Source organism: Kurthia populi (genome assembly GCF_042686175.1).
GTDB lineage: Bacteria > Bacillota > Bacilli > Bacillales_A > Planococcaceae > Kurthia > Kurthia populi.
This window is the reverse complement of record NZ_JBHUOR010000132.1, coordinates 1-50,290: the sequence shown is the minus strand read 5'-3', so window position 1 is coordinate 50,290 and position 50,290 is coordinate 1. Positions and strand designations below refer to the sequence as shown.

51 protein-coding genes are annotated in these 50,290 nt (G+C 37.2%); 28 read left to right on the top strand and 23 right to left on the bottom strand.

Translation table 11 applies throughout. The features are described from left to right. On the bottom strand, positions 1–165 hold a 165-nt coding region (locus tag ACFSY7_RS16205), incomplete at its 3' end, for a helix-turn-helix domain-containing protein (protein WP_380148698.1). A gap of 996 nt (positions 166–1,161) precedes the next feature. Next, positions 1,162–1,884, bottom strand: a complete 723-nt coding sequence (locus ACFSY7_RS16200) for a DUF5776 domain-containing protein (RefSeq protein WP_380148697.1) — start codon at positions 1,882–1,884, stop codon at positions 1,162–1,164. Positions 1,885–1,992: 108 nt separating this feature from the next. On the opposite strand from ACFSY7_RS16200, the gene ACFSY7_RS16195 reads away from it, so the two are divergent. Continuing rightward, positions 1,993–3,240 carry a hypothetical protein gene (locus tag ACFSY7_RS16195; protein ID WP_380148696.1) on the top strand — a complete coding sequence of 416 codons (1,248 nt, stop codon included), beginning with the start codon at positions 1,993–1,995 and terminating at the stop codon, positions 3,238–3,240. 21 nt (positions 3,241–3,261) lie between these two features. Here the strand turns inward: ACFSY7_RS16195 and ACFSY7_RS16190 are convergent, their stop codons facing one another. Then, positions 3,262–3,666 (bottom strand): Ohr family peroxiredoxin, encoded by a 405-nt coding sequence (locus ACFSY7_RS16190; protein WP_126989727.1) that lies wholly within the window; start codon positions 3,664–3,666, stop codon positions 3,262–3,264. 108 nt (positions 3,667–3,774) lie between these two features. Between ACFSY7_RS16190 and ACFSY7_RS16185 the strand changes: the two genes are divergently transcribed. Further along, complete coding sequence (locus tag ACFSY7_RS16185; protein ID WP_126989726.1) at positions 3,775–4,197, top strand: MarR family winged helix-turn-helix transcriptional regulator; 423 nt, start codon at positions 3,775–3,777, stop codon at positions 4,195–4,197. A gap of 120 nt (positions 4,198–4,317) precedes the next feature. Further along, positions 4,318–4,875, top strand: a complete 558-nt coding sequence (locus ACFSY7_RS16180) for a GNAT family N-acetyltransferase (RefSeq protein WP_380148695.1) — start codon at positions 4,318–4,320, stop codon at positions 4,873–4,875. Positions 4,876–5,215: 340 nt separating this feature from the next. On the opposite strand, the gene ACFSY7_RS16175 is transcribed toward ACFSY7_RS16180, so the two are convergent. Continuing rightward, on the bottom strand, positions 5,216–5,659 hold the full coding sequence (locus ACFSY7_RS16175; protein WP_380148694.1) for a GNAT family N-acetyltransferase: 444 nt from the start codon (positions 5,657–5,659) through the stop codon (positions 5,216–5,218). Between the two features lie 190 nt (positions 5,660–5,849). After that, positions 5,850–6,131 carry a DUF4362 domain-containing protein gene (locus ACFSY7_RS16170; RefSeq protein ID WP_380148693.1) on the bottom strand — a complete coding sequence of 94 codons (282 nt, stop codon included), beginning with the start codon at positions 6,129–6,131 and terminating at the stop codon, positions 5,850–5,852. Positions 6,132–6,947: 816 nt separating this feature from the next. Between ACFSY7_RS16170 and ACFSY7_RS16165 the strand changes: the two genes are divergently transcribed. Next, complete coding sequence (locus ACFSY7_RS16165) at positions 6,948–7,370, top strand: hypothetical protein (protein ID WP_126989723.1); 423 nt, start codon at positions 6,948–6,950, stop codon at positions 7,368–7,370. A gap of 115 nt (positions 7,371–7,485) precedes the next feature. On the opposite strand, the gene ACFSY7_RS16160 is transcribed toward ACFSY7_RS16165, so the two are convergent. Both ACFSY7_RS16160 and gabT read right to left on the bottom strand, forming a co-directional pair. Continuing rightward, entirely contained in the window at positions 7,486–8,871 is a 1,386-nt protein-coding gene (locus ACFSY7_RS16160) for an NAD-dependent succinate-semialdehyde dehydrogenase (RefSeq protein WP_380148692.1), read from the bottom strand. A 3-nt stretch (positions 8,872–8,874) separates the two neighbouring features. After that, complete coding sequence (gene gabT, locus ACFSY7_RS16155; protein WP_126989721.1) at positions 8,875–10,176, bottom strand: 4-aminobutyrate--2-oxoglutarate transaminase; 1,302 nt, start codon at positions 10,174–10,176, stop codon at positions 8,875–8,877. A 99-nt stretch (positions 10,177–10,275) separates the two neighbouring features. Here gabT and gabR point away from each other — a divergent pair, with 99 nt between their 5' ends. The 4 genes from gabR to ACFSY7_RS16135 all read left to right on the top strand — a co-directional run bounded on the left by gabR (position 10,276) and on the right by ACFSY7_RS16135 (position 13,860). Continuing rightward, positions 10,276–11,688 (top strand): MocR-like transcriptional regulator GabR, encoded by a 1,413-nt coding sequence (gabR, locus tag ACFSY7_RS16150; protein ID WP_380148691.1) that lies wholly within the window; start codon positions 10,276–10,278, stop codon positions 11,686–11,688. Between the two features lie 147 nt (positions 11,689–11,835). Beyond that, the gene (locus tag ACFSY7_RS16145) at positions 11,836–12,765 is read left to right on the top strand and encodes a M23 family metallopeptidase (RefSeq protein ID WP_126989719.1); all 930 of its coding nucleotides are present in this window, start codon (positions 11,836–11,838) and stop codon (positions 12,763–12,765) included. Positions 12,766–12,802: 37 nt separating this feature from the next. Continuing rightward, the gene (locus tag ACFSY7_RS16140; RefSeq protein WP_380148689.1) at positions 12,803–13,219 is read left to right on the top strand and encodes a hypothetical protein; all 417 of its coding nucleotides are present in this window, start codon (positions 12,803–12,805) and stop codon (positions 13,217–13,219) included. Positions 13,220–13,332: 113 nt separating this feature from the next. Next, positions 13,333–13,860: a transposase gene (locus ACFSY7_RS16135; RefSeq protein WP_380148687.1), complete on the top strand. Its 528-nt coding sequence runs from the start codon at positions 13,333–13,335 to the stop codon at positions 13,858–13,860. 159 nt (positions 13,861–14,019) lie between these two features. Here ACFSY7_RS16135 and ACFSY7_RS16130 read toward each other — a convergent pair whose 3' ends face one another. After that, positions 14,020–14,787 (bottom strand): sporulation protein, encoded by a 768-nt coding sequence (locus tag ACFSY7_RS16130; RefSeq protein ID WP_380148686.1) that lies wholly within the window; start codon positions 14,785–14,787, stop codon positions 14,020–14,022. Positions 14,788–14,885: 98 nt separating this feature from the next. Between ACFSY7_RS16130 and ACFSY7_RS16125 the strand changes: the two genes are divergently transcribed. Then, on the top strand, positions 14,886–15,356 hold the full coding sequence (locus ACFSY7_RS16125) for a GNAT family N-acetyltransferase (protein WP_380148684.1): 471 nt from the start codon (positions 14,886–14,888) through the stop codon (positions 15,354–15,356). Between the two features lie 101 nt (positions 15,357–15,457). Further along, positions 15,458–16,270: a hypothetical protein gene (locus ACFSY7_RS16120; protein WP_380148682.1), complete on the top strand. Its 813-nt coding sequence runs from the start codon at positions 15,458–15,460 to the stop codon at positions 16,268–16,270. 37 nt (positions 16,271–16,307) lie between these two features. On the opposite strand, the gene rbsK is transcribed toward ACFSY7_RS16120, so the two are convergent. Continuing rightward, entirely contained in the window at positions 16,308–17,210 is a 903-nt protein-coding gene (gene rbsK, locus ACFSY7_RS16115; RefSeq protein WP_380148680.1) for a ribokinase, read from the bottom strand. Positions 17,211–17,784: 574 nt separating this feature from the next. Here rbsK and ACFSY7_RS16110 point away from each other — a divergent pair. Together ACFSY7_RS16110 and ACFSY7_RS16105 are read left to right on the top strand one after the other, a co-directional pair. Beyond that, positions 17,785–18,171, top strand: coding sequence for a DUF485 domain-containing protein (locus ACFSY7_RS16110; RefSeq protein ID WP_126989712.1), 387 nt, complete (start codon positions 17,785–17,787; stop codon positions 18,169–18,171). Beyond that, entirely contained in the window at positions 18,168–19,715 is a 1,548-nt protein-coding gene (locus ACFSY7_RS16105) for a solute symporter family protein (protein ID WP_380148678.1), read from the top strand. Before ACFSY7_RS16110 ends, ACFSY7_RS16105 begins: the two co-directional genes overlap by 4 nt. 46 nt (positions 19,716–19,761) lie before the next feature. Here the strand turns inward: ACFSY7_RS16105 and ACFSY7_RS16100 are convergent, their stop codons facing one another. The 5 genes from ACFSY7_RS16100 to ACFSY7_RS16080 all read right to left on the bottom strand — a co-directional run bounded on the left by ACFSY7_RS16100 (position 19,762) and on the right by ACFSY7_RS16080 (position 22,882). Beyond that, positions 19,762–21,177, bottom strand: a complete 1,416-nt coding sequence (locus ACFSY7_RS16100) for a phospholipase D-like domain-containing protein (protein ID WP_380148676.1) — start codon at positions 21,175–21,177, stop codon at positions 19,762–19,764. Positions 21,178–21,414: 237 nt separating this feature from the next. After that, positions 21,415–21,957, bottom strand: coding sequence for a DUF1697 domain-containing protein (locus ACFSY7_RS16095; RefSeq protein WP_380148674.1), 543 nt, complete (start codon positions 21,955–21,957; stop codon positions 21,415–21,417). Between the two features lie 51 nt (positions 21,958–22,008). Next, a complete protein-coding gene (locus tag ACFSY7_RS16090) occupies positions 22,009–22,290 on the bottom strand; it encodes a GNAT family N-acetyltransferase (protein WP_139993195.1) in 282 nt (93 codons plus the stop codon). Then, on the bottom strand, positions 22,291–22,533 hold the full coding sequence (locus tag ACFSY7_RS16085; protein ID WP_126989707.1) for a (4Fe-4S)-binding protein: 243 nt from the start codon (positions 22,531–22,533) through the stop codon (positions 22,291–22,293). It lies immediately after the preceding gene. A gap of 76 nt (positions 22,534–22,609) precedes the next feature. Then, positions 22,610–22,882, bottom strand: coding sequence for a GNAT family N-acetyltransferase (locus tag ACFSY7_RS16080; RefSeq protein WP_139993191.1), 273 nt, complete (start codon positions 22,880–22,882; stop codon positions 22,610–22,612). 432 nt (positions 22,883–23,314) lie between these two features. Between ACFSY7_RS16080 and ACFSY7_RS16075 the strand changes: the two genes are divergently transcribed. From ACFSY7_RS16075 to ACFSY7_RS16055, 5 genes are all read left to right on the top strand, one after another. Then, on the top strand, positions 23,315–24,238 hold the full coding sequence (locus tag ACFSY7_RS16075; RefSeq protein WP_380148671.1) for a DUF4097 family beta strand repeat-containing protein: 924 nt from the start codon (positions 23,315–23,317) through the stop codon (positions 24,236–24,238). Between the two features lie 95 nt (positions 24,239–24,333). Next, positions 24,334–25,194 (top strand): hypothetical protein, encoded by an 861-nt coding sequence (locus ACFSY7_RS16070; protein WP_380148669.1) that lies wholly within the window; start codon positions 24,334–24,336, stop codon positions 25,192–25,194. Positions 25,195–25,446: 252 nt separating this feature from the next. After that, positions 25,447–26,325 (top strand): hypothetical protein, encoded by an 879-nt coding sequence (locus ACFSY7_RS16065; protein WP_126989704.1) that lies wholly within the window; start codon positions 25,447–25,449, stop codon positions 26,323–26,325. A gap of 119 nt (positions 26,326–26,444) precedes the next feature. Then, positions 26,445–27,305, top strand: a complete 861-nt coding sequence (locus ACFSY7_RS16060; protein WP_380148666.1) for a hypothetical protein — start codon at positions 26,445–26,447, stop codon at positions 27,303–27,305. Then, a complete protein-coding gene (locus ACFSY7_RS16055; protein WP_380148664.1) occupies positions 27,302–27,730 on the top strand; it encodes a GNAT family N-acetyltransferase in 429 nt (142 codons plus the stop codon). The genes ACFSY7_RS16060 and ACFSY7_RS16055 overlap by 4 nt, the downstream gene beginning before the upstream one ends. 76 nt (positions 27,731–27,806) lie before the next feature. Here the strand turns inward: ACFSY7_RS16055 and ACFSY7_RS16050 are convergent, their stop codons facing one another. Beyond that, entirely contained in the window at positions 27,807–28,946 is a 1,140-nt protein-coding gene (locus tag ACFSY7_RS16050) for a hypothetical protein (RefSeq protein WP_380148662.1), read from the bottom strand. 305 nt (positions 28,947–29,251) lie between these two features. Here ACFSY7_RS16050 and ACFSY7_RS16045 point away from each other — a divergent pair, with 305 nt between their 5' ends. From ACFSY7_RS16045 to ACFSY7_RS16030, 4 genes are all read left to right on the top strand, one after another. After that, positions 29,252–29,656 (top strand): hypothetical protein, encoded by a 405-nt coding sequence (locus ACFSY7_RS16045; protein ID WP_126989700.1) that lies wholly within the window; start codon positions 29,252–29,254, stop codon positions 29,654–29,656. Between the two features lie 69 nt (positions 29,657–29,725). After that, entirely contained in the window at positions 29,726–30,220 is a 495-nt protein-coding gene (locus tag ACFSY7_RS16040) for an NUDIX hydrolase (protein ID WP_380148660.1), read from the top strand. Then, positions 30,210–30,959, top strand: a complete 750-nt coding sequence (locus tag ACFSY7_RS16035) for a GNAT family N-acetyltransferase (RefSeq protein WP_380148658.1) — start codon at positions 30,210–30,212, stop codon at positions 30,957–30,959. The genes ACFSY7_RS16040 and ACFSY7_RS16035 overlap by 11 nt, the downstream gene beginning before the upstream one ends. A gap of 88 nt (positions 30,960–31,047) precedes the next feature. Beyond that, entirely contained in the window at positions 31,048–31,836 is a 789-nt protein-coding gene (locus ACFSY7_RS16030) for a hypothetical protein (protein WP_126989697.1), read from the top strand. A gap of 139 nt (positions 31,837–31,975) precedes the next feature. Here ACFSY7_RS16030 and ACFSY7_RS16025 read toward each other — a convergent pair whose 3' ends face one another. The 4 genes from ACFSY7_RS16025 to ACFSY7_RS16010 all read right to left on the bottom strand — a co-directional run bounded on the left by ACFSY7_RS16025 (position 31,976) and on the right by ACFSY7_RS16010 (position 36,128). Then, complete coding sequence (locus tag ACFSY7_RS16025) at positions 31,976–32,524, bottom strand: GNAT family N-acetyltransferase (protein ID WP_126989696.1); 549 nt, start codon at positions 32,522–32,524, stop codon at positions 31,976–31,978. Positions 32,525–32,691: 167 nt separating this feature from the next. Continuing rightward, positions 32,692–33,219, bottom strand: coding sequence for a hypothetical protein (locus tag ACFSY7_RS16020; protein WP_126989695.1), 528 nt, complete (start codon positions 33,217–33,219; stop codon positions 32,692–32,694). 12 nt (positions 33,220–33,231) lie between these two features. After that, complete coding sequence (locus ACFSY7_RS16015) at positions 33,232–34,422, bottom strand: ParA family protein (protein WP_380148654.1); 1,191 nt, start codon at positions 34,420–34,422, stop codon at positions 33,232–33,234. A 197-nt stretch (positions 34,423–34,619) separates the two neighbouring features. Further along, complete coding sequence (locus ACFSY7_RS16010) at positions 34,620–36,128, bottom strand: primase C-terminal domain-containing protein (protein WP_380148652.1); 1,509 nt, start codon at positions 36,126–36,128, stop codon at positions 34,620–34,622. Positions 36,129–36,835: 707 nt separating this feature from the next. Between ACFSY7_RS16010 and ACFSY7_RS16005 the strand changes: the two genes are divergently transcribed. Together ACFSY7_RS16005 and ACFSY7_RS16000 are read left to right on the top strand one after the other, a co-directional pair. Then, complete coding sequence (locus tag ACFSY7_RS16005) at positions 36,836–38,689, top strand: XRE family transcriptional regulator (protein ID WP_380148650.1); 1,854 nt, start codon at positions 36,836–36,838, stop codon at positions 38,687–38,689. A gap of 183 nt (positions 38,690–38,872) precedes the next feature. Then, a complete protein-coding gene (locus ACFSY7_RS16000) occupies positions 38,873–39,448 on the top strand; it encodes a hypothetical protein (RefSeq protein ID WP_380148648.1) in 576 nt (191 codons plus the stop codon). Between the two features lie 108 nt (positions 39,449–39,556). Here ACFSY7_RS16000 and ACFSY7_RS15995 read toward each other — a convergent pair whose 3' ends face one another. Genes ACFSY7_RS15995 through ACFSY7_RS15980 form a run of 4 tightly spaced genes read right to left on the bottom strand, consistent with a single transcriptional unit; the run spans position 39,557 to position 42,827 of the window. Continuing rightward, positions 39,557–40,483, bottom strand: coding sequence for an ABC transporter permease (locus ACFSY7_RS15995; protein WP_380148646.1), 927 nt, complete (start codon positions 40,481–40,483; stop codon positions 39,557–39,559). Beyond that, complete coding sequence (locus ACFSY7_RS15990; RefSeq protein WP_126989690.1) at positions 40,461–41,372, bottom strand: ABC transporter ATP-binding protein; 912 nt, start codon at positions 41,370–41,372, stop codon at positions 40,461–40,463. The genes ACFSY7_RS15995 and ACFSY7_RS15990 overlap by 23 nt, the downstream gene beginning before the upstream one ends. Further along, complete coding sequence (locus ACFSY7_RS15985; RefSeq protein WP_380148643.1) at positions 41,373–42,071, bottom strand: ABC transporter ATP-binding protein; 699 nt, start codon at positions 42,069–42,071, stop codon at positions 41,373–41,375. 51 nt (positions 42,072–42,122) lie between these two features. After that, complete coding sequence (locus ACFSY7_RS15980; RefSeq protein ID WP_380148641.1) at positions 42,123–42,827, bottom strand: hypothetical protein; 705 nt, start codon at positions 42,825–42,827, stop codon at positions 42,123–42,125. Positions 42,828–43,210: 383 nt separating this feature from the next. On the opposite strand from ACFSY7_RS15980, the gene ACFSY7_RS15975 reads away from it, so the two are divergent. The 5 genes from ACFSY7_RS15975 to ACFSY7_RS15955 all read left to right on the top strand — a co-directional run bounded on the left by ACFSY7_RS15975 (position 43,211) and on the right by ACFSY7_RS15955 (position 50,259). Then, complete coding sequence (locus tag ACFSY7_RS15975; RefSeq protein WP_139993162.1) at positions 43,211–43,873, top strand: acetate uptake transporter; 663 nt, start codon at positions 43,211–43,213, stop codon at positions 43,871–43,873. A 387-nt stretch (positions 43,874–44,260) separates the two neighbouring features. Further along, positions 44,261–44,887 carry a stage II sporulation protein M gene (locus tag ACFSY7_RS15970; RefSeq protein ID WP_380148638.1) on the top strand — a complete coding sequence of 209 codons (627 nt, stop codon included), beginning with the start codon at positions 44,261–44,263 and terminating at the stop codon, positions 44,885–44,887. A gap of 98 nt (positions 44,888–44,985) precedes the next feature. Next, a complete protein-coding gene (locus tag ACFSY7_RS15965) occupies positions 44,986–45,903 on the top strand; it encodes an ABC transporter ATP-binding protein (RefSeq protein ID WP_126989685.1) in 918 nt (305 codons plus the stop codon). Beyond that, positions 45,878–47,107 carry an ABC transporter permease gene (locus ACFSY7_RS15960; RefSeq protein ID WP_380148636.1) on the top strand — a complete coding sequence of 410 codons (1,230 nt, stop codon included), beginning with the start codon at positions 45,878–45,880 and terminating at the stop codon, positions 47,105–47,107. The genes ACFSY7_RS15965 and ACFSY7_RS15960 overlap by 26 nt, the downstream gene beginning before the upstream one ends. A 1,547-nt stretch (positions 47,108–48,654) precedes the next feature. Beyond that, complete coding sequence (locus ACFSY7_RS15955) at positions 48,655–50,259, top strand: CRISPR-associated endonuclease Cas3'' (RefSeq protein WP_380148634.1); 1,605 nt, start codon at positions 48,655–48,657, stop codon at positions 50,257–50,259. The last annotated feature ends 31 nt before the right edge of the window (positions 50,260–50,290 follow it).

Here is a 50,290-nt window from a genome sequence, read left to right as displayed (position 1 = left end):
GGACATAATGGAACGATTCAACCCTTTTCCTTCTTCTTTATAAGAAGTATTCCACAACTCAAGAAAATGGTTGTAAACAAAACGACAATGCCCATGGGTTTGATGGATGAACGCTTGTTGGTCTTTATTTGGGTAGATACGGAATTTATACGCTTTATATGACATGACAGACACCTCCTTTTTTCGAATAGTATAATAGGAACAGATGTTCTTTTCAACAAATTAGTACTGGCAGCATAATTGGGTTCGCATTCATCCCCTCCCTACTCACTACGTTCCTTGAGGGAGGGGGATTCTGCGAAGAAATGATAAAAAAGCCATCTATAAAATGGCTAACATTTTTAGCTTTTTAATTAACTGTATACTAAATTATATAGGAGTGATGTTCGATGAACATCAGATGATGACAGACTTTACGATTCTCAAAGCAGCTAGTTGATTACATTTGACTGAAAGTCTAAACAAAAGGATAACACGGAGAAGCCAGCACTATTCATCACCTTCGACCTTTCACTTTATGAATGAGTCCCTATGGGAGCATCGCTAGCCTCTGCCTTATGAACAGACCGAACGAAGGAATGTACGCGCAATTAGACGCTTAGAGATATGGGAGAGTTCGTCGTCATAAGCTACGCAGAGATCCAAAAGTGTATCATATAAAAATAGTCTCTTCTTTAGCTTAGCGTCTCGATGAATTAACATAAATATCAATTAATACAAAATTAAGTTATTTATGCGTGTCAAAAAGATATTTTTTAGCACTCAAAAATGGCGTGAGCCATTGATATATCAACATTTATAGAGGGAGGAATAAAATGCTAATAAACATTATAGGAATCAGCTCAATTTTAATTTTATTAGTTATGATCATCTTAAATATGTCTCTAAGCAAGATTATCACTGTATTATTTGTTAGTTCTATATTTTTATTTATAGTACGATTATTTATAGAAGGTAGTAAATTATCAAGTGCTTTTACAGAATCTTTTGGGATTTTAAGCATTGTAGGATTTATTTGTGTAGTTATTCATTTTTTTAAAAAAACTTCAACTAATTAATAATATGTATAAAAGACCCCATTATCATGTAGAAGATAATGGGGTCTTTAGCTGATTAGAAATTAATCATCTAAATCATATTCATATATAGGGTTCAAAAGCATTAGATCAAATACAATAAAGTTGTATGACCATCAGATTCATCTATTACTTCTATTCCATCTTCAGGGTTGAATTTTTTCCCTTTGTTTTGTTGAATAATATCAAGATATTTTTCAACAAAATTAGGTGATGCTGTAATATAAAAACCGCTTTTTAATAGATACATATCGCCGACTTTTTTAACAACAGTGAAAATTTCACCTTTATTTACTTGTCCATCTGGATTCGTCCAACGTGCTGTATCATAATAATTTAAGTCGTCCACAAGTACTTTGATTGTGCCGATAGATGTGTGATAGCCTTTTACATTTTTCTTGTTTGCAGTGATGTAGCCTTTAGCTGTTTTCAAGCGTGGCGTTTTTCCATCGTACTCGATACAAGTAATCGTAAGTCGCGTACCTTCTGGATAACGTTTAATCGTTTTCTTCAATGTAACATCTTCATACAAACCGATTTCTCGCAGTGTGACGACGCGATCTGGTGTATACGTATAAAATTTATCGCTCGTGGTATCACCTTTTAATTTACGTGCTACTTCATTTTTAAAACGTGTCCAATCACTTGGACGTGCAATGAATGGTGCCGGACAATTCTTGGCTGTTACATCGTAGTGACGATATAAATCATGTTGATTCAAACCATATTTTTTACACAATTCTACGACTACATCGACTGTACGATTAAATGTCGCTGTTGCGATAGAACCATCTTTTTCTAGACACATCTCAACGCCTATGGCTGTCCAAGCATCTCATCACCTCCTTGCATTCTTTACCCTATTTTTACCATAAAAATGTTATGTTGTAAGTAGATACCATTAAGGAGGGGTTCTATGTATTACGCTTATGCGTTTATGAATGTCATTGTATATATTATTTACGCTGTTTTTCTTATCATTGGTGCACATATGACACAGCCACTATTTGGACTGCTACCACTGCTCGTCTTTTACACAGCGAAATATACGGGCGGCTTCTTTTGGTATAGCTTTTCAAAAATGCAAACAGCTCATTTATTTAAGTGGCTCATTGCCTGTGCGGTAGTCGGTTGCATACTGGGCGTTGTTTCACTAAAATATCCAGCCCTTCTTAACATCTCGGCCATTTTACTAGGACTATGTTGTAGCGTATTATTACCTACATACACGACCGTTTTGAAAACTCAAAAAGGTTCAAAAAAATCACAGATGCTCTGGTCAGCACTGCTTGCATGCTGCTGGTTACTCATCTTAGTGCCCGTCATTACATCTAAACAGTTTTCCTTTGTCTTTTTGTGGATTGGTCTCGCATTCTTTTTCCTACTGTTTCTACCCGTTAAAAATGTGCCAAAGATCATTACACCGACTCGTCCAGAACAGCGCTACACTGGGCTTATTGCCTTTATCGTCTTGAGTGCAATGCTATTCATCGTCAAATTTGTCCGAACCGTTGAATGGCAAACTTACTTTTCAAGCATCGTTTTAGTCATACTCTTTTTAGTGACCTGTGCGATTATGTGGTACTCATGGCATCATGTACGCGCTTTTTCTACAACACTGCATCTATATAGCTATGCAGATGGCTTACTCGTTGCCTTTTTCTTTATGGTCACTGTATTTGAACACTGGCTGACGGCAGCATCCACCCTTCATGTCGTGTACATACCTTATATTATCGGTGTGCTCTTGTCCTTCATTTTGCCGTTCAAGTTCTCTCGCAACACCTTACTACTCATCGTTTTACTATGTAGTTGGGGATTAGTGTATGAACCATTAATCACCGTCGTAGCAATTGGTATCGGTTACAGCCATACAAAATTTGCGGCGGATTTAAATGGGGATTATTACAAAGCAGCTATTCCGGCATTAAAGGAGAATGCGTTATTAGTTAAAAATCGTTTTTATCGTCTTGGCGGTATTTCGATACAGGTCCTCATTGTGGCATGCATCGTCAGCCTGTCATGGCAGCGCGCTATTGATCTTCCAGAAGTTATGCATACCGTAATTCCAACAATTCTTCCCGTTATCACTATTGGCTTTAATAGCTTGATGACCATTTTTATTGGCTGGCTCGTATTAAAAAACCGCCCATCTAGCAACTAGAAGGGCGGTTTTTTATATGATTTAAACGGCTTTAATTGTTACATCAATATTACCAGCAGTTGCTTTTGAGTAAGGGCATACTGTATGCGTTAATTCTAAAAGCTCCTGCGTTTGTTCACGTGGCAGACCATCGATATGACCGACGATTTCCACTGCTAAAATGAAATCAAATGGTGCTTTTTCAAATAAACGTACAGTCGCTGTAATTGATGATTTTTCTTTAATCCCTTTTTGGCGCTTAATCAAATCAAGCGCGCTATTGAAGCAGGCACTATACCCTGCAGCAAATAATTGCTCTGGATTTGTCGCATCTGCTACGTTTGAACCTGGAGGCGCAATCTTCACTTTAAATGATTTATCATCAGCAATCGATTCACCACTGCGGCCACCAACATTTAACATTTTCGTTGAATAAATTTCTTTCATTTCTTTACACACTCCTTTTAGTTATGAACAATTATATTGTACACAATTTAATTGTGTTTGACAAGTAATTAGCTTCTTTCTAAAATAGAGTGGACTGGAGGTTTTACGATGAATGCAAGTTTAGATAATCAGCTTTGTTTTTTATTGTATGTATCATCAAAGGAAATTATTAAAGACTATACTGCTCGCCTGAAGCAATATGATTTAACGTATACAGGTTATATCACAATGCTCGCCTTATCCCATGAGGAGCCAATGACGATTAAAGAGCTTGGCAGTAAACTCTTTTTAGATTCGGGGACACTTACACCACTGCTAAAACGCTTAGAAACACATGGCTATGTAACACGCGCGCGCTCAAAAGAGGATGAACGAAATTTACTCGTTTCACTTACAGATGAGGGATTCACATTACGAGAGGAACTTGGCTGTATCGGTGAAGATGTGTTTGAAAAGTCTTCTTTAGATACAGAGCAGGCAAAAGCATTACATGCGATGTTAAGCCAATTTGTCGCAAGCCTAGACAAGTAAAAAAAAGGTGCCTTCGTGCGCCTTTTTATTTTACCTAAAAATGGCTAAATATATAGTTAAAGGATATTCTGTGTTATGCTATGAAAGTGAAAATACGAAAAGAAAGTTAGAGGAAATAGTTTGAGTAATTATCAATTTTTAATGGCAAAGCATGCCTGCATGGAAAGTGAGCGTTTATTTCTACGCCCCGTTACGATGCATGATGCAGTGGATATGTTTGACTATACGTCAGACGAAGAAACGACACGCTTTTTGTATGAGCCGCATACGGAGCTGCAACAAACAGAAAAAATGATTGGCAACTATTTTATGAAAGAACCTATCGGCAAATATGCACTTGTTTTAAAAGAGTCTGGTAAGATGATTGGTGCTATTGAGTTTCGGGTAGATGACTGGAATAAGAGTGGGGATTTAGGCTTCACCTTAAATCGCCGTTTCTGGGGAAATGGCTATATGACAGAAGCCGGGAATACCTTACTTCATTTAGCATTTACAATTTTAGAGCTAGAGCGCGTCCATGCTGCCCATGACGTCAATAATCCGATGTCCGGAAATGTATTACGCCGCTTAGGTATGACACAAGAGGGAATACTGCGTAAAAGTGAAATGATTCGTGGCACACTTGCAGATAGTGCGTACTATTCGATTTTAAAAGAAGAATATACCATCCGTTTCTAGCGCTTTTATGCGAGCCGAAGAAGCTGATATTAAGCGATATAAAAAGGATAGCTAAACGGAGAAATTCCTTTAGCTATCCTTTCTTTATGTATTTTAATAATTCGCTTAGCTATACCGCATCTAAATATTTAAGTACCCATATACCTACACCTAGAGCTGCAAACACATAAAATGCGATTTTCGTTTTATTACCCGATTTCTTTTCTTCCATCTAATGACGACCTCTTTCTAATTATGATTATGTTAAATTATACCTTAACAAATCAATGATAGAAGGAATCCCCCAATATTTCAGTACAATTCTTACTTTAAATACACATTTTTCGAATAAAACAACTTATCACAGCAACTTTTTTTCAAGCACTATTTTATGTAGCCCATTTTTATCTGTATATGTGCTCATCACATCAAATCCACTTTTAATATTTAAAATTAGCATATTCCGCCATTTATTCATTGTTTTCGTTTGGACAACATGATAGCCCTGTTCCCTTACATACTGATGCTGGATTTCCATTAGCTTAGAAGCAATACCATATTTTCGATACTTTATTCTCACGCCGCCTAGCCAGCTATAAAATGTATAAGTATCGAGTTCATAGCCCATCTTATAACCAATCACTTGATTTCCTTCCATTGCCGTAACAACGACTAAACGAGGCTTGCTTGTCATTTTATTAATTAACTCATCCGCTGTACCAAAAATTTCGTAATGAAGTGCTACAATACCTTTTAATCTTTCTACATCCGGCATCGAATTATCAATTGTATACGCAAAATTCATCGCTAATCTCACCTTCCATATAATGATGTCCTACCTATGATCCTCATCGTTTCGCAATAGTTAGAATTTCCGTATCCATCTCGTTTGGTGACGTGCAACCATCAAGTGTATAGATTATATTTTTTGTTCCTTTTTTCTCGTTACTTGTCTTAGAAGTCGTTTTTAAAATTTCCGCTTCGCCGTAGCTATCCTATTTATTATCAATCGTCACCTGGATTTTGTTATTTTCAAACGGATAAATATATAAAATAGGATTACCCTCTATCGTATAGCGCACAATTCTAATCGTATCGTCTTTCCCCTGTTGTTCATGTTCAAAAAATTGTTCAAAATGTTCCCTATTGTCGATTTCACCATGTAATTCCACAATATCACTCACTTTCACAACATAAGCATTTGTGGCATCATCACTACACGCTGACAGTACAAATAAAGAGCTTAGCGCTAAGAAAACCATCGATTTTTTTAACATATGTAGCTCTCCTTTATTTTCCAATTCCAACCACAATACCATATAACATTTGAAAACACTATTTGATTGAAGGCATTAAGATTTATTGTAAGACGACAAATTTTATTTGGGCATCACAAATCATTAAATCTAAATCACCAATCACCTCAAGAAGCGTGTTTTGGCTACGACATATTTCTAGATATGTGCCAACTGTATGTCATTTTGCTTACTGATGTACTAAGCATTTGCTTCGTTTAATCATTATCACAAATAAATACGATTTATATGGCGATAATTGTGATGCTTTGTTAACCACTTCATTAAAAAACAGCCTGTTTCTAGCCTGTTTTGCCACATTTTGGGTTCATTTCGGCGCTCCGAGGGGCATTTTCCACACAGCGCCCGTTCAGTTTTGGATCTTTGTGTCGCATTTTTTTATTCATTAAATAAATGACAGCACACACGCTTTTTTGAGCAGTACATAATCAAAAACAGCCCGAAATTCACGAAAATGGGTTGATTTTCGGGCTCTAGCGGCTAAAATACGCCTTTTTCGCTTCTTAAAAATAGTCCTTATTTGCGCTGAAAATAGTAAATAAAAATTTTCATTGACAGCATATGCACGATGGTTAATACCCTTCTTTCTTTACGTATGCAATTTGCCCTTGTTTGGCACATATTTTCAATTATGTTGTAGCTAAAAGACGCTTCCTGAGCAAATAACGATTTTCTAACTGCTTTATTTTTCTCGTTCCAAACAAATGAGGACTCTAGTAAATTTCCCGATTTATGATATGCTGTTAGCATCAACTAACAACGAAAGAGTGGAATTTCATGAAACAGATTACAGCCTTTGATTTTATTTTAAAAAATGGTGAGCGTCTTCATTTTGATGCGGATGATTTCCGTATGATGCACTTTGATCATATCGAACAGCATCAGGACGAACAAATCGTTCAAAATGTCAGCGTCTTTCTTTACCATAATGCCAATCGTTTTGAATCCTATGTCCACCAGCTAGCAGAAGGTGAACAGATTTTACCGTTTGATCGTATCCAACAAACATGTGATATTGCGAAAATTGCTCTTACATACGATGATGATGCACATGAGATCTATCATATCGGCTGGCATGCAGATGCACAGTCAAATAAATACCAAACGAGTATTGTACATCCACGCAGCGGTGATTTATTGATTACCATTAATCCAGATAAAACCGTGACACAGCAATTTGCAGAAGTATTAATGCCTTAATTTGATTTCGATTCGTAGCAGCTGACGCGTTCAGCTGTTTTTTTAACGACAAAAAGAGCCACGCGAATACTCGCATAGCTCTTTTTCACACACGCTGCTTAGGGGGCAAACGTTGTTATAAAGACATCGACACATATTTCGTTTCTAAATATGGCTCGATTCCCTCTGTGCCGCCTTCGCGACCCATGCCCGATTCCTTCATACCACCGAACGGAGCATGTGCGGCTGAAATAATGCCATCATTCCAGCCAACGATACCGTAATCTAAGTTTTCGCTTAAATACGTACCTGTTTTATAGCTTTCTGTAAAGAAGTATGTTGCTAGTCCGTATAATGAGTCATTTGCAATAGCAATCGCCTCATCTAGTTCCTTGAACGTCACAATCGGAATCACAGGACCAAATGTTTCTTCTGTCATAATTTTTGCATCTGCTGAGACATTCGTCAGTACAGTTGGCTCAACGAAGTAGAACCCTTGCTCTTCATCGACGTTATGGCCACCACCTACTGCTGCATCCGCGCCTTTTGATAAGGCATCCTGGATTTGGTCCTGGATTTTATCAAAGCCTTTACGGTTAATGACTGGGCCGACATTGACATCCGCTTCCATGCCATTACCTACCTTCAGCTCCTTTACCTTTGCAACAAGCGCATCTGTAAATACATCTGCGATATTTTCATGTACAATGAGACGGTTTGGCGACACACAAGTTTGCCCTGCATTACGATATTTTGCAATAATCGTCTGCTCCACCGCTACTGCAATATTTGCATCCTCTGCCACGATAATCGGTGCATGACCACCAAGCTCCATCGTCGCATGCTTCACTGTTTGCGCGCACTGTGATAATAATAATTTACCGACAGCCGTACTGCCTGTAAATGTAATTTTACGCACCGCCTTATGCGATGTGAAAATTTCACCGACCATTGGCGCATCCGCTAGCACATACTGCACCGCATCCTCAGGAATCCCTGCACGATGCGCAAGCTCAATCAGACGAATCGTCGTAAGGGGTGTTTCCTCTGCCGGCTTCACGATAAATGTACAGCCCGCCGCAAGTGCTGGTGCTGCTTTACGTGTCATCATCGCCGCTGGGAAATTCCATGGGGTAATCGCCGCAACAACACCGATTGGCTGACGTGTCACAGATAAGCGCTTATTTGGTACATGTGTCGGAATCGTGCGACCATAAATACGCTTCGCTTCCTCCGCATACCAATCAATATAGCTCACCGCATAATCCACCTCACCAAGTGCCTCTGCAAGTGGCTTACCGTTTTCAAGCGTAATTAATTCACCTAGCTCCTGACGATTTTCACGAATCATTGCAGCCCAAGCTATCAATAATTTCGAACGATCATACGCAGTTAATGCCTTCCATGAAGGAAATGCAAGCTGCGCCTTGTCCACTTTTGCGGTTACTTCCTCTTTTGTGCTCGTTTGAAGTGAATGAATAATTTCACCCGTCGCTGGATTACTTACATGTACAACACCCATGGCCTACACTCCTTCTGCAAATGCTTTATCTAAAATCGCAAAGCCTTTTTCAAGCTCTTGATCTGTAATCACAAGTGGTGTTAAAAAACGAATAACATTGCCTTTAATACCAGCTGATAATAGTAATAAGCCATTTTCATTCGCATACTTTGTAATGCGTCCTACCGCTTCTTTATTCGGCACCTTGCCATCTTTCACAAGCTCTACCGCCACCATTGCGCCAAGACGACGAATATCACCGATGAAGTCATATTGCGTACGGTATGTTTCAAGCTTCGCCTCAATTTTTTGGCCGATTGCTTCTGCTTTTGAATTTAAGTTTTCTTCTTCTACAATATCAATAACCGCTAATGCCGCTTCACATGCAACTGGGCTACCAGAATATGTGCCACCTAATTCCCCAACATCTGATACTTCCATTATTTCTTTACGTCCAACAACGCCACTTAATGGAAGACCTGCTGCCATTGATTTAGAGACCGTCATTAAATCCGGTACAACATCAAATTGTTCAATCGCAAATACGGTACCTGTACGGCTGAAGCCTGTTTGAATTTCATCTGCTACGAACACAATATCATTATCCTGACAGAATTTCGCAACCGCTTGAACGAATTTCTTCGGCGGTACGATAAAGCCACCCTCACCTTGTACAGGCTCCATTACAACACAAGCGACCATTTCTGGTGCGATTGTTGAGATGAAGAAATCGTGGAATTGCTCAATAATGTAATCCACATACTCTTCGTCTGTTAGGCTATCTGGTTTGCGATATGTGTATGGAAACGGTGCTTTATAAATTTCCGGCGCGAAAGGACCAAAACCAAGCTTATACGGCTTCACTTTTGATGTCATACCCATTGTTAAATTTGTACGCCCGTGGTAGCCATTTGTAAATGCGACTACTGCTTGTTTGCCTGTATATTTACGTGCGATTTTCACAGCATTTTCAACCGCTTCAGCACCTGAGTTTAATAAAATCACTTGTTTTTCATGTGTTCCCGGTGTGATTTCCACAAGTTTTTCAGCAAGCTTCATATAAGAATCGTACATAATTACGTTGAAGCCTGGGTGTAAAAACTTTTCTACTTGTGCTTGTACTGCTGATACTACCTTAGGATGGCTATGGCCAACATTAAGCGTACCAATAGCAGCTGCAAAATCGATCCATTCATTGCCCTCTACATCGATAATTGTGGCACCCTTCGCTTCTTTTGCAATTGCTGTACAGCCGTTACTAACACCTTTCACCACGTATTTTTGGCGTTTGTCATTTAATTCATCAGTAAGGTTTGTCGTAAGCATTGTTAAGTCCTCCCTTGTTTCTTTTTTTCCTATTATGAAGGATTTTGGTACAATAAAAAGCACCAAGATTTCAAAAAAAAGGTACCAGGGGTGAACAGTATGTTGATTCAATTAGACAGAACACAAAAAGGCCGCTTCCTTTATCAAGAAATTTATCGTCAAATTAAACAGCTGATTTTAAATAATGAATTACGTGCCAATACAAAGCTTCCACCAAAGCGTGAGCTCGCTCAGATGCTCGATGTTAGTACAAATTCCATTGCAAATGCGTATGAGCAATTACTTGCCGAGGGCTATATTTATACGATTGAGCGCGTCGGTTATTTTATTGAAGAAATCGAGCAGTTTGATATTAACCCAAATGGCACAACCGCTTTTCCGACTCATTTACGTGAGCAGCCAGAGCCACCTAAAACCTGGCTGTCCCTCTCTCATATGAATAGTAACGCACGACTTTTCCCGATGCGTAAATGGTTGAGCTGTGAGGCGAAGGTGTATGATCGCTATATTGAAGAGCTTGGCGAAATGGCACATACACAGGGCCCCTATGTGCTACGAAAAAATATTGCCGAGCTTATTTATGCAACGCGTGGTGTCAAATGTGAGCCGGAACAAATTATTGTCCATGCGACGAGCCAGGGTTTATTGGAGCGCCTTATTCGAATTTTGCCGGAGAATCCATCGTTTGCGGTAGAAAACCCAGGCTATGCGCGCTACTATCAATTATTAAAACGTCACCATATTCAGGCGCATCTTGTTCCACTCGATGATGCGGGTATCGATGTCCATCATCTCGAGCAGCTTGATGCCCAGCTCGTGATTGCTACCCCGTCGCATCAGTTTCCAACCGGAACCATTATGCCAATTTCTAGACGTGTCGAATTGCTCAACTGGGCTTCGCGACAGGAGGACCGCTATATTATCGAGGACGATTATGATAGTGAATTTAAATATGAGACGAATCATGTGCCATCCCTTCAAAGCATGGACTACAATCATAAGGTCATTTATATGGGCACCTTCTCAAAAACGCTACTTCCAGGGATTCGCGTGAGCTATATGGTGTTACCAGTGAAATTACTTGAGAGCTACCGCGAGATGTTTCCACTTGAAATTCAGGCGGTCAATACATTGGTACTCTATACATTAAATGAATTTATTGAAAGTGGTCAGTATGAAAAGCATCTCCGTAAAATGACAAAGCATTTTGAAGAAGTGCGAAGCTGCTTAGTCGCGGAGTTAACGAAGCAGCTCGGCGACCAAATCATCATTTCAGATGTTCCTGCTGGGCTTCATTTTTTAATTGAGGCAAAAAGCGCGCGTAGCTATGATGAGATTGAGCAGCAGGCGGCGAAGCATAATGTAGAAGTGTATACATTAAAGCGTTTTTCATTAAATCCATATCCACTTATTCGCGAAAATCGCTTCATTATTATTGGTTTTGCGTATATCGACATGAAAGATATACCAGAAGCAGTACGTAGACTTGGATGTGTATTGTTTGATGAATAGCTTTTATAATTAGAAACCGTCGGATTATACCAGTTCTATTTTTTCACTGCATACGATGTTTTTGTATTTTTTTAAGGAACGTGAAACTTTTTATCGCACTAAACCGTATTAATAGGTAATAGTATGTTCACTTAAGGAGTGACAACGATGCAACCACAACAGCTTATTTCATCTATTAATGACGGTGCTTTTCGCGCCATTTACAATGCGACGATACCCGAGTATCGTGCGACCTATTCATTTGATCAATTTACGGCCATTGCACAAAAAATTCAACACGATACATATACATTACATTATACGATTTCACTGCCACCGCTAAAAAAAATGGTGTGGCTTGATGAAAAACGCAGCAATGCGATCGGTGCCATTTTTGACTCAAAGGGCTATATTCATTTTTTAACGATGAAGCCTTATTTGAGATTTCCTGAGGCCGATCAATGCTTTTCTACAACGCAGTTTGAGCTACCTGTGCGCGGTGAATGGCAGGTCGCTCAGGGCGGAATGAATGAACTCATTAATTATCATTATCCTTTCTCTAGTCAGCGCTATGCCATTGATTTAAAACGGGTCAAAAATAAGCGTTATTTTGAGAATATTGGCAATATGTGTGAAGATTATTATGCCTTTAATGAAGAAATTTATGCCCCAGCAGCCGGCAAGGTAATGGCTATCGAGGATAACATTAGTGACCAACCACCTGGAGAACGTAATGAACTAAGCACGTTTGGTAACTATATTATTTTGAAGCATGGGCATAGTGAGTATAGTTTGCTCGCTCATTTACAGCAAAATTCGATTCATGTGAAAAAAGGAGATTCCGTACAGCTTGGCGAATTAATAGCGTATAGTGGAAACTCTGGCGATACGACCGCGCCGCATGTTCATTTTCAAGTGATGAATTCGATGGATTTAAATAAAGCGAAATCTTTACGCATTCGCTTTAAAAACAATCTACTTCCAATACAAGGTGATATTATCACTGGCACAATCGAGCCTAAAGAACATATCATTCCCCCTGAAAAACCATTTCTAGGTGGTATTCGTACAATTTTACAATTGTTTAATCGTAGTTAATGATAATTGTATAATTTAATAAATGGTGGTGATACGAATGAAAAAATACATTTTATTGCTTCCCTTTGTTCTTCTATTAATAAGTGGCTGCGCGCAGCAACCGAAAAATACGAATGTCAATGTTGTCGTCGAGCGTTATGATACGATTCAAGAGGACTACATTAAATTCATGACAGTGAAGGACCAGCAACAAATAAAAGAAGGTAAAAAATTCGTTAAAGAATTAACGTGGTCAAACGAAGCGCCACCTAGAACGATTCCGAATTATCGCTTTTACGATGTAGCAGAGGACAGTGCAGATTTTGACATAAAGCCAGTCATGTATTATGTATGGTTTGATGAGGCAACAGCTACTGCCATCATTTCAAAAGATGACAAAAAAACAGCTGCAGCACTAGACAATGCGCAAGTAAATGCCATGTATGATTTATTAGTCACTTCATCGAAAAAATAAAAAGAGGCTTGGGTTCTCGAACTGACCTAAAAATCTGAGATAACATAAAAAGAAAAAGACACTTTCAAGGGTATACAATCTTTGGAGGTGTTTTTTGATGGGCAAAAAACTTATTGAACAGAGATTTCACAGCGAAGCGCCCACTTCAAAAGCTCGTAACCGATGTGACCTACTTACCTTTTAGGGATAAACTATTCTATCTTTCAATTATTATGGATGTATTTAATCGAGAAATTATTGCGTATACAATTCATGATAAACGAGACACCACGTCCACATTGGATACGTTAAACCAGCTACAAGATCTACCACCAGGTTGTGTACTTCCTAGTGATCAAGAATCGGTATATACTTCGCATGAATACCAGCAAACGGTCAAAGAAAACGGCGTTATCATGAGCATGTTCCGTAAAGGCACGCCCGCTGATAACACCATCATTGAAACTTTCCACGCCAGTTTAAAATGCGAAACGTTTTATCTTGAAAGGCTTTTGAGAACAACAAATGACCTTGTCGTTCAAACCGTTCAAGCATACATCAACTACGATAATCATACGCGAATTTTGGCAAAGTTAAACCACCTTTCTCCAGTTCAGTACCGGAAAAAGGTGGCGAAACAAGAATTTGACGGCGACTCCTAGGGGAGCCCCTAGCATGAATGGAAGACCCCGCAATGAGCTTGCGAGCGAGGAGGCTTCCGCCATGCCCCAGGAAAGCGTCCGTCAAATTCAGCTGAAAGAATGTGTCTTTTTCTTTGTCTCACTTTCGTGGGTCAGTTCCTATGCCAAAGCCTCTTTTTATTATAAATAATCTTGAATTAATCGACGTAAATCCTCTTGTAATGTAGGTAAATCCTGCTCTGTAAATGTGAGCCCCACATACGATTCATCCATATCAAATGCTTCCGATAAAAAGCTCGTAAATCCACGTGCCTTGCGGTCAACTTGGAATAATACTTCCACTTTATGCGATGTTTGATTCACAAACACGACTTCTAATTCATCTAAATAGCCGCGGAAGGGCCCAGTTGTTGGCACAAATTCATATTCCTGCACGAAAGAATGACGTGTATTCATACGTAATCCAGCCTTTTCACATTCTACCTCACGTAGGCGGAATCCTAAATTTTTCACTGCATCAATGACCGCACCCGCTAGACGTGTTGGACGAATCGCCACTGCATCCTTATCACTTGGATCAACGGCGTGCTTAATATCTAATCCCGTATTTAACCAAGCACGTGTACGGCCAACTGTTGCGGGGGCATCATATGGTAAATTAAATGAAAATGGTAATGATTTTTCCTCGCCTGCTTGAATACTGAAAGGCTCCGTTATTTTCTTCTGAAATATCGTTGCGGTATCCTCATATTCTTTATCACCTGATTTATTCGTAAAATTAATATGAAGGGATAAATAAATGGCATCAATACGTTGTTCTACATTGCCACCTTTAATATGAATGTCACCCTGTACTAAATCACCCGCTGTATACGTGTCATGGTCTAATACAGTATCAACTGTCGCAGCACCTACCCCAAAACTCGCTAATGCCTTGCTAAAAATCATTATTTTTTCCTCCTACATAATCGCTGTTTCTTATTATACGGATGAGCTTTTGAAACGTTTCAAAAATTACGCTATAATGCGAAAAAGGAGTGAATTTTTTGAAAATTAGTCAATTAACAACTGAATCGGTCGAACAAGCAGCTCGCTTATTAAATGAGTACCGCGTAACCTTTCAACAGCCAACTGATTTACCACTTGCCCGCTGGTTCGTGAAGGAGCGCTTAAAGCAAGATGAGTCGATTGTCTTTTTAGCCTGGCTCGGTGAGGAAGCGGTTGGGTTTGTGCAGCTCTATCCGATTTTTTCGACCATCAGCCTAAAACGCGCTTATATTTTAAATGATTTATATGTAGCGAAAGAAGCTCGAAAATATGGTGCTGCTACACAATTAATTGAAGCCTGCTATACGTATGCGAAGGCGCATAATGCACGCTTTGTCGCCCTAGAGACCGGTACAGAAAATGACAATGCCCAAAAGCTCTATGAAAAAATGGGGTTTATAGAGGAAACGGATGTTATGCATCTTATTAAATATTTTGACGAACACGAGTCACCTTCGCCAAATAGTTGAATGCCCGTCTTTTTTTACGCCGAATGTAGTCATTAAAACTTAACAACAACCTAAATTCAGCGTAAAATAGAACTATATTGGACAGCTAGAAGGGGTGCCGCATGGAAGGGATTATCAGTATTATTACAATTACTGCCTCGCAATTATTTCAACTACTAGGAGTTATATTTTTCTTCGGCTTTTTATTAAAATGGCTCGGTGAACAATCATTAGCTCATTATACATATGGTAGTAAGCTTTTTAACTTTATGTCTTTTATCGGTACACCTGTCCATGAATTTGGGCATTTTATTATGTGTAAAATTTTCCGCTATCAAGTAGAGGAAGTCATTTGGTATCAAAAACCGAATAATAGTGGCACACTTGGCTACGTTAATTTTTCGTATAATCCAGGAAGCATGTATCAGCGCATCGGAAAATTTTTCGTTGGCGTTGGTCCCCTATTTTCAGGACCTGTCGCCATTTTTCTACTGCTTTATTTTTTACTACCTGACGCCTATCATGCAATCTCTACTCATATTGGTATGATTTCAACAACCTGGAGCCTTCATACATTTGAGCAAATTTTGCAACTAAGTTGGACATTCCTTGTTGCGCTTTTTAATGTCCACAATGCGTTAAGCTGGCAATTCTACGTTTTCATCGTATTAGCTTGCTCGATTGCCGTTCATATTCGGTTAAGCAAACCGGATTTAGAGAGTGCAACAAGTGGCATTGTTGCCATTACCGTTTTATTACTACTATTAAATATCGTGTCGCAATTTTTTCATCTATCGCTATCTAATCATGTTTTGATCTACGTTGCGCATTTTAATGCTTTTTATATTTCGATTATGATTGTGATTACCGTCATTTCGTTACTCTTTTTTATGACGAGCATCATTTGGGGAACGATGAAAAATCGTACAGCATAAAAAGAGGATGCTAATAGGGGCATCCTCTTTTTTGTGCTTAATAATGTAGAAACGCTTCTTTTGTTGGGTATGATAATTGTGTCCCACGTTTTTGTACGGCCTGTGCCGCATAGAAGTTTGCCTTTTTCAGTGCTTCTTCTATTGATGTGCCTTTTGTAATATAATGCGCAAAGCAACCAATAAATGAATCCCCGGCACCTGTTGTATCGACGGCTTGGATTTTTTCGCCCTCAATTACGTGGCTCTGTGTCGCTGTCATCCATAGCACCCCTTTGTCTCCTAATGTAACGATTAGATTTTGAACGCCTTGATCGATTAACGTTTGTGCTGCTTCTTTAATTTCCTCAAGTGTCACAACCGGCATATTCGTTAAAATACCTAGCTCTGATTCATTTGGCGCAAAATACGTGCACTTCGTTACATAATTAATATCAAGCGCTGGATTCGCTGGTGCTGGGTTTAACAGAACCGGAATATCGAATGCATTCGCGATATCGATCGTTTTATAAATCGTTTCAAGCGGAATTTCTAATTGTAAAATGATTAACTTCGCTTCTTTTAATTTTTCCTTATAGCCTTCTACTACATTCGGTGTTAACTCACTATTGGCACCTTGAATGATTAAAATACGATTTTTCGCATGTGGATCAACAAAAATAGGTGCAACACCACTCGTTTTTGTGCCAACCTCAACGGCTTCTGTGCGAATACCGTTTTTCTTGAAATTTTCAATGGTATTTTGACCGAATAAATCATTTCCTACTTTTGTAACCATTAAAACATCTGAACCTAAGCGAGCTGCTGCGACTGCTTGATTCGCACCCTTACCACCACAGCCCATTTCAAATTCAGGCGCTTCTAATGTTTCGCCCTCTTCAGGCATACGTTCTAAATACGTGATTAAATCCACCATGTTTGAGCCTACTACTGCAATATCCATTTTAACTTCTCCAATCTGTGATTATTTCATGCTGAAAAATCATTCATTTTTTTAATTTGTTAAAAATATGATTTTAAGAAGCATTTTACCTTTTCTTAAAAAATTATTTAATAAAAAACAGCGAAATTCTTCCATAATCCCCTATTTATTAAAATTGTATCATACATTCATTTTTCATACTCCATCAGTATAATCTCATATTCCGTGCTCAATTCACTAACATCCTCTTTTTTTAAAGCTACTTTTTTATTGTTTTATCAAATAAAACTATATCTATTGACTATTATTTTTTGATAAGATACATGTCTTTTTTTACATTATGACTTTAATTTTTTTACTTTTTCAGCAATTTACTTTTACAGAAAATGATAATATTTTTGCATCAAAACACTATAATGACAGTGCTTTTTATAGTTGAAAAAATACGTTTTTTGTAGATTTTAATTATCATAAAGTAGAAAATTTTATTTTTTTCGATAAAAAATGTTGCTTTTTGGTATACTTTCAAATATTATTACATCAAGAGGACGTCACAAATCCTTCACAACCACACACAAAAAAGGGGGGCAACCTTATGGAACAAAATTTAGACCGTCAACTTCTAAAAGAAGAACAAGAAAACAAACAGGCGGCAACGGGGCAAACAAGTTTCACGGAACAAGAGTATGTTAATATTTCTGAAAGCTCAGAATTTAAAACGCTTTCAAAACGTAAGCTTGGCTTCATCGTACCGATGAGTATTTTATTCTTCGTTATTTATTTTACACTGCCATTATTATCATCATTCACTGGCGTATTAGACGGAAAAGCAATTGGAGAGGTTACATGGATTTGGATTTATTCACTAGCTATCTTCATCATGGTATGGACATTCACTATTATCTATGTAAAAAAAGCCGCTTCATTTGATAAAGATGCAGAGGCTATCAATGATAAGGCAAAGGCTGGTGGATATAAATGAGTATTATCGGGATTTCTTTCTTCGTCGCAATCGTAGGTTTAACACTTTTTGTGACATACTTAGCTTCAAAGAAAAACAATTCAGCAGCTGACTTCTATACAGCAGGCGGCGGCTTAACTGGCTGGCAAAATGGTATCGCTATCGCAGGTGACTACCTATCGGCCGCTTCATTCTTAGGAATCGCGGGTGCTATCGCCTTATTCGGTTTCGATGGTTTCTTCTATAGCTTAGGATACTTAGTAGCATACTTAGTAGTACTTTACATCGTGGCTGAGCCATTACGTAACCTTGGTAAATTCACATTAGCAGATATGATTACTGCACGTTTTAATCAAAAGAAAATCCGCGCAACAGCAGCTGTTAGCTCAATCGTAATCGTATTATTTTACATGATTGCACAGCTTGTAGGTGCCGGTGCATTAATCCAATTATTATTAGGAATCGACTACAAATATGCAGTTATTTTAGTAGGTATTATGATGACAATCTACGTATTATGGGGCGGTATGGGCGCAACAAGTTGGGTTCAAATCATCAAAGCCGTATTATTAATGATTGGTACAGTTATTATCTCCGTGTTAGTTTTAGCAAAATTCAACTTCAACATTTTAGAAATGTTTGCAACGGTTTCTGAAACAAATGGTAATGGTGGTGCCTACTTACAAGCTGGCCTGAAGTATACAAATGGTATTGATACAATGTCAATGATGATTGCATTAGTACTTGGTACAGCTGGTTTACCACATATCTTAATGCGTTTCTTCACTGTAAAAGATGCAAAAACAGCTCGTTCTTCAATCAACTGGGCAACTTGGATTGTAGGTTTATTCTACATCCTAACAATCTTCTTAGGCTTCGGTGCTGCGGCATTCGTTGGCTCTGAAAAAATCTTAGCTGCAAACCCTGCAGGGAACATGGCTGCGCCGTTATTAGCACAAGCTTTAGGTGGCGACATCTTAATGTCATTCATCTCAGCAGTAGCCTTCGCTACAATCTTAGCGGTAGTAGCAGGTCTCGTATTATCAGGTGCTTCTGCATTCGCACATGATATTTACGGCCAAGTTATTAAAAAAGGTAATATTACGGAGAAACAACAAATGGTTGCAGCTCGCTGGGCATCAGTTGGTGTATCAATATTCTCAATCATCTTAGCTTTATTCTCTCAAACATTAAACGTAGCATTCTTAGTATCACTTGCATTCTGTATCGCAGCATCTGCGAACTTACCAGTAATTATCTACACAATCTACTACAAAAAGTTCAATACAACTGGTGCGATGTCAGCAATGTTATTCGGTTTAATCTCTGCGCTTGTATTAGTAGCAATGAGCCCGAACGTATGGGCACCTGAAGCTGGTAAAGCCATCTTCGTCGGCGACCCACTATTCCCACTAACGAACCCAGCAATCATCTCGGTGCCACTTGGCTTCCTAGCAGGTTGGATTGGTTCAATGATTGGTGAAAAAGTAAATGCTCGTAAATACGCTGAAGTTAAAGTCAATGCAACAACTGGCTTAAACGTAAGTGATTCAGTAGATCACTAATCAAAAAAAGAGGCTTTGGGGATTTCCCCAAGCCTCTTTTTTTTGATTAGAATGTCGATAACCCCGTAAATTCTTGAATACGATACATTGCGGTTTTCCATAAAGAGCCGTCCGCAAATTCCTCGTAATCAACAGTATATATGCCGTCTTGATTTGTCCACAAACGCTCAAAATAAGCATTCATATCACGCGCTGTCTCTTTTTCTTTTGGCATCGTCATATATAAATCGGTTTCTAAATTATAGTCATCGATATTACGACGTGTAAAGTTGGCCGAGCCACCAATTGCTGTAAATGTATCTGCTTGATTAAGCATTAAAAACTTACTATGATATTGCTCACCATGCGTATCATACCAACGCACTGTAATATTATCTTCTTTCATTAGCTCATGTGCTACAGGCCGATTTGGTACACCATTTTTCTTAATACCAAATGCATCACGGTTCGCATCTAAAATCATTTGGATATTGACACCGCGCTTGGCAGCATCTTTTAATGCATGAATAATCTCACGTTCTGCAATGTAGAAAACACCAATTTTCAATGTATCTCCTGCTTTTGCCTGCTTAATTGTTTTGGTTAAAGCTTGTTGGATTTTTCCTTCTGTAACTAGCTTCACGTTAATATCTCCTGCTGGCTCATCTGCTACAAATGAAATATTTTTTGGAAGCTTTTTATCTGACATATGCAAGATTGCATTTTCTGATTCATAAATATCTTTCACAATAGCGCCCTTTACAACAAAGCCAATATTGGAGTGAAGGCTACTGCCATCATGCGAAACATTCGCCGATATGACCATTGCTTCTTGTTCATTTAAGACAATTTTCCGGTGGTTCGCTTTAAAGTTCACTAAATCTAAATAGGCACCAACAGACATTTTATCACCATCTGGGTTAAATAAATTTGGTAAAAATCCATTTGTTGATACTGGCCACCATTGTAGATAAGAGCGCCACACACTTGAATAAAGCGGATTCGAATCTCGTAACGGTGTTAAATTTGTTGTTAATACCTCAATATTTTGCGCCGCTAAATCTTTAAAGAATTGTGGATAAATCGAGCCATAGCCAGAATTTACATTGTCTGTAATAACCTGTATCGGCATGTCCGGTTGCTCTTTACGTTTTTCGATAAGCGCTTTTGTTAGTTGCTCTGCACGATTATCATACGTCGCTTTTTGATGATTATAATCATCATTATATAAAAATAAATCAATCACTAGAACTTCTTTTGCCTCATCAATTATTTGAAGCGTACGTTCAAAAAGTTGTTGTTCCATTACAGCTTTATCATTTTTTTCATACGTAATATCTGTTAAAAATTCTACATTGTCAACCTGGTGAAACTTACCATCAACGGACATCCCTTGTGGTAAAACCTTTTGCGTATGCCAGTTCCACGCGAATAGCGGAATCAATATGAGAATACACAAAATCACCTTCATTCGTTTTTTCATTCTTTTCCCCCTTTGAATCGTCTTTTATAGTATACCATTATTACCAGATACTAATATTAGTGTTTTATCATAATTAAAACACCTCTCGTAAAGTAAAAAACGCAACCAATTTTGCTGCGTCTTTTTTTCTTTCCGTTTATATTTGAATATACGTTAAAAATGGGTTCGCCATCTATTTATTTAGATAAAACATAATTGACTTTACCTTTAACGCATTTTATCATCATTACTCTCACTTTAATTATTTTCATTCATCAATTCCCGCAACTTCAATGCCGTATTACGATTTCTCACAGTCAAATGGCGATAAATAGCCTGCTTCATTAGTTTAGACCACATCGTTTTACTATAATGAGTTGTAAAGGAACTACTCCAAAAAATGGCATTACCACAAACTTTGCAGTGCTCATATTCTGAATTAATCTGCGCGCTTAAAGCACGTAAATCCTCAGCTGTATAAGGTGCTAGTACAAAAGCAAGATTATGGCGCCATTCTTCATTTTCACCCCACCAGGAAGGGGCCAATTCGAGCATTTTTTTATACTGCACTGTATCAAGTAGCACAAAATCGAGTTCAAAAAAATGCGACTTAAAAAATGACTGTAGCGCATCGATACAAGCCTGCTTTTCAAGTGCTGATGATATTAAAAGATTGCCACTGTTAATATAGCTTGAAACATTTTCAAAGCCTTGTATAATAAGCTGCTCCTTTAATTCCGTCATACTAATTTTTCTGTTTCCCCCTACATTAACACCCCGCAATAACAAAATATAATCCACACAGATTCCTCCTAAAAAAAAATAGGAACCCGTTAGGATTCCTATTTTCCACTATGATTTTTTATACCACACATCTGCATATTGCTCATTTTCCATAAAGCGTTTTTTAGCATATGGACAAACAGGAACAATTTTCAATCCATCATGACGTGCTTTATCGACTACTTTATCAACTAATTGCTGGGCAACACCTTGTCCTGAAAGTTCTTTTCGAACACCTGTATGAAGAATAACATAATAGTCTTTTCCTGCAGGTCGTGTAAAATCAATCTCAGCTAACTTATTATTTTCTTCTCCTACATAAAAGCGGCCTTGTTCATTAAATGCTACCACTTACGCATCCCCCTTACGAATATAATGCAGTGCACCAGATGGGCATGTGTCAATAACGCGTGCCACTTCATCAGCACTCGCATTATCTGCTAAAATCCACGGTTTTCTTTTTGTATTAAAGACATCTCCATTGCCTTTTACACAGTTTGCAGAATGCTCACAAATCGATGCGTTAAAAAATACATCAATATTCTCGCCTGAATATTTACGATATCCTTTATCCAATAATTGTTGTTCATTCATCATTTTTCCCCTCTAATAGATTGAATCTTATTTTCGCCAAAAGAAACAATCTTAATTTCCTTTTCTAGCATATCATTTATTTGCGCCAAACGTCCGCATATTCTGGATTACGCTCAAATTGTCCTTTCGCAAATGGGCATAGTGGAATAATTGTTTTATGATCTTCTCGTGCCTTATCCACCACAGCTTTTACTAATTGATTCGCCACACCCTGACCACGTAACTTATCATCTACAAATGTATGATCAATAATAAAAAATTCATCATTTGGTTGTGTAAATGTAATCTCAGCTAAGGTTTCACCTTGATCCTCTACGAAAAATCGTCCTTCTTCTTTTGAAAAATTCATGTTTATTCCCCTTTCATGTCGAATTTGCATACTATCAGAACCATGCAAATTCGTGTACAATTTTAAATTACCCGCTTTACAAACAATTTATGCGTGAAATGATTTTATTGATTTGCCGGTCTATATAAATAGGAAGAAATATCAAAACAACAATTAAAAATCAACGATAAAGAGGGTCCAACGTATATCTCTGCAAAATATATCGACTGGATTGTACCAAAATAGTAAATAGGAGGCTAGGACATATGTGTAAAAACAACCGCTCCTATGAGCATAAGAAAAACTGAAATCACGCTGTGGCGCGGTTCCAGTTTTTCGTTGCGAACGGTTAAAAGGGAAATGACGTATTTTGTCCAAGTGCTCGTTTTTTGTGAATTTGCAATATTCTTTATTTTTACATACACTGAAAGAAATGATAAGGATGTGATGACTTTGCGAAAAACATTGGGTCTTAGTATGGGGGCCATTATTTTACTCGTAATGATTGGTATTTATGCTTTTTCTTTTTTTAATAAAGGCCAATCTGTCGTATTTGCAGATGCAGTGCTTCACACGATTCAACTAAATGTATCGAGTGCAGATATTTTTGTCGAGCAAATTTCTTCAGATTCCATCGAAGTAAAAACCACGGAGACAAGAACCTCAAAATTTGATATTCGTGAAAAATCGAATGGCCAGTTAGCCATCCAACAAAATACAAAGGGTTTTCTATCATGGCTGTCCTTTGGGAGCAAACCTGAAGTGCATATTAGCTTACCAGCTACACAATACGACAAACTAAAAATTCATGCATTAAGTGGGGATATTAAACTGAAAGATATTGCTGTAACATCCGTGCAAATTGAAGCATCAAGTGGCGATATTAAAGCAGATGATTTAAAAGCAGAAACCTATGACTTGAGAACTACTAGTGGCGACATGGAGCTTGGTCAACTAGGTAGTGACGCAAAAGAAGTTTCCATCCGTTCTTCAAGCGGCGATATTTTGGTTAAGACATTAACGACTGACACCTTACTTGCTGAAAGCACAAGCGGCGATGTGTCAATCGATGCTATCACACTTGGACGCGGAAAAAGTACGGTGACAACTACAAGTGGCGATATTCATATCACGCCGATTTTCAATGAGGATACTTCTCTTTCTATTTATTCTTCAAGCGGCGACCAAATACTCACTAACAAAAATGACAATCAATTTTCATTTACAATCCGCACATCAAGTGGTGATATTCGCGTGCCATCTAGCTATACGTTAACAACAGAAAAAGATAATGAAGTCGCTGGCACAACAGCGACTACTTCCTCAAATACACTGACGATGGAAGCAAGCAGTGGCGACGTGAAAATTAAAGATTAAAAAAGATGATGCGCAGGCATCGTCTTTTTAGTTTCATTCATGGAACCTATCACCAACCCTGGTATACTAGCTATGAGCGAAAAAGGAGGAATACGATGTGGCATAAAACAACAACCCATAAACAACTAGACATTAATGGCATGACATATAATGTTACACAAATCGAGGCTAGCGAATCATTCACCGTTCAAAATAAAAAAATTACGAAAGGAACACTTGGTGGTTTTATTGATGATGCCAGTAAATTAAGCCCAACATTTTTTTGTGATGAAGCGACAATTATCGTCGATAGTGAGATTCAAGGCTCGGTGTACGTGCAACAAAGTTTACTGCTATCTAGTCATATACAAACAGATGGCCTCATTACAAAAACGCAGCTTTCATTTTGTACACTCAAATCGGACTACGTATCAATTGAAGCTACGACACGGCTACAATTACTCGCACTCCGCACAACGGGCGAAACATTTCGATTACAAAGTAATGGTCAACTAAACAATTGTGCATTTCATGGTGACGTCGATATTCAGACAACAACGATCACATTGGCCTCTATGGAATGGTCTGGGAAAAAATTTGTCGCAACTGGCACACTTCATATCCAACAAAGTGATTTAGCAACTGTTTACTGGACAAGTCATGACACCACCATAAAACGTTGCTCGGCACAACTACATACCTTGTCATTAAACGTGGGAACATTTATAAATTGCGCATGCCAAGGCATTAGTTTTAACCTACAGTCTGCAACTTGGCATGACTGTGACATGTCGATACAGTCACTTCAACTGACAATGAATGAACTAGATAATGTCACTATTTTTTCACCACTTGGTCAGCTTTTAATAAGCGCACCTTTCATTTCTGGGGAATCTTTTTCACTTCATTTCGAAAAAATAAACAAGCAGCTGAGCAGTGACAGCCCACTTTTATTATCAAAAGATTTTTTAATATAAACTTTTAAATAAAAGGTTTTTATACAATTATTATTTTATCTATTTATACGTGTATAATCGCCAATTACCTAAAAAAGTCGTATCCGATTCCGTATAATTTACTGTTTTCTTTTGATTTCGTTTACGATAGAATGCACAGGGAATTAGTATTCTGTAGGTGTGGTTCCCTTTTGCGCAATGTTTACTTTCTATAACGTCTCTTAACATATCGAGGCAACATGCTATACTAATGAGCAGAGGAGCTGAATTCTTATGAAAAAAATAATTCTTTATGGTTTTGCACTACTTCTATTTTTCGCACTTCCTACACTAGACGCAAATGCAGCAGCAAGCACAGCAAAAGGTGACGCAGCACTTGCACAATTGAAACAACGTCATGGCCAATTTGTAAACATTGTTCCTTCGCATGTAGCTGATACAGAATCTGAGAAAATCATTATTAAATATCGCGTAAAAAATGGTCAAATTTATGCGCCCCATGCAGGAAATACAGCGACCTATAAAAAAATTGCACAAGATGGTAATTTACACAAACGTCTATGGGAAAAATTTATTGTAACGGTCCCTGCTAGTAAACGTCAGCAAGTAACAAACTTTACGGTTTTCACAGATGGTCATAATAATGACCAGGCATTTGTGCAACCAAATGATAGCACATGGAAAACATGGACACTTGCAGTCGATTACAAAGATGCACTTGATCAACCGAATAATTTCTTCGCAACACTTGTCCATGAATCAGCACATCTTGTGTCACTAAATAAAAAGCAAACAAATAATGCAGGGGCAAATTGTAAAAACTTCACATCAAATGGTGTTTGTATGAACAAAGATTCGCATTTAAATCGTTTCTATCAATTATTCTGGCAAGGACCGATTCATAATGATTGGGTAAAAACAGGTAAACAAGCGAATCAATTATATTTAAAATACCCTTCATCATTTGTAGACCAATATGCAGCTGCTTCTCCTGAGGAAGACTTTGCAGAATCATTTATGTACTTTGTGTTCAGTGAACGCCCAACAACAGCAAAAACGCGTGCTGAGCAAAAAATTGCATTCTTCTATAAATATGATTCGATGATTCATTTCCGAAATGCCATCTTAACAAGATTAAATAGCTATTATTAAAAAACACAGACCATCTCACAAAAAGATGGTCTTTTTATATAAATTTATATTTACATAATTGTATAATTCATTGATTTGGTGGGATTAAACTGCTTAGATTTATTTTTTTCATTTTATTATTGGGGTTGGTTTGCTTTATACTCCGTACAGAAATTGCACCGAATCCTGCACATGGTGATGCAGCATTAAAGAAGATAAATGACCGGCATAGTGGTACGATGTTTAGCTCGAAAGAATATCCGTATTACGATATAGAGGATTTCAGTTCTTTAAAAATCTATACTGTCAACGATCATACACAGCTCATTCATCCTGAAAATGGGCTCGGTTCAAAACAGCATCCGAAACTCACAAAAAAAGTAGGCACGCATGAAAAATTGTGGCAGCGCTTCAAAACAGTAATACCTGAACCTATTCGTGAAGATGTGAAAGAATTTGAAATATTCACTGATGGCCATGGTGAGTATTACGGCTATGTATCTCCACTTAATTTTATTCAAACACAGTGGCGCCTATCATTTGATATCCGAGATTTCACCTATGATAAAAAACTTTTCTATTACGGCATCATCCACGAATCGGCTCATTTAATTGGCTTTGATGATAGCCAACACAATAATACCGCAAAGAGTTATTGTACCAACTATCAAATTTTAGAGCGCTGCGCGAATGATGAAGCGTACACGCAATTATTTTATAAGCAATTTTGGACGAAAGAAATGGTCGAGGAATCCTATACATACGCTTACGATTCCGTAGAAAACCGTAGCTATGCATCGACCAAAAATTTTGTTACACCTTATGCAATGAACAATGTGGATGAGGACTTCGCAGAATCATTTAGCTATTTCATTTTTAGTAAGCGCCCTACTGATCTCAAAAAAATAAAGCATCAAAAAATCGAGTTCTTCTATCAATTTGAAGAGCTTATCAAATTACGCAATGAACTATTACACAATATCGAGAGGGATTACCGATGATTAAACAAACAACAAATTATCCATGGGCGCTTTTATTACGCGCAGACCCAGATAAAAAAATGATTGAACAGTATATTACTACAAGTAAATGCTTCGTACTCGATCAGCTCGGCGTCATTGTGCTACAACAAGTTACACCGACAATACTTGAAATTAAAAATATTGCGGTGGACGCAGCCCATGAACAAATGGGCTATGGCAAGCAACTGCTACAGTTTGCGATTGATTTTGCAAAAGAGCATCATTATGAACAGCTGGATGTTCGCACAGGCAATTCGAGTATTTCACAATTAGCCTTTTACCAAAAAGCAGGTTTTCGTATCGTTGAAATCATTCCAGATTATTTTACGACACATTATGAAGAACCCATTTATGAGGATGGCATTCCTTGTATAGATCAGCTTAGATTGTCTACAATGCTGTAATTTATACAATTATGATTTTATGAAAACATACAAAAAGCAGCAACCCTAACGAAATGGATTGCTGCTTTTTTACATATTAATCTTCTAACACTTTTTCTAACTTCGTATATTGTTCATCTGTTAAATACGGTTTGTATTGTTCTAGTGCTTGTTTTCGTTGTGCTTTAGACATCGATGCTTTTGATGATTTCGCTTGTTTTAATAGCGTTTTGAATTGTTCATCCGTAATCGTCGTGCTACCTGTAGTATCTGTTGTGTCTGTACCTGTCGCCGCACCCATCGCTTCATTCAACTGCTCCTCTGTCGCAAGCTGGTCACTTGTCGGAACAGTTACCTCTTTCACTTTATCAGAAGGCGTTGTTGAAATGGTGAATTTCACCGCATCGATATTGTTTTTTGCAGAAGCAATATCGACATCATACGTTTGCTTCTTTGTTTTTGAATCAATAACTGTTTGAATATTGACCTTATCTAGCTCTTTTAGCATATCCCCAATATTCGCCTTAAACTGCTCATAATCCGGATTATCCTTCGCTAATTTTGCTTGAATATCATCAAGCTTCGCGATATCGTCTTTATTCATTGTAAATGACAGCTTGCCATCTTTTTCTTCAAAGCGTTTATCATCCACATCGTCTTTTAAATACTTAATAAACTCTTTTTGTAAATCCTTTTGATATGCAAGTAATTGCTTCATATCTAAATTTTCTACATCTGCAGTGACATTAGAGCCTGTTGTCTCGGCACTATCCTTTGCAAATTGCTGTAAGTCGATATATTTACCATCTAGCTCTTTTAATTTTGATGTATCAACTGCTGCAGAGCTACCACTAAGTGACTGTGTAATATCCATAACAGCAGATAAGAAAGCTGTTGATAAATACATCGCTTTATCGTCACCAATGACGTTAAATGGAATTTCTTGTCCCATCGCATTTACGTTTACATCTACTGCATATTTTGAGTCATCTGGCCTTGAATACGAACCGCTAATTTTCATATCATTTAATTGGCTTTTCACCATATTAATCATCGTCGTCGTTTGACTATCGCCACCTGATACAGCGATGTCCTTAAATTTCATATCAAAAGTGCCTGCTTTTGCATCGCCCGCATCTTCCATTGCACCAATATATTCATCTTTTGGCGATTGTCCACATGCTGCAAGTAATGTCGTTGCTAAGGCAAGACTTGCTAGCTTCCCCATTGTCTTCATTATGCCCAACTCCTTACTATTCTAATAATTTCCTATTCCTATTTTTTTATATTTATAAACGAATTTTCACTAAAATAAGTCCAAGGGTGAGCGTTTTAGCTTATATGATGAATCAATATCCTTAAATTCATTATAAGTAAAAAGTATTTTTTCCTTATTCCTTTGGTTTACTATGTTTGTATAACGGCTATATATAAAGTTGTGTTGCACAACAGATATCGAAATTATCTGACTATATCTTTATGATTGTTTAATTATTTCGGAAAATGGTAATATATATGTAGTAATGAAAGAGGGCGATTTTTTTGAAACGTATTATTCGACATGCAACATTAGATGACGCAGATCAGATTGCGGCGATTCATACCGTTTGTAAAGCTGATTTGACGAAGCCGATTACGAATCAAAACAGCCAACGTTCTAACACTGTCGGGACGGGCGGTACACCTATTCGCTTTGAATATGATATCGCATTATGGAAGATTTATTTACAGGACCCTGCATATAAAGTAATGGTCCTACAAGACCGTATTATTATCGGCTTCATTGTAGCACATCAACCTGCACATACGGATTCATGGCTTATTGCAGATGCTGTTGTATTACAGGAGTATGCAAAACCACATGATCGAGAGATGTTGTATGAATCATTAATGAAGGAAATTTATCCTGCCGTTAATCATCCTCCGCAATTAGTGGAGTCATTATAAGAAGTACGAAAAGAACTGCCTCGTTGCGGTTCTTTTTTATGTTATATTTTAACTATTAGGAGGGATTTCATGGAAAAAGATTGCTGTTTTACAGAGGGGTCAAATTGGTTCCGTTACCGCGCAGCCGCGATTATTATCGAGGAGGGCTGTGTATTAGTCGCCGGCAATGAAGTGGCTAATTATTATTATTCTATTGGTGGTGGCGTTCAGCTTGGTGAGACCGCAGAACAGGCTGTTGTACGTGAAGTATTTGAGGAAACGGGTGTCCATTATGACATTGATCGACTTGCTTTTATTCACGAAAACTTCTTTCCGGGCGATGGCACGATCGAAGGATTTTCATGTCATGAAATTGCCTTCTACTTTTTAATGACACCTCGTGGTAAAAAACAACTGAATAGCACTGGTTACTGCACCGAAGGGAAGGAAGAAGTCTATTGGATTCCAATTGATGAACTAGCCAAGCATGCTGTTTTCCCAACGTTTTACGCAGAGAAGCTACGTGATTTACCACAAGTAGTAGAACATATTGTAACGAAAGAGGTGGATACAATTGAATTTTAAAGATACATATATAGATGCACCTCTGTATGAGGAGGATTCTATTATAAAGCATTATTATGATGCTGAAATGCCATCTCGCTATAACAGTAATTTTATGCTCTTTAAGCACATGCCAACGCTAGCAGAGTTTCAATATTACGAACAAAAACAACTTGATTTTCATCAGACACATCAGATGAAGCATCGCCGTTTTTTGTTTCCGGAAAATCAGCAACTTCCAACTGCATTGCTCGCCTATATTGAAGCACAACACTATGTCGTTGGCTCACTTGAATTATATGCGATGTTGCCGATTGAATTTAATGGCTCCTCCTTTAATGAGGAGGTAGTTATCCAGTATGTAGATGACGCATTGTTTCCTTCTTTTTTGGCATTCCAATATATGATTGACCTCACATATGGCGAAATTTTTGCCACAGAGAAGCAGCATCTACTCAAAAAACAATTTAACGACTCATCAATTCAATTTGTTGTTGCTTTACTTGATGGGCAAATTGTTGGTTCATTACTATTATTTTTAACAGCTGATACGGTAGAGCTAGATAGCTTCGTTATCATCGATTCCATGCAACGACGTGGAATTGGCTCAACCATGCAGCAATTTGTTATGAATCAGCATACAGAGCAAACAATTTTACTTGTGGCAGATGGCGAAGATACGCCGCGCGAAATGTACGCTAAACAAGGCTATCATTACTGTAGTGCCTGGCATGAAATTGTCTTTGTACCAAAAGAATAATAGTTGAGACTTTACTTTCATTTTCATAAGTCTCTATAATGAGCATAGTCAATACTTTGTCACATTTTAAAATTGAAGGTGTGTAATTATGATTCTAACTGAAACAATGCTCAAAGACGTATCATCAAAATTTCGCGCTGCGCATTATCATGAGGCCCTCCTGTTAATTGACGATTATTTGTTATTAGCACAGCAGTCAGAGGATGTCGATGCGCAGTGCTACCTTTACTATATTGCCTTAAATATCGATGCAAACTTAGCCAATGATGACAATTTACAACGCCGTTTTGCACTTTACGAACGGCTGATTCAACAAAGTCCAAGTGTGCTTGAGCGATTGAAATTTATTCATGTGGCAGCATTGATGCAAATGAAAATTCACCAAGACTATGAACAAGCGAAAAAAACGCTACTACGCTTATTAGCACAAATGGAAGAACATGATTTTGAGCAACAGTATCCGAATATTTATATTTCAATCTACGCACATTTAATGGAATGCTTTATGCACCTAGAAGAAGTGAATCATGTTTTGAAATACTATAATATTATCGACCGCATTTATGTGCAAAAATTACTTCATTTAGATGCAACAACGTATTTTGCGCTTCATAGTGTGTTAGCACAAAGCTATATTGAACAAAAGCAATTAATAACAGCTGAAATGATTATTGAGGACTGTTTATCATTACCCCAAATTGAACAAAATTTAAAATCGAAAGGCACATTTTTAATTTTAAATTCTGCTCTTTATGCGCTGCGCAATGATTTTAAAACTTCTAACAAGCTGTATGAAGAAGCTATGTTGCTCGTTTCACCAAATGTCAGCCGGCATATTTTAAATGAATTATCGACAATATTCATTCATTATTTATAATTGTATAATTTGATAAAAGTAAAAACTAAATTTTGATATATAAAACCCCCTTCAAAGCCTCTTTAAGAGGTTTTGAAGGGGGTTTTATGTTTTTTTCATAAATGAAAGAAAAAACGTTTAAATTGTATTTAAATACCTTTTAAAACGAAGATTCATTGAACTTCGCATAAAGCGTTACATCATGAAAGATGCCATTTAAATAAAAATGACGCTTTAAAATGCCCTCAATGTTCATATTTAGTTTCTGCAATACACGATGGGTTGGATAATGTTCAATAAAACATTTCGCTAGTAATTTATTAAGTCCAAGCTTATCAAATACGAAGTCAATGACACATGCCACGGCCTCCGTTGAAAAACCCTGCCCCCAATAATCCTCTGCCAATAAAAAACTAATCTGAGCATGCCGATGAATTTGACTCACATTACTTAGATGAATACTGCCAATTAATGTATTGTTTGGCTGTAAATAAATACCCCATAAATAGACTTGTTTATCGTTCTTTAACATGTCTGTAATATACTCAACTGTATCTTGAATTAAATAATGTCCCCCTAAAGGGATAGATGCATTTGTAGCTGAAGAAGCATGATAATGAATACATTGCTGCTCTTCTAGTGTCATTGGTTTAACAACTAAACGCGGTGTTTGAAAAGTAAGGCAATCCTGTGAAATCGCTCGCATCATTTTAAGACCCCTCCTCTAACAAATATGCTTTATATATCTTCATTATAAGTTAATTAGTCTAAATATACTACTTATTATTTTTCGTTTTTTATACTTTATACTTATTATTGTAAAATAAACGTAAAAAAACACTTTCAAAGAAACATCTCTTTGAAAGTGTTTTTTTATTAATCCATTGTCATAAAACGGTCAACATATTCTGTAAACTGACTTGCACCTTGGTGATCACGATAAACATCGACCATCATTTGTGATAATTCACGAATCGTTAGCTTATGCACACGTGCATTGTGACGGATCATGCGATAAATATTTGGATAAATGTGTATCGCACGCGATGTTGTCGTTGCTTTTGCAATATCTTCTGCATGAGGACGATATTTTTCAATAAGCTCCTCTGATTGATGATCCTCAAAAAATAAGGCTAAGACCGCGACCATCATATTAAATTTTACATCATGGTCTTCTGCAATTTCTGCGATTTCATCTTTCGTATCAGGAGACACGCCAATTGGACGACGTACATCTGATGTATAACGTGGGCGTTCTGCATGATAATTTAAATTTGGAATTTCACGCTTTGACATTTTTTTCGTTAATGTATTTTGTGTTGAAGAAACCTCATCGTCTTTTTTAGCCTGAGGTTTTACTTTCTTAATATTCAATGACGTGTTGGGTTTTAACCAATCGGCCATGAATGCCACCTCCTAAACAATCTCTAACGCTTTACGATGCTTACGAATTAAACGCTGCATCGCGCTAATACTATATGCTGTAGGCTCTTTTGCAAGCCATTTCTCTAACTGAATGAATTGTTGCTCAAATAACGCCTCATCGTCTTTAGAGCCTGTAAATAGACGAATCATATGCGTTTGTAATGTTTTACGCGGATCACTTGATTTATAACCTCGTAAACGGAGGGATTCGATATTTTGTAATCCCTTACCTTCAATGGCTTCTTTCAAGCGGAATAACTGTTCATCTGTAAAATATTCTTGTAATGGCATTAAAATTTCCTGTGTTGCGACACGTACTGTATCTTCAGGTAATGCCTGCATACGAATTAATAATTCCTGTGTAACCTCTTCAAACATTTGTAAGAAGTCATGATTCTCCTCAGTATCTTCAAAGAATAATGATGGCATGCGTTCATGTTCACGAACGACATCTGCACGACGAATTTTTGAGTCAAAAATTAGATCCCCAAAGAAATCCTGTGCAGCATCGGCTACATATTTTTCTTCTTGTAGATTTTGTGTAACAAAATACATGACGACACCTAAATTTTGTGCAACATCATAATCTTGTAAAAATTGCTGTGCACGTACACTATGTTCATTACACATATCAAAGAAGGGTTGTAGCTTGCGGAATGCTTTTTTCTCCGTCGACATAATCCCTACATAAAAATCTGATGCGATAATAACATTTGTTACAAGATGTCCTGCACTTGGTGGAATATCAAATAAAATGAAATCATAATCATCCTCAATCGTTTCAAGGACATTACGAATATATGTTGTACCCTGAATTGATTCTGTTGTTTTCATCCGAGAAAGGAATGTTGAAAATTCTTCTAACAATGAATTAGCTGGAATAAACGATAATGAATCCGTCACTGAAACAATTGCCTTATGAATTGCTTCAGGATTATTGTTCTTTGCATAATCTTGAATGGCATCATAAATTGTAAACATAGAGCCATGCTGTCCTTGCTCCATACCTAAATCAATATTGAAATAATCACAGAAGAAGTCCGTAGAATCCCCCTGATGGTCACAATCAATAACAAGAACACGTTGATTATATTGTGTGGCTAATATATAGGCTGTCATATCAGTAATTGTTGTTTTACCAACGCCACCTTTAACATTTCCGAAAAAGAGTTTAATTGCCATAATTGCACCTTCCTATGTACATTTGTATAATTTCTTAACTATTCGTAATTTGTATAAAACTTAATAAAATAAAGCTATACAGCTCATTATAGGACTATACATAGTATACCATGTTTTCAAAAATCAATGTGCTACCAGGTTGAATATAGTAAAACATGTTTCACGTGGAACAAACCAGAGATGACCTTAAAATATGTTTAGGCACTGTGGACCAATAAGTGATGCCTTCGCCTTCGTTCGATTTGAGATGCTGTTTCGTGAATAAATGACAGTAATGGTAGAAGTGCTACTGGTGCGATAATTGTGTAAAGCTGTGCAACTGCAAATGGAATAAATGTTGATGATTTTTTATTGGCGATAAATGATGTTACTAAATAAGATTTGAATAATGTCGTTGTTGAAAATTGTGTAATAGCGCCACGTCCTGCACCAGATACTTTACGAATAATTGTTGATGATGCATTTAATAATTTATTCAGTGTACTTTTGGCGATACCTAAAGCCTGACATACTTCACTTTGTGATAATTGAACAAATGGTTCTTCAATTGATGTACGTGCTTCAATAAACGCAATGACATCTGCTTCCCATTCCTCAAGATGTGAACGGACGCGGTCTTTGCGTTCTTTTTTATGCTTGTACCAGCTACCAATAGCTAATTGCGGTAATTCAATTGATGCATCAACATATTCAACGATTAACTGTTCAATATACATCTTTTGCGGCCCATTATATTTACCTGAATAGGCTGAGCGACAAATTGTTCGCACTTCACTATCTTTTAGCGGTGATTGAAGCGTTGAATTCCACTCATCGAGTAAATCATACGTTTTTTCAAATGACCATTGATCGTGATAGCAAGCAAGTGCAAGCGTGAAAATAGCATTGTTTCGACCGAGTTGACCCTTTTGACCACGAATGTTGTTCGTTTGAATAATTGCTTGGAACCATGGTTGTTCAGTTAAGCGTAAATTATTCACTTTTGGACCACGAATGTAGAGCGGTCGTTCGATATTATCATCTTGGCGTATCGACCAATCAATTAGCGAGGCAATATTATAGACGTGATTCAATTGGCAGAAGCGAATATTTTGTTCGGTTGGCACACGGAAAAAGCCAAAGTCATTACAATATTCATCGGCATCGATGTCACGTAGACTTTGTTTAATATTTTGTGCGATTCGTTTTGCGATATGCAAACTACGTGCTTTATTATCCGTCGATAAGTAAAACGGTGTTTCAAGCATAAAGTACAATTGATAACCGCGTGGTGATTCAACAATTAATGTTGGTAGCCCGATGCTGTTATCCATTGTTGTTAGCAAAATGTCTTCAACAGAATGCTTTTTCGTATCAATATCCACGACAAATGTATTGATTTGCAATAAATGGTCGTCGCTAAAGCCCGTCACATGTGTTCGCGCATGATTTGTATAGCGATAAGACACATAGGGATTCGGTGTAAAGTGCGATAGTGATGCACTATGAACAAGCAATGATTCAATCGATGTTAAAATCATACCCTTTACGCCACTATTTGAAGCAAAATCTTCTTTTTGACGCACCGCAAAAATGCCACCCTGTACAGAATGCTGTTCTGCCTGGTTTGCTAGTTCTTGTAATGAATGCGATGCAGTTGAATTTTTTTGTTTATAACGATGAATAGATACATTAAATAGTTGTTCATAAATCGCTGCCATGTTCATAGTCTTTCACCTCCGATTTCAGTATAATAAATAAAATCGCAGTGAATAATGAATAATCATTTTTGAATAATTCTCTGAGCCTTAGAGCCACAAGGGCTGAAGGTACTTTTTTTTATGGTAAAAAGAGGCCTTATCCGACACTTGTGGGCCACTTTTTGAGTGAATTGAATAATTTATGTGGATAATTTAACGTTAAAGAACCCTTGATATAACAAAGTTTCTGACTTATCCACAGGAAATCGAGCGACACTTGTGGCGAGCGACACTTGTGGCGAGCGACACTTGTGGGCCAAAAATGAATAATCCAAAACCTTTTGAATAACTGATATGACGCGATTCACATTTTTGAACAATTCAATCGAGCGACACTTGTGGGCCAAAAAAAATTTTGAGCGACACTTGTGGGCCAGAAATGAATGACTGTCGCGGAAATCGAGCGACACTTGTGGGCCGGAAATGAATAATTGACAATTCGAGCGACACTTGTGGTTGAAAATTGAATAATTTTGGTTTTTGAGCAACATTCGTGGTTGATTGTTGAATGGTGAATAGAAATCGAGCGACACTTGTGGTTCATAATTGAATAACTGAATTACATTAAAATAACAAAATCGAGCGACATTCGTGGCTGATTTATGAATAATTACATGAATATGAATAATTTGCTATACTACAAGTAACGAAATGATTCAGAAAGGCGGTACATCATGAATTATGAACAGTTGCCACCAACGTTATTAATCAAAAAAGAATGGAAGCCGCTAGCCATTTGTGAAATTGTGCAGCCCTATTTTGTAGCGAGCTATCCAGAACAAGTAATTGAATGGTCCGAAGATGCTTATATGTTAAGCGTGGACGAGGAATATGAATCGTCTGCGAGCTTTAAGAAGCTTTTAAAAGTCATTAATGAGGACTTTTTTGAATTACAGCCCTATAATAAGGCAACTTTGATTGAACGCGTTGAGAAAAATAGTGAATATGTGCGTATGAAAATTGAACCTTTGTTAAAGCAAAGTGATTCAGCGCGACAAAAGCCAGTCAAAAAAGTAGAACCTGTTACGAAAGTGACTGAACCACCAAAAAAAATCAAAAAAGAAACACAAAAGTCGCTCGTTGAATCACAAATTAAAGAAATCTCTGACCCGCTTGTTAAAAAGGCGGTCGAAATGATTCAAAAAGAAGAGATTCCTACAGATTTAGTACATGTTGAATTAGAGCAACCGATTGAGCGCATTATTGAAAAAGAGCATTTATATTCAAATTCAAGCTCGACATTTCAAATCTTGCGAGATTTAGTAACAAAACCGGATTTCACGAAAAATGAAAATGGTACGTATTCAAAAGATATTCTTGGAATGGATGGTAGTTTACAGGGGCAAGCAGAAATTAGAACGAATGAAGAAATTCAGCGCCTCCCTGCTGATACAGTAGAGAAAAAGAAAGTATGGTTCTCACTTATGGAGTCTGCCATTACGTCACTTGATGAATTATCAGCGGATTTATTCGATTTGATTTCATACTTATGGATGGTGAGCTCTAAAAATTCAGAAGGCTATATTCATTTTGAAAGTGATGAGGCTTTGAAATTGAAATATGCGGACCCGTATCGTCAAAATTTCAAAACGCGTGAACGTGAACGTTTTGCTATCATGCAACGTGTAGCCGCATTATCAAGTGTGTGGATTGCCGTTGAAAATGATGATTTCATTATCGTCAATGAGGCGAACCTTGAAGACCGTACAGAATATGATTTGACGAATTTCCAGCCAATGTTCCAAATCGGTTCACTTGAAATGGCGTATGATAAAAAGACTGGTAAGGCAAAAGGGATTTATTCATTAACGATTAAGCCATCGTCATTACTGGCATATTATTTAACCGATAATACGCAAGCATTTGGCTATCTAGATTACAAAGTATTTCAGTACAATTATTATCAAAAACGACCGCATAAGCGCCTTGTTCGCTTTTTGAATTATGAATGGAAAGTACGTACAGAAGATTTATTGGAGCCATTTACGGTAGAAGCCTTAAATCATGCGATGGACTTGAACCCACGCTATACGGGCTCGAAAAATCGTGAAAAGCTTGAAACCGTATTGGATGAATTAATGCAGGACTCGGTTATCAAATCATGGTATTATGAAACACAATTTACTGATGCAGAAATAGCCGACCAGCGTTATTGGTACAAAAATGAATGGCAGAAAGTACAAGTCGTTATTTTACCACCCGATGTCGTTGTAGAGGAAAATCGTAAATTGTTGATTCCTCAAACGATTTCAAATGAAATTTATACAGAGGCTAAGCAAGAAAAAGAACGTCGTACATTATCACCTGAAATGTTAAAAGAAATTAAAGAGGTACGAAATATTCCACTGTCTGTTATTGCGGAAGAAGCGAATGTATCGTATAGTGCCGTGCAACGGTATTTAAAAACGGCGAAGCTGCCGAAGAAAAAAGAAACGGTGCAGCAACTAGAGCAATGGGTGAATGAATGGTATGTCTTAACACAAGAGGCAGAAATCATTGAAGAAATTGAAGTGCTAGAAAATAAATAAAAGTTGAATGCCTGCAGAAGAAAGTATTGCTAAAGGCATTCAATTTTTTTACATTTATCAAATTATACAATTATCAAAAAGACAACGAGTAATACTGCGTACTATATAATAGGAAGAAACTCAAAAAATATAATTGTATAATTCTATATTTTAATGAAAAATTGTTTAGATAAGAGGTGCCTTATGAAGTGTCAAATTTATCAATCATCGCTTAACGAGTGGAAGCCTACGCTATTTCATTTAAATAGTAAAGATGCTTATGTCTATGAGTTAGCTTTTCCAGATACAGAGAAATTACCATTTGAAGTAATTGAGGTAGTGATGAAACAGAGTCAGTCATTTCCACTGTATGTTTATCTGGAAACGTCGGAATCATTTGTTGAGCTTTTTGATGACCTGCGACTGCAGTATGATATAACTTATTATAAAAAAACACGAGCTAAAGATCGTTGGAAGATAATGTTTAAAATTAATGATAGTCAACAATTTCAAGGCATGTCACCACTAGTGGAGTTACTTAGTAATATGGAAGATCTCGTATTTTGGTCAACAAATAAACAGCAATTTTTGACGAGGAATCGCTGGCAGGGTTCTGGCGTTCATGTAAATTTAGAGGAGAGCGAAACGCTTTACTATTTACCTAATGCGGGAACAGCGCTCGCTATTTTTTCAAAAAATACGTCCTTTTCAACAACTGAAAAGGTACGCGCATTGTTGCCCCAGAAAGGATTATTTGACAAAAAATTATACAATTATTAATTTATCATTTTATCAAAATATAAAATTATTGATTTATAAAAAAGCTCCAATGCTTTAAAGCATTGGAGCTTTTTTCATAGTAGTCTAGTTCTAACCGTTCTCTTTAAACTATGCGGTGATATCTGATTTCATAAACGTGATAAAAGCGATGACTAAAAAGATAATCGCATAAATGATTTGAATCATGATAGCAAATGGGAATGAGACATCGAGTATGCCTTGCCCATGATAAATGCCTTCTAAATCTTGCACTGCAAACCAAATAAATTTGATAAATTCGTATTTTGTTAAGAACAATGTAATGGTTGTTGATAATAGTGAAATAAAAATAGTTAATCCAATTGCAAGGCTGCTTGAACGGAATACCACACCTAGCATAAAGGCGAATAACATACTCATGATTATGGCGATAAATTGGAAGCCAAATGACATAAAGATATTTTTCCAAATATTCACTTCTGTTACTTGTCCATTATCCATTATTAAATTTGCACCGGTCGCATTACCGAAAAATAGTAGCGCAACAATATAGTTTAAAACGATTGTGACAATTGATAATAGCACAGCGAATTCTACAACGGCTAAGAGTTTTGATAGTAGAATTTTAAAGCGAGATACTGGACGTGTCAGTAACATTTTAATTGTGCCCTTTGAAAATTCACTTGAAACAATGCCACCGGCTACAATGACAACAAACAGTAGCACAAACATCATAAAATATGGCGCAGCTTGCATATGACCTTGCACGCTTTCTGAGCTAAGTGGTGCCACATTATTGTCTAAGCGATATTGTGAAATGGCAATAGTCTCTTCGAGGTCTTTCTTCGTGGTCTCGTCAATACCTTCCTCATCTAGCATTTCTTTGTTAGCAGCGATTGTACTTTGTTCGTCTGCTTTCCAGTTACTCGAATCACTTGCAATAGAATTTGATAAAATGCCGTAGCCGACAATTGCTAAAACAAGAAGTGCCAGCATAATCCAGCTACCTTTTTTAGCCCATATCTTCATGCGTTCATTTTGTATGAGTTGGAACATGCATGTCACCTCCTGTTACTTGTAAGAATTGATCTTCGAGTGATTCCTGATAAGGAGTTACTGCGTAAATGGCGATATTTTTTTCGACGAGCTGTGCAATAAGTGCCGGAACTTGGTCGCGTTCGATATCAACAATTGTAAAGTTTTCTAATTGTGTAAATGTATAATTGTATGAATTCAATATTTCTAGGCCTTCATTTTCAATATCGAAGCGGTAACGACTTTGCTGCGATGCACGAATGTCACGTGTTTCAACAATTTGTCCTCGCTGAATAATAATGATACGGTCGCACATTAATTCAATTTCAGTTAATAAGTGACTTGATACTAATACCGCCACGCCTTCTTCATCAGCTAATTTCCGAAGTAATACGCGTAGTTCACGAATACCAGCAGGGTCTAAGCCATTTGTTGGTTCGTCCAAAATTAAAAATTTTGGCTTATGCAGTAGTGCCTGTGCAAGGCCGAGACGCTGACGCATACCAAGTGAATAAGTCGAAACTTTTTCGTGAATTCGGTCCGTTAAACCAACTTGATCGATAATGCGTGCAAGCTCGTCTTTTGATGCCTTATCATGCATACGTGCAAAATGCAGTAAATTTTTATAGCCTGATAAATAGCTATACATCTCGGGATTTTCAACGATAACTCCAACTGGGCGAATAGCTTCGCTGAAATTTTTCTGCATCGAAATACCACCAATTTCAACCTCGCCACTTGTTGGCTTCATAAGACCGGTCATAATACGAATGGTCGTTGTTTTACCAGCGCCATTCGGTCCGATAAAGCCTGTAATTTGTCCAGGTATTAAATCAAAATTAATTGCTTGAATAATTTGTTTGCCACGAATCGTCTTTGATACGTTTTTGACGCGTACGAATGGCTCCATTTAGTCCACCCTCTCATATTGTGATTTCATCCAGCTAACTGCGTCCTGTTTCCATTCTTTTCGAATGTCCTCCATTGCTTCGTACGATAAAATTTTGCCGTCATGGAGCAATAGCAAACCATCAGTAATACGCTCTACTTCACTTAATTCATGTGTAGATAATAAAATAGTTTGCTTTGAGAGGTCTGTAAATTCCATTAACCCGTCAATTAATTGAGCCCGGACAATTGGGTCAAGTCCACTGAATGGCTCGTCTAGTAAATAGTAGGGCGTATTACGTGCAAGCACGACAGCCATTTTCAAACGTCCACGCTGGCCTTTTGATAAATCTTTGATCAGTTTTGAGCCATCGATTTTCAAAAATTCAGCAATTTCATAGGCTTTATTTAAGCAAAAATCATCGAAAACCGTATCATAAAATTCAAAAACCTGATCACCTGTGCGTTTTAAAAAATAGTTATCCGTGTCGGGCATATAGCTTACATGTTTTGAAACCAGATTTGTCACTGGATGCTGATTGTATAAAATTTTGCCGTTTGTGGGCTGCATTGTGCCCGCAAGGAGACGAAGCAGCGTTGACTTCCCGCTACCATTCTCACCAGTAAGCGCAATGACCTTCCCAAGTGGTAATGTAAAGGATATGTTCGATAAAACGGTTTTCGAACCATAGGCATAACTTAAATTTTGAATGGTATACATAGAAACCTCCTCCTTCTTATAAAGACGTTATCGTTGTGCACCACGTTCCACTTACTTCAGCATAATGCGTTTTGTCCACATCAGCCCTCCGAAGAAACAAGCTAGGGAAATAATGAAAAGAAAGGTGTCCTCAAAAATATGCACATTCGTATAAAAATTTTCAATGTTCAAAAATCGGTGGCTGTTCACTTCTTTAAATTTAAACAGGCTATTATATGTTGGTCCGATTTCTATAAAATGCTTGTAGACATAACTTTGCTCAAAACGGTAAAACAATACAGTTCCTACGATAAGTAACACTAAAAAGACGAGATAACACCATTTACCGATATATTTTGTACAAATATGCCATAGTGGGAAAAGAACTAAGGACACCGCGAGCATCGTTAGTAGCGCATAGAGTAGTACAAAAAACATCAATGTTAAGACGGCTGTGATTAGTTGCAGTGAATACGCATCATCATGCAATAATGCAAAGAGCATGGATGAAAGAATGCCGATAAGCGCAAGTGAACTAATGCAGAGCTCAACAAGCAGACGACTACATATGATTTTCCAAATTGGAATAGGTAAGTAAAAAGAGAGGTCCCGTTCATTATATAAGCGTTGTAGCTCGCTTAGTGTATGGAATAGTGTTTGAACTAATATAAGAAATAACGCGACTAAGCAAATAATAAATGAAATCTCTGACACGTCGAGTTGTTGAATAACAAAATGATGCATTAAAAATGGTAATAACCAAATCAAAATAAGCATCGAAAAAAGAAATGACATCGTATACGATATGTTTTTCAACCATTGCTCTCGAACAATTTCCAGAAAGATCAAGATAGATCACCTCACAATCTTTAGTCTATAGGACCATCATATACTAACTGTATTACTATAAGAAATAAAAAAGATAAAAAATGGATTTTTTTGTTAATTAATATCCTATCTGTTATAGTACACAAATGCGCTCGTTTAAATTATTATTTTCTGTTTAGAAACTTTATTTTCTTTTTCGAGTAAGTAATCTTTTGAGAAATGTCGAAAAATCGCTTATTTGTGTCAAAATTGTGTATTGTTTGATGAAAACGGTTAATATTTGTTTTAGAAAGAAAAAAACAGCACGAAACAGCAGTCAGGGGGAACTACATATGAAAAATATTACAACAGTACGTATGCCTATTGCAGACCCATCAGGAATCGGTTTATTCGGTCTAGCAATCGTAACATTCGTCGCATCAACACAAAAATTAGGATGGACAGAGGGTCTTGGATTCGTTTTACCATGGGCGATTCTTCTTGGAGGATTTGCACAAATATACGCGTCAATTCTAGATGCAAAATTAAATAACACATTCGGTGCGACAGCCTTTGCCGCATACGGATTTTTCTGGTTAGCAGTTGGAGGTAGCTGGATGGCACAAGCTGGCTTACTTGGCGAATCATTTGCAGCCGTTGATCCAAAACAATTAGGTGTCGTTTACTTAGGTTATTTAGTATTTACAATCTTTATGACAATCGGTGCACTTGAAACAAACAAAGTGTTATTCTTTATCTTCTTCATGATTAATTTCCTATTCCTAGGCTTATCACTAAGCTCATTAGGTATCATGGAGCACGCAATGCATGAAGTAGCAGCTTGGTCTGAACTGATTGTGGCATTACTTGGCCTATACGGTGCAGGTGCTAACACATTAAACAAACATTTCGGCTTTGCATTCTTACCACTAGGCAAACCATTTGGCGTTATCACACGTGAGCGCTATGTTGCAAAACATGGTGAGCAAGCAGCAGAACAAGCATCATCACACTAATTATGTAGAAGCAGGAATCGCATGTGATTCCTGCTTTTTTCTATCTAAGCGTGTATTTGATAAAGATCTATCTATCAGAATGAATTGGTACATAGGAGAGCGCTAGCATAGACTATTTGAATAAAAGTATAATTATATAAAATCATAATCGTACAAAAAACTAGATTAATAATAGATAGGCATTCTTTTTTTGATAAGTATGAGCCTTTTCAATACGCTACACGCTACCGTATAACGAACTGCTAATAAACGCTTTTGACTATGGCATGATTGGTGACTGCAAACATGATATGATAGGAATAGCTTAAGTAATAGTTAGTTCACATATGTTAGACATGGAACGAAAAAGTATAGTTGTATAAAATAATAAATCTATAAAAGGTTGTGATGAAAATTATTCAAAGTACATATCAAGATTTAAAAGGGCATTATAAGAAGGCAATTATTCAATTTGGGATTATTGGTATCATTATCGCTGTTGCGACTTATGTTGGTTTAAGCATCGGTAAAGTAGATGTCATGAAAATTATGGAGCAAATCATGGATATGCTTGGCGGCAAGGAAGCCGTCGAGGAGCTATCAAAGCAAGAAAGGCATGAAACATTTTGGCATATTTTCTCGAATAACTGGATGGTTTGTGCACAGGTATTGTTACTAGCACTCATTCCGCTACCGCTATATATGATTACATTTGCGGTTAATAGTGCGATGATTGGTATGGTAGCCTACATTATGCATGGTACAGGACAGGGTGTTTTCAAAAGTTTTGTGCTAGGTATTTTACCACATGGTATTATCGAGCTACCGATGATTATTATTGCGATTGCCATTGCCATGAAAATAAACAATGCTATCTACAAATGGATTTTTTCGAAATTCCAGAATAACCAAATCGGTACAGAAATTAAAAAAGCATTGCTGCAACTCATTTTCGTTTTAACACCAGGAATGCTTATGGCAGGACTTATTGAGAGTTATATTACCCCTATTCTACTTGCATGGGGTTACCGTTAATAGTAACAAGGGACTTTTTTCATAAAGTCCCTTTTTTTGTATGGATATAACGGGTATAGTTAAACAGAGTATGTGATTTTAAAAGGAGGGATAACCCCATGACACTCGCATTGTCGAACGTTACGAAGAAATACCGTGATTTCGTCGCTGTGGACCATATCGATTTTACGATTAATCGCGGCGAGATTTTTGGCCTTATTGGACAAAATGGTGCTGGTAAGACGACAACATTCCGGATGATTTTGAATTTGCAAGATACGACGGAAGGTGAAATTTTATGGAATGGCGAATCAGTGAATAACTTGAATCGTGATTTTCTAGGCTATTTACCAGAAGAGCGCGGCATTTATCCACAAATGAAAGTAGAAGAACAGCTTTACTTTTTCGGTGAATTACACGGGAAAAGTAAAAAGGAGCTAAAGCCACGAATTGATTACTGGCTTGAGCGTTTTGATTTAGAGGAAAAGCGTAAGGTCAAAGCAGAAACCTTATCGAAAGGGAATCAGCAAAAGGTACAGCTGATTGCGAGTTTTATTCACGAACCACAATTTTTAATTTTAGATGAACCGTTTAGTGGACTAGATCCGGTGAATCGTGAATTGTTAATGTCAGCGATTATTGAGCTGCGCGATAAGGGCGTGACGATTTTATTCTCTAGTCACCAGATGGATAATGTCGAGGAGCTATGTGACCGTCTATGTATTTTAAAACGAGGGAAATCGCTGTTTTCAGGAGATTTACAAGAATTAAAAGAGCAATATGGTAAGGTGAATTTACGTGTGCGTACGGCGATGACGAAGCCGGAGCTTGCGGCACTTGATGGCGTTGTAAATGTAAAACAAACGAATGACGGCTATACACTACGTCTAGAGAATGAAACACATGGGCCAGCGCTATTTGAGCGAATTGGGCGTGGACAGTATATCGAAAAATTCAGTATGGATTATTTATCGCTTGATGAAATCTTTAAATTGAAAGTAGGTGGCAAAGATGGACAGAACACTCCTGCTCATTAAGCAAAACTACTTGCAGAAGGTGAAGGCGAAATCATTTATTTTAATGACGCTATTATACATGGCAGTCATCTTAGTAGCTGTCAATTGGACATCGATTAAAGATGTATTTTCAGGTGATGATCAGGTAAAGGTCGCGCTCGTTGATGAAACGAAGCAACTCGGTGCGACATTCCCTGAAAAGGGGGATGTGGAATTTGAGGCAACAACGGAAGACCGGAAAACACTTGAAAAGAAAGTGAAGGATGGCGATTATGACGGCGCATTGATTTTAACAGGTAAGGATTCAAAATTAAATGCGCAGTTTATCACTTATGATTCACCCTCGCTAGCGACACAGCAAGCCGTCGAAACACATGTAGATACGGCAAGTAAATTATATGGTATTCAGCAGTTGAATTTATCAGCGGCAGAGGCAGAAACATTATTAAGTGCTCAAACGGTTATTGATGAAGTTTCACTGAAAAAAGATGATAGTGGAAAAAGTTCTGCATCGAAAATGATTGGGATTGGCGTATCGTACGTGATGGGCTTCTTGATTTATTTATTCGTTATCACATATGCATCCATGATTACAACCGATATTGCATCGGAAAAAGGCTCACGCGTGCTTGAAGTACTAATGGCGTCAATTCGCCCAAATCAGCATCTAATGGGCAAAATCGTTTCGGTATTCTTACTAGGTTTTACGCAAATTGTCATTTTAGTCGTTACTGCACTTGTTGGCTTAAAATTAGCTAAGGCTGATCTATGGTCGACTGCGGCGGATATGTTAAAGGATTTATCAGGCGCGTACATTTGGATTGTCATCGGCTTCTTCCTATTAACAATGCTGCTGTATTTAACATTAGGTGCATTGATGGGGTCCCTCGTATCAAAAGTTGAGGAAGCAGGGCAAGCAACAATGCCACTTATGATGCTTATGATGGCTGGCTTCTTCAGCCTTGTATATGGTATGACAAATCCAGATACCATTCTTGTGAAAATCTTATCATTCGTACCATTTACTTCAGGGATGCTGATGCCGCTTCGCTATAGCTCAACGGATTTAAGTTTGAGCATGGCTATCATCTCACTCGCTATTTTATTCATCACATTGGTAGTCGTATTTATGGCGACTGTGGCACTTTATCGCCGCAGTGTACTGACATATAGTACGGGTAGTATTTGGACGAAATTTAAAAATGTATGGAAATTTACGACGTAATAATAGAGGGAATCGCAAATAATGCGGTTCCTTTTTTATATTTGTATAATTTGATAAAAGAATAAAAATCAATTTTAACAGGCATTGGTCATTGAATGAAATAAATTTGCTTCATGAGTATGAAGAGAGAGAGGACACGGAGTTAGATTTTTTGGTGAGCCAGAAAAAAATCGCGATAAGGCTAGAAAGCGTGTTTTGGCTACGACATAATTGAAAATATGTGCCAAACAAGGACAAAACACATACATAAAAAGCCTATACTTACTAAGCATCCTGCATATGCTGTCAATGAAAATTTTTATTTACTATTTTCAGCGCAAATAAGGACTATTTTTAAGAAGCGAAAAAGGCGTATTTTAGCCGCTAGAGCTCGAAAATCGACCCATTTTCACGAATTTTGGGTGATTTTTAGTTGTGTGCTGCTCAAAACAGCGCGTGTGCTGTCATTTATTCAAGTCATACAAAAATGCGACACTAAGCCCCGAAATGAAATAAGCGATGTGTGGAAAATGCCCTTCGGAGCGCCGAAATGAACCCAAAATGCTACAAAACGGGAAGATAAGAGCCGATTTTTTAATGAAGTGGTTAACAAAGCATCACAACTATCGCCATATAAATCATATTTATTTGTGATAATGATTAAACGAAGCAGATGCTTAGTATATCAGCAAGCCAAATGACATACAGTTGGCGCATATTCAGAAATAAGTCGTAGCCAAAACACGCTTTTTGAGCTGATTGGTGATTTAGATTTAATGATTTGTGATAAGAGAGATGGGATTTGAAGATGTAAAAGTAGTAGCTTTATTTTTTAAAATCATATTATTAACTATCAATATAAAAGAATTTGTAAGTAATAGTCGATTCGTTATATACTATTTAAAATTGTGCGAATAATAAGTAATCATGAATTTGCAGGTGCATTCGCACTAATATTTTTGCTGTTTAAATAAAAATGAAATTTTTAATTTCTGTAAAAAAAAGAAATTAAAAAAATAATATTGAAATTATCATAAATGAATTTCATTTTAATAATAGTTTGGCGTCTCACTCTTTATTGAGTGAGTGGATTGAAATAAATTTTTCAGCGTCTGCAAATTTGCCGATGTTGAGTCTCACTCTTCATTGAGTGAGTGGATTGAAATGGAATTATATTTCATTTTGCGCTCGTACAAAAGATAGTCTCACTCTTCATTGAGTGAGTGGATTGAAATAATCACCTCATTTTAATTTTATCGATGATGTTAAGTCTCACTCTTCATTGAGTGAGCGGATTGAAATTTGAAATAATTATAATTTAAACCTTAAATAAAAGTCTCACTCTTCATTGAGTGAGTGGATTAAAATATTGAGTGAATAGCAATGTATGATTTAAAAGTTATTAACCACCTTTTTAATGAATTATTAGAATTTTAAAGAGTAATTAGCATGATAAAGCTAATTATTTTTTTGTTTCAAAAGATTTTAATATATACAACAAATTAGCGATATAAATTAAATTGTAATTGAGTATACTTTCATTAGGAATTTAAAGGAGGAATATCTATATGAATTATATTGCTAGGATTAGTGAGAAAAAAACTGATGAGACTGACGATGTCATATATAGAGAACAATCTTTAAAACAGCATTTACAAGGTGCCGAAAGTTTAGGCAAGCGTTACGGTCAAGGTATTCAATTAGAAAAATTAACGGGACTGACTTGCTTACTGCATGATTTAGGAAAGTATAGCGATGCGTTCCAACAATATATTCGCAATAATGTTTATGGCACAGGTGAACAATTAAAGCGTGGTAGTGTAAGACATGCTTTTGCGGGCGGTCATTTTTTATTTAGAAATATTAATGATCAGTATGTGAAGTTGGATAAGGAACATACAAATCGTGTATTAGAATGTATGGCGAATGCAATCTATTCGCATCATGGCAATTTGAAAAATGCAATAAATCCTGATGGACAATCGGAATTAGCAAATAAAAAACTAGAAGTTGTTGATGAATATGATGTCATTGAGCAACGTTTTTTTGAAGAAGTTTATACGCAGGACTTTATGCAGCAATATATAACTGAAGCTGTGGAAGAGTTTCATGAAAAGTTAAATGAGTTAATTGTGTCAAAAAAAGTTGTGAGCAATGATGATATTGAAGCATATACAGCACTAATAACAAAGTTTTTATTTAGTGCTGTCATTGATGCTGACCGAACGGATTCACGTTGTTTTGAAGAACAAGAACAGGCGGCTGAAGGGGCGGCAGATTGGGCTAGTTTTGAAGAGAAGTTAAACGCGTATTTAGCTAGTTTAAAGTCTGAAAATGCATCAAATAAAATTACAGCTTTACGTGAAAAAATGTCAGATGAATGTTTTCAATTTGGACAACAGCCTACAGGAATTTATACATTATCGATTCCAACAGGTGGTGGTAAAACATTGGCGAGCTTGCGCTTTGCATTCCAACATGCTCAGAAGCAACAGAAAAAACGTATTATTTATGTGGTGCCCTATACAACAATTATCGAGCAAAATGCAGATACTGTGCGAGAATTTATACCGAAAGAAGCAGTATTAGAGCATCATTCGAATGTAATGGATTTTGAGAATGACGAGGAGCAAGAGGATAAGGGGGATGCCCTTGTACAACAAAAACTAAAACAAGCAAAGGATAATTGGGATTCACCGATTATTTTTACGACGATGGTCCAGTTTTTAAATACGTTTTATGATGGTGCTTCGCGTAATACACGACGCCTCCATAATTTAGCTGAAAGTATCGTCATTTTTGATGAAGTACAGGCCGTTCCTACAAAGTGTTTAGGCATGTTTAATAAGGCCATGTGGTTTATGAAAAATTCACTGCATACAACCAGCGTACTATGTACGGCAACGCAACCAGCATTAGATACACTGAAAAATAATGTACAAGTGGATGCGGAAATGATTCAACAGCTTGATTCTGTTATTGAAGCTTTCAAGCGGACAAATATCGTGCCACTATTAAAAGAATCGTTTAACACAGAAAAATTGGCAACATTTGTTGAGCAAAAAATGACTGAAGTAACTAGTGTGTTAATTATTTTAAATAGACGAATTGTAATATTAAGTGCACCACTCAAAATAAATAAAAAAAGACCCATTCAATATGAGCCTGTATAATTAAAGTTCCTACACCAAAATCAACAGGGGG

What these genes read in the sequence shown, in the direction of transcription:
- ACFSY7_RS16200 (WP_380148697.1), bottom strand. Translation starts at nt 1,884, where the DNA reads ATGTGTCTAGAAAAAGATGGTTCTATCGCAACAGCGACATTTAATCGT.
- ACFSY7_RS16195 (WP_380148696.1), top strand. Translation starts at nt 1,993, where the DNA reads ATGTATTACGCTTATGCGTTTATGAATGTCATTGTATATATTATTTAC.
- ACFSY7_RS16190 (WP_126989727.1), bottom strand. Translation starts at nt 3,666, where the DNA reads ATGAAAGAAATTTATTCAACGAAAATGTTAAATGTTGGTGGCCGCAGT.
- ACFSY7_RS16185 (WP_126989726.1), top strand. Translation starts at nt 3,775, where the DNA reads ATGAATGCAAGTTTAGATAATCAGCTTTGTTTTTTATTGTATGTATCA.
- ACFSY7_RS16175 (WP_380148694.1), bottom strand. Translation starts at nt 5,659, where the DNA reads ATGAATTTTGCGTATACAATTGATAATTCGATGCCGGATGTAGAAAGA.
- ACFSY7_RS16170 (WP_380148693.1), bottom strand. Translation starts at nt 6,131, where the DNA reads ATGTTAAAAAAATCGATGGTTTTCTTAGCGCTAAGCTCTTTATTTGTA.
- ACFSY7_RS16165 (WP_126989723.1), top strand. Translation starts at nt 6,948, where the DNA reads ATGAAACAGATTACAGCCTTTGATTTTATTTTAAAAAATGGTGAGCGT.
- ACFSY7_RS16160 (WP_380148692.1), bottom strand. Translation starts at nt 8,871, where the DNA reads ATGGGTGTTGTACATGTAAGTAATCCAGCGACGGGTGAAATTATTCAT.
- gabT (WP_126989721.1), bottom strand. Translation starts at nt 10,176, where the DNA reads ATGCTTACGACAAACCTTACTGATGAATTAAATGACAAACGCCAAAAA.
- gabR (WP_380148691.1), top strand. Translation starts at nt 10,276, where the DNA reads ATGTTGATTCAATTAGACAGAACACAAAAAGGCCGCTTCCTTTATCAA.
- ACFSY7_RS16145 (WP_126989719.1), top strand. Translation starts at nt 11,836, where the DNA reads ATGCAACCACAACAGCTTATTTCATCTATTAATGACGGTGCTTTTCGC.
- ACFSY7_RS16140 (WP_380148689.1), top strand. Translation starts at nt 12,803, where the DNA reads ATGAAAAAATACATTTTATTGCTTCCCTTTGTTCTTCTATTAATAAGT.
- ACFSY7_RS16130 (WP_380148686.1), bottom strand. Translation starts at nt 14,787, where the DNA reads ATGATTTTTAGCAAGGCATTAGCGAGTTTTGGGGTAGGTGCTGCGACA.
- ACFSY7_RS16120 (WP_380148682.1), top strand. Translation starts at nt 15,458, where the DNA reads ATGGAAGGGATTATCAGTATTATTACAATTACTGCCTCGCAATTATTT.
- rbsK (WP_380148680.1), bottom strand. Translation starts at nt 17,210, where the DNA reads ATGGATATTGCAGTAGTAGGCTCAAACATGGTGGATTTAATCACGTAT.
- ACFSY7_RS16110 (WP_126989712.1), top strand. Translation starts at nt 17,785, where the DNA reads ATGGAACAAAATTTAGACCGTCAACTTCTAAAAGAAGAACAAGAAAAC.
- ACFSY7_RS16105 (WP_380148678.1), top strand. Translation starts at nt 18,168, where the DNA reads ATGAGTATTATCGGGATTTCTTTCTTCGTCGCAATCGTAGGTTTAACA.
- ACFSY7_RS16100 (WP_380148676.1), bottom strand. Translation starts at nt 21,177, where the DNA reads ATGAAAAAACGAATGAAGGTGATTTTGTGTATTCTCATATTGATTCCG.
- ACFSY7_RS16085 (WP_126989707.1), bottom strand. Translation starts at nt 22,533, where the DNA reads ATGAATGAACAACAATTATTGGATAAAGGATATCGTAAATATTCAGGC.
- ACFSY7_RS16080 (WP_139993191.1), bottom strand. Translation starts at nt 22,882, where the DNA reads ATGAATTTTTCAAAAGAAGAAGGACGATTTTTCGTAGAGGATCAAGGT.
- ACFSY7_RS16070 (WP_380148669.1), top strand. Translation starts at nt 24,334, where the DNA reads ATGTGGCATAAAACAACAACCCATAAACAACTAGACATTAATGGCATG.
- ACFSY7_RS16065 (WP_126989704.1), top strand. Translation starts at nt 25,447, where the DNA reads ATGAAAAAAATAATTCTTTATGGTTTTGCACTACTTCTATTTTTCGCA.
- ACFSY7_RS16055 (WP_380148664.1), top strand. Translation starts at nt 27,302, where the DNA reads ATGATTAAACAAACAACAAATTATCCATGGGCGCTTTTATTACGCGCA.
- ACFSY7_RS16050 (WP_380148662.1), bottom strand. Translation starts at nt 28,946, where the DNA reads ATGAAGACAATGGGGAAGCTAGCAAGTCTTGCCTTAGCAACGACATTA.
- ACFSY7_RS16040 (WP_380148660.1), top strand. Translation starts at nt 29,726, where the DNA reads ATGGAAAAAGATTGCTGTTTTACAGAGGGGTCAAATTGGTTCCGTTAC.
- ACFSY7_RS16030 (WP_126989697.1), top strand. Translation starts at nt 31,048, where the DNA reads ATGATTCTAACTGAAACAATGCTCAAAGACGTATCATCAAAATTTCGC.
- ACFSY7_RS16025 (WP_126989696.1), bottom strand. Translation starts at nt 32,524, where the DNA reads ATGATGCGAGCGATTTCACAGGATTGCCTTACTTTTCAAACACCGCGT.
- ACFSY7_RS16020 (WP_126989695.1), bottom strand. Translation starts at nt 33,219, where the DNA reads ATGGCCGATTGGTTAAAACCCAACACGTCATTGAATATTAAGAAAGTA.
- ACFSY7_RS16015 (WP_380148654.1), bottom strand. Translation starts at nt 34,422, where the DNA reads ATGGCAATTAAACTCTTTTTCGGAAATGTTAAAGGTGGCGTTGGTAAA.
- ACFSY7_RS16010 (WP_380148652.1), bottom strand. Translation starts at nt 36,128, where the DNA reads ATGAACATGGCAGCGATTTATGAACAACTATTTAATGTATCTATTCAT.
- ACFSY7_RS16005 (WP_380148650.1), top strand. Translation starts at nt 36,836, where the DNA reads ATGAATTATGAACAGTTGCCACCAACGTTATTAATCAAAAAAGAATGG.
- ACFSY7_RS16000 (WP_380148648.1), top strand. Translation starts at nt 38,873, where the DNA reads ATGAAGTGTCAAATTTATCAATCATCGCTTAACGAGTGGAAGCCTACG.
- ACFSY7_RS15995 (WP_380148646.1), bottom strand. Translation starts at nt 40,483, where the DNA reads ATGTTCCAACTCATACAAAATGAACGCATGAAGATATGGGCTAAAAAA.
- ACFSY7_RS15990 (WP_126989690.1), bottom strand. Translation starts at nt 41,372, where the DNA reads ATGGAGCCATTCGTACGCGTCAAAAACGTATCAAAGACGATTCGTGGC.
- ACFSY7_RS15985 (WP_380148643.1), bottom strand. Translation starts at nt 42,071, where the DNA reads ATGTATACCATTCAAAATTTAAGTTATGCCTATGGTTCGAAAACCGTT.
- ACFSY7_RS15980 (WP_380148641.1), bottom strand. Translation starts at nt 42,827, where the DNA reads ATGCTTATTTTGATTTGGTTATTACCATTTTTAATGCATCATTTTGTT.
- ACFSY7_RS15975 (WP_139993162.1), top strand. Translation starts at nt 43,211, where the DNA reads ATGAAAAATATTACAACAGTACGTATGCCTATTGCAGACCCATCAGGA.
- ACFSY7_RS15970 (WP_380148638.1), top strand. Translation starts at nt 44,261, where the DNA reads ATGAAAATTATTCAAAGTACATATCAAGATTTAAAAGGGCATTATAAG.
- ACFSY7_RS15965 (WP_126989685.1), top strand. Translation starts at nt 44,986, where the DNA reads ATGACACTCGCATTGTCGAACGTTACGAAGAAATACCGTGATTTCGTC.
- ACFSY7_RS15960 (WP_380148636.1), top strand. Translation starts at nt 45,878, where the DNA reads ATGGACAGAACACTCCTGCTCATTAAGCAAAACTACTTGCAGAAGGTG.
- ACFSY7_RS15955 (WP_380148634.1), top strand. Translation starts at nt 48,655, where the DNA reads ATGAATTATATTGCTAGGATTAGTGAGAAAAAAACTGATGAGACTGAC.